Below are 56,185 nucleotides of genomic sequence, written 5' to 3'. Positions count from 1 at the left end.
CCCCATCGGCCCGAAGAACTCCACGCCGACGCTGTCGTAGTCCGCCGCTGCCGCATCGAAGACGTCATATGCTTTGGTCACCGGTTCAGAATGCATAACGAACGCGCGGATACGGCGCTCGCCCGGCGATCAGCTCGGTGAGTGCCGTCACGTAGGAGCAACCCAATCGGCTTCGGCGGCGACGTCGGCAAACGACGGTGGAGTGAACCGTGTCGCCCTGCCGCGTGCACTTCCTCCACGATCGGGCGTACAGGGATGTTCGCTGCCGCCGGAATGCCGTTGACTCGGCCGGGTTCCCGCAGATCAGCGAACCTTGATCGGAAACTCGCGTGACCCCAATCCCCTGCGGCCCGCCCGCCGTGCCGGCCCGCCGGTCGGCCCTCGCCATCGCGGTCGTCCTGTCGGGCGCCCGCTCGGCTGCCGTCTTGGCCGCCCGGTGACCGTCGGTGTGCTGTCGGCCCTGATCGTGGGCCTGGCCGTCCTGACGGCCGCCCTGCTCCTGGTCACCCTCCCAGCCGTCTCGTCCCGCCGCCGGCCCACCCCGCCGTCCACGCCTGCCTTCGCGCCCCGACCCGCGCCCGCGCCGGCGTTCGGGCCCGCTGCCGCGTCCGTGCCCGGGCCCGCATCCGGGCCTGCCGTGGCGGTTGCACCGTCAGCAGGTGACACGCCGACGTCGGTGCCCGCGATCGCGGCGATGCCCCCGCCGGGGCCCGTGCCGGACGGTTGGCGCGGGCTGTGCGCCGAGGCCGGTCCCGTGTGGGATCCCGAACTGTTCGGCGACCGTGAGCCGGGTGCCGGGCCGGTGGGTGGGACCGTGCCGGATCCGGGACCGTTCGGGTCCCGGGGCTGGATCGTGCCGGATCCGGGACCGTTCGGGTCCCGGGGCTGGATCGTGCTGGACCGGGAGTGGGCGGCGCTGGCCTGGGAGCCCTTCGCCGCGGAGGCCGGGGCCGCACCGGCATCGGGCCTCCCTCGACCGTGATCGCGGTGCCGAGCGGGTGGCCGGGCACCGCGCGGCGGACGCGACCTCGGCGGGCCGTGCGGGTGACCGGCGTGTTCTACGGGACGGGTACCGGGATCAGGTCGGCGAGGAGTTCGGGGAGGCCGGGGGAGAGGTAGACGTGGCCCATGCCCTCGACCACGTGCAGGCGGGCGCCGGGGATGGCCTCGGCCAGGGCCTCGGCGTGGTCGAGGGTGAAGATCGGGTCCTGGTCGCCGTGGATGATCACGGTCGGGACGGTGATCGCCGGCAGTGGCGTGCCCACGACCTTCTCATAGTCCATCAGGTGGTGGTGGGCGGCCGCGGACGGATCGGTGGCCCGCGCCCAGCAGTGTTCGAGCATCGCCCGGGTGGCCGGCTCGTCGAAGGGTCGGACGTCGCCGTTCATCACCCGGAAGAGGGCCACGTCCTTCTCCACGCCAGGCGGGTCGCCCGCCGTGTCGTCCAGATGCCGGCGGAAACGGGCGGTCGGCGGGCTGACCAGGCCCGGGGCGAGCGGGGTGGTGGAGAGCAGGGTCAGCGAACGGATCCGGCCGGGAGCGTGCGCGCCCAGCCACTGCGCGATCATGCCGCCCATCGACCCGCCGACCACGTGGGCGGACGGCAGACCGTAGGCGTCGAGGACGGCCAGGGCGTCGGCGGCCAGGTCGGTCAGGTCGTAGGGATCACGCTCGAAGTCCACGACGGTGGAGAGCCCGGTGTCGCGGTGGTCGTACCGGATCACCTGCACGCCGCGGGCGACGAGCCGGTCCACCATCGCGTCCGGCGTGGTGCAGCCCTGCGCGCAGGCGCCCGCTATCAGCAGAACGGCGGGATCGCCGGGATCCCCGGTTCGTTCGGTCCACAACCGCACCGGTCCTGCATCGACGAAGGCCATGAGGCCAGACTGTAGGCGACGGGGCGGTCCGGGTTGAACCGGATTTCCGTGCTCAGCCCGTACCGGAGATGGGTTTGCGGCGGACGGCCGTGGGAGATCGCCGAAGGGTGAACCGGACGGGGGCCGGCGTGGCGAGGCGCATGTCGGTTGTACCCGTCATCGAGAATCCTGATTCTGGGGATGTTGGTCACAGTTTCTTTGTAGGGCCGGATTGGGCAAGGTGGGGCGCATGCATATCTGGCCGGGCAACCCGTACCCGCTGGGAGCCACCTATGACGGTGGGGGCACCAACTTCGCCGTCTTCTCCGAGGCGGCCACCCGTGTCGAACTGTGCCTGTTCGACGACGACGGCAAGGAGACCCGGATCGAGCTGCCGGAACGGGAGGCGCTGGTCTGGCACGGATACCTGCCCCGGGTGGTGCCCGGGCAGCGGTACGGGTATCGGGTGCACGGGCCTTACGAGCCGTCCCAGGGGTTGCGGTGCAATCCCAGCAAACTGCTTCTCGATCCGTACGCCAAAGCCATCGACGGGGACTATCGGTGGGATCAGGCGCTTTTCTCGTACAATTTTGGGGATTTCGGCTCTTTCAACGATTTTGACTCCGCGCCCTTCTCGCCGCGGTCGGTCGTCATCAATCCCTATTTCGACTGGGGCAACGACCGGCCTCTCAAGATCCCCATGTGGGAGACGGTGATCTACGAGGCGCACGTCAAGGGCATGACGATCCGGCACCCGGACATCCCGGCGGACGTACGCGGCACCTACTCGGGACTCGCGCACCCTGTGATGATCAAGTATTTGAAGAACCTCGGCGTCACGGCCGTCGAGCTCATGCCGGTGCACCAGTTCGTCCACGACAGCGGGCTGATCGAGCGCGGGCTGACCAACTACTGGGGTTACAACACCATCGGGTTCTTCGCCCCGCACAACGGCTACTCGTCGTTCGCCGGCGGTGGCGGGCAGGTGCAGGAGTTCAAGGCCATGGTCAAAGCCCTGCACCAGGCCGGCATCGAGGTGATCCTGGACGTCGTCTACAACCACACGGCCGAAGGCAACCATCTGGGCCCCACGCTGTCGTTTCGGGGCATCGACAACCCGGCCTACTACCGGCTCGTCGAACCGGACAAGCAGTACTACTACGACACCACCGGCACCGGGAACAGCCTCAACGTCCGCCACCACGAGTCCCTGCGGCTGATCATGGACTCGCTGCGGTACTGGGTGACCGAGATGCACGTCGACGGCTTCCGGTTCGACCTGGCCGCCGCGCTGGCCCGCGAGTTCCACGAGGTGGACCGGCTCGCCGCGTTCTTCGACCTGGTCAACCAGGATCCGGTGGTGTCCCAGGTCAAGCTCATCGCCGAGCCGTGGGACGTCGGCGACGGCGGCTACCAGGTCGGCGGCTTCCCACCCAACTGGACCGAATGGAACGGCAAGTACCGCGACTCGGTCCGCGACTTCTGGCGCGGCGAGCCGTCCAGCCTCGGCGAGTTCGCCTCCCGGTTCACCGGCAGCTCCGACCTCTACCAGGACGACGGCCGCCGACCCATCGCGTCGATCAACTTCGTCACCGCGCACGACGGGTTCACCCTGCACGACCTGGTGTCGTACAACGAGAAGCACAACGACGCCAACGGCGAGGGCAACCGGGACGGCGAGAGCCACAACCGGTCCTGGAACTGCGGCGTCGAGGGCGAGAGCGACGACGCCGGTGTCATCGTGCTGCGTGAACGGCAGAAACGGAACTTCCTCGCCACCCTGCTGCTCAGCCAGGGCGTGCCGATGATCGCCCACGGCGACGAGCTCGGCCGCACCCAGCGCGGCAACAACAACGTCTACTGCCAGGACAACGAGATCGCCTGGGTCGACTGGGTGGAAGCCCGCAACGAGGACGTGCTCACCGGCTTCGTCCGGCGGCTGCTCAAACTGCGGGCCGACCACCCGATCTTCCGGCGGCGCCGGTTCTTCACCGGCGAACCGGCCGGTGACTCCAAACTGCCGGACATCGCCTGGCTGCGCCGCGACGGCCAGGTGATGACCGAGTCGGACTGGAACACCCGCAGCGGCATGACCATGACCGTCTTCCTCAACGGGCACGGCATCCCGGAACGCGACGCCCTCGGTGAGGAGATCGTGGACGCCTCGTTCCTGTTGCTGTTCAACCCCCTCGACGAGGACGTGGCGTTCACCCTGCCGGACCGCGACTACGGGCGGACGTGGGAGGTCGCCGCGAACACCGCCGACCCGCTGCTGGCCGCCAAACGCAAGACCGCGCGAGCCGGCGGGAAGTTCAGCGTCACCAGGCACAGCCTCGTCGTGCTGCGTTGCCGGTACTGAGGCTCACGCCTCCACGCAGAACTCGTTGCCCTCGGGGTCGGCCATGACGGTCAGCTCGCCCGGCGTCACCACGGTGGCGCCGAGCCCCGTCAGCCGGGCGACCTCGGCCGCCACGTCCCCGCCCGGTGCGCGCAGGTCGAAGTGCAACCGGTTCTTCGCGGTCTTCGGCTCCGGCACCCGCTGGAACCACAACGTGGGGGCGCCCCAGCCGGGCGCCTTCACGAGCGCCTTGCCGCTGGTCGACTCCCCGTCCAGCTCGCCGCCCAGCGCCCCGGCCCAGAACCGGGCCACCACCAGCGCGTCCGCGCAGTCGAAGGTCAAGCTCTTGACGAATACCATGCGATCTTCTCCCGGACTCGTCGCTGCTCCCGGCGCAGCTGCTCGATCTTTGCGTCGATCTCCTGATCGTGCTCACGCAACAGCGCCGTCCGCTGCTCGGCACCCTCGTCACCCGCCTGCAGCAGCTCGGCGAAGCGCCGCAGACGGGAGATCGGCATGCCGGAGTCACGCAGGCAGCGCAGGAGCCCCAGCCGGGACAGGTCGTCGTCGGAGAAGATCCGGCGGCCACTCGAGTTGCGCTGGATGCCGTGCAGCAACCCGATCTTCTCGTAGTAGCGGATGGTGTCGATGCTGACGCCGAGCCGTTCGGCTGTCTCACCCGGTGTGTAAGGCACGCTTGAGGTTAACCGTTTCACCGCTTTGGCAGCTGTCCCCACTGGTGCCGTGACACCGCCGGATGCTACGCAAAGGCATGGAACGCGTAGCGCGGCCCCGGCTGCACTTCACCCCCCGCACCGGCCAGGTCGGCGACCTCTTCGGCGTCCTCCCGGCCGACGGCCGTTACCAACTCTTCTACGAGCACCTCACCGGCGAGGCGCCGGCCTGGGGCTACGCGGTCTCCGACGACCTCATCCTGTGGACCGAGCAGGCGGTGGCCGCCCCGCCCGGCGGCCCCGGAACGGCCCGCTGCGGCGCGGTGGTGCCCGGACCGGACGGGCCGGTCCTCTTCCACACCCGGCCCGGCGGGGCGGTCTCCCGGGCCGTCGCGGCTCCCGGCTTCACCGCCTGGCTCGACGACCCGGCCGGGCCGCTGATAGCCGGGCCACCCTCCGGCGTCACCGAGATGCGTGACCCCTACGTCTGGTGGGCCGGCAGCGGCTGGCGGATGCTGCTCGGCGCCACGATGCGCGGCGGCGTCGCCACCGTCCTGCAATACCACTCCGCCGACCTCCTGCACTGGAGTTACGACGGGGTGATCGTCTCCCGCGAACAGGTCACCATGGGCTGCCCGCGGCTCTTCCCGCTGGACGGGGCCTGGGTGCTGCTCGTCTCCAGCGGCGACGAGGTCGACTACGCGATCGGTGGCTATGACGGCCTCCACTTCACACCACGCGCCTGGGGTGCCTTCGGACGGGGCCGCCTCGGCCCCACGGTCGCCTTCGTCGACTCCGCCGGCCGCCGCTGCGTGCTCGCCCGCCTCGGCGAGGCCGAAGCCAGCCCCGGGTCGGTCTGGGCGGGCTCGCTCAGCCTTCCCTGGGTCCTCTCGGTACGGCAGGACAGGCTGATCGCCACCCCCCACCCCAACCTGGACCCCTACCTGATCAGCGGCGCGGCCGGGCTGACCGCGGCCGGCGGCGAGGTCCGCGATCACGGCGAGCTGATCCTCACCATGCCGGCCGGCGGCGAGACGGTGCTCTTCGCCGACGCCGACATCGTCGAGGTCGCGGTCGAGGGCGTCAGCGGCCTCGGGGTGGCCCGACGCACCGGCCCGACCGCCTCCGGCGTCCGGTTCGCCCGCTTCGGCACCGCGCCGAAGGAGCTTTGACACGCCCCTGAGGCACCGTCACCGCCGAGCGGGTCCGAGTTTGCCGGAACCCGCCGCGGGCAACGTCTGGGGTATGCCTGGACGTGACGAACTACCCGAGACCCTCAAACGCTCCCCGAAGAAGGCGCAGGACACCTTCGTCAAGACCCACGACTCCGCCGTCGACCAGTACGGCGAGGGCGAGCGCGCCCACCGCACCGCCTTCTCCGCGGTCAAACACTCCTTCGAGAAGGTCGGCGACCACTGGGAGCCGAAAGCGAAGAAGGGGCCGAGTGACGCCAAGGCCGCCGGCGGGCGCGACACCGAAGCCCCGACCGCGGGCGGCGTGGACGCCAACGCCAGCAAGGAACATCTGCTGGGGCTGGCCCGCAAACTGGACATCTCCGGCCGCTCCAAGATGACGAAATCGGAGCTGGTCGAAGCGATCCAGAAAGCCAACGCCCGGGAGACGCGGCGCGCGCGTGGATGACCTGATCCGGTTCGTACGGGCGCAGGAGGGCGTCTTCGACCAGGCTCTCGCCGAGCTGAGGGCCGGCCGGAAACGCACCCACTGGATGTGGTTCGTCTTCCCGCAACTGGCCGGCCTGGGCTCCAGCCCGACCGCCCGCACCTACGCCATAACCGACCTGGGCGAAGCTCGTGACTATCTCGTCCACCCCCTGCTGGGACCGCGGCTGCTCCAGTGCGCCGAAGCGATGCTGGAGCACCGCGGCCGCACCGCCGAAGAGATCCTCGGATATCCCGACGACCTGAAACTGCGCTCGTCGATGACACTCTTCGCCCGCGCCGCCGACGACCCGGAGCTCTTCGAACGGGTGCTCGACCGCTACTACGACGGGCCCGATCAGCGTACGTTGGCGCTCCTCGGCGCACAGTAGGGAAAGCCCCACCCCGGAGGGCTTGTTCTCCTCATTACGCGGGCGGCCGGGCGGGACCAGGATCGCGGTATGAAATTGATCCGGTGGTCGATCAGCCAACACCCCTGTCGAAGTCCGAACTCCTGTGCACGGGCCGCCGAGGTGGAGCCGGGTTGGTGCAGTCGAGTTCAGACCTCTGGCTGGACCGGATTCCTATGCATTAACGTCGATTTGACCCGTGTTTCCTGTGCACGACGGTGAGGATCGGCGATGGACGTCCCAGGTGTGGTGACGGAACGCGGAGTGCTGACTGCGCCTTCGGAGGTGTGGCGGTTGGCGATACGCCGGGCCGAGGTGATCGGCCGGCTGGCCGACGGTGATGCCGTCGGGCATGCGGCGGCGGACGCGGCTGCTGGAGAGCTGGGTATTTCCCGTCGGCAGGTGTACGAGCTGCGGTGGCGGGCCGGATCGGGTGTGGTTGCGTACCCCACAACCACAGTAGGCCGGTGGGGCACCGCTCGGCGGTTTCTCCGCCGGGCGGTGCCCGGAGCGCATCAATCAGGGCGCAGAGAGCGAGTGGCCACCGGCCTTGGGCACGCGCGCTTCGCGTCGCTCATACCGCGTGCGTCGGACCGGCTCCACCTCGTCTTGGGAAAGTAGACCTCGTCTTGGGAAAGTAGTGAGACCGAAATCAGAACGCCAATGACCTCAGCGTCGAGTCCAGCGTGGTGAAGACCGGGTCGGACCCGCTGTCCCAGTCCGGGGTCGGGTCGGGCTGGCCCGGTGCGGGCGCCCAGAGCCACCAGATGTTGTGCCACGGGTCGAGCATCCTGGCGAGGGTCGTCTCGCCGTAGAACGGGATCGGTTGGGTAACGGTGGTGGCGCCGCGCGCTGTGCCCAGGTTCAGCACAGTCGCCACGTCGTGGACCCATACTTGAAGCAGGCCGGGTCTTGATGGCCAGCCGTCGAGGCGGTCGACCACCATGAGGTTGACGGTGCCGAGCCGCAGCTCGGCATGGACGAGTTTGCCGTCCGGCATGGGGGTTCTGGCTTCGATGGTCTCGGCGACACCGAAGACCTCGCTGACGAAGGTGATCAGGCTGGCCGCGTCGTCCACGATCACGAACGGGTTGAGCACGGCGCCACCGGCGGGAACCGACTGCGGCGCGAGCAGGACATCATCGATCATGCCCAGAGCCTCACAGCCAATGCGGTCAGTCCTTGACCGCTTGCGAAACGGCGGCCCGGCCCTCGCAGGAATGACCCATTCCTGCGAGCGGTAGCCGAAGCCACCGCGGCCGGCTCCAACACCCCCGTGCAGACGATCGCGGAATCCGACAACCCCGCCGGTGAGCCGGCCGGGGATGACCGTGACCGGTTCCGTCGTCCGATGACGCGGCCCGGTCTCCGGACCTGCCGGCGGCCGGGCCTGCTTCGCGGGTCAGTGCCAGTAGCGTTCCCCGACCTGCCGGGCCAGCAGTACCGGGCTGCCCAGCCGGGTGGCGAGATCCACGGCATCGATGATCCCGGCCTCGACGCCCGGCGCGGCAGTCTCGTTACGGAACCTCTGCTGGGCGGTCTGCGGCACGATCAGCCGCCATGGCTGATTGCTGTCCGGCGGGCAGGCCGCGGGCCATATCCGCATCACCGCACCGCCGGCGGCCACCACGGCACGCTTCTCCAGGATGTACAGCTGTGTGTGACCCATCGGGACGGCGATCTCGTGCTCCGGGGGCACCTCGACACCGGGCATAGTGCAGGTGAAGCCCCAATTCGTGCCGTAGATCAGCGATGTTTCGTCATGACTCACGTCGAACGCGGGAAGGCCCTCCGAGAACGCCCCGTCGTATGCATACGTCGACAGGTACGGAGGGATGAAGGACGCGGCGTCCGGAGACGTCCACGCCGTGCTGTCGGTGATCCGGCCCAGGTCGAACGTCACCGACCCATGATGGCAGCGGTGCGGTGGTGGGCGCTCGCCGGAGTGCCAGGCGGTCCCGGGTGGTCTCCGGCTGGGCGTGGGTGCTGTCCCGAACGTTCGGAGACAGCGCCCACGACCAGCTGAGAAGGTCTGTCACCTGAGTGCGGGCGCACGCCGGCCAGGCTGAACGGCGCCGGCGGACGGTGCCGGGTGGGACCGGCCGGCCGGAGTCAGCTGGAACAGGTGTTGAGCATGGTCTGGAGTGCGGTCTTCTCGGTCGACTGGAGCCGCAGCGACCAGTGGTACTTCACCGCGATCCACATCTTGGCGTAGGTGCAGCGGTACGAGCTGACCGACGGCTGCCACGTCGACGGGTCCTGGTCGCCCTTCGACTGGTTGACGTTGTCGGTGACGGCGATCAACTGCGGGCGGGTGAGGTCGTTGGCGAAGCTCTGCCGCTTGCTGGTGGTCCAGGCGCTGGCGCCGGAACGCCACGCCTCGGCCAGCGGGACCACGTGGTCGATGTCGACGTCGGACGCCGCGGTCCAGGTGGCGCCGTCGTACGGGGAGTACCACGAACCGGACGTCGCGGCGCACGCCGAGCTGGTGACCACGTTGGCGCCGTCCCGCTTCAGCACTGTCTCGCGGGTGTTGCAGGTGCCGGAGATGGTGATCCAGTGCGGGAAGAGTTCGCGGTCGTAGGTGCCCGCGTTCGCCTCGGCGGCCACGGTCAACGCGCTCAGGTAGGTCTGGGCGGTGGCCTTGGACGGGATGCCGGTGGGGGCGGCCTGGGCGGGGGAGGCCAGCAGACCGATGGTGATCAGGCCGGCGGTGAGGCCGGCAGCCAGGGGACGGGGGAAGAGGCGCATGTTACGGCTCCTTTGTGTCGTCCGAATCGGACGATAGAGATCTACGGGAGCCGAGCGTCGCGAGATGATGACGTTCGTGAATTTCTTGTGGCTGAACATAAAAGATCAAAGCCGAGCCGGAAACATTCCGTTCACAGAGATGACCGGCTGATGATCCGGTTCGGGGACCGCCGGGCCACCGGATCAGCCCGGTGGTCGCGCCACGGCCTGGAGCGGCAGTGCGGTCGCGGGGCACGGACGGGGCGGCCCCGGCTGCGGTCGGGCGCGGCGGCGCCCGTACCGGGAATGGGTGAAGCGCCCGCCCGGCAGAGGCGTGACGGGCGCGCGGCGCGGGCCACCCTCCGGAGATCGCCACTTGGGTGATTCGCCAGGCACGTCCTAGGGTGGGGCGGTGAGACCTCTGCTGGCCGTCGACGCCCCGAGCCTGTATTTCCGTGCCTTTCACGGTATTCCGGAGAAGGCGGCGCAGACCGCGGCCGGTGAGCCGGTGAACGCGATTCGCGGCTTCCTCGACATGCTCGCCCAGCTGATCCGCACCCGCCGGCCGGACCGGCTGGTGTGTGCGCTGGACGCGGACTGGCGGCCGGCGTGGCGGGTGGAGCTGGTGCCGTCGTACAAGAAGCACCGGGTCGCCCACGGTGACGTCGAGGAGGTGCCGGCGTCGCTGGAGCGGCAGATCCCCGTGCTGCTGGAGACGCTCGAGGCGATCGGCATCCCGGCGTTCGGGGTGAAGGGCTACGAGGCCGACGACGTGCTGGGCACACTGGCACACAGCCAGCCCGCCCCGGTCGAGGTGGTCTCCGGCGACCGTGACCTGTTCCAGCTGGTCGACGACGCCCGCGGGACCCGGCTGCTGTATTGCGGGCGGGGCGTGGCCAAGCTCGAGGATGCCGACGAGGCCCTGGTCCGGGCGAAATACGGGGTCGAGGCGCGGTGGTACGCGGACTTCGCCGCGATGCGCGGTGACCCCAGCGACGGTCTGCCGGGCGTGGCCGGCGTCGGCGAGAAGACGGCGGCCCGCTTGATCGAGAGGTACGGCGGAGTCGACCAGATCCTGGCCGCCCTCGACGACCCGGGCGCCGGTTTCGCCCCCGGCGTGCGGACGAGACTGCTCGCCTCCCGTGAGTACCTGGGCCGGGCCCTGCCGGTCTGCCGGGTCGCACTCGACGTGCCGCTGCCCGCCTTCGACGCGGCGTTGCCGAAAGCCCCGCGGGACCCGGAGGCGCTGCTGGCGCTGGCCGACCGGTGGAATCTGGCCGGTTCGGCGAGGCGCCTGGTGGACGCGATGGCGGCGGATCGGTAGCCGGACGGTTGCGACCGGGCGGGCCGTCTCAGGTCGGTCCCGGCGGATCCGATACGGCGAGTCGGCAACCCCGCCGCCTCACGATCGGAGTACGCCTTGTCGACGCGAGCCGTACGCGCGTGCTTCGGCGTCTGGATCCTGGCTCTCGCCGGTGTCTATTACGCCTTCCCCGACAGCCACCTCTACACCTGGGCCGCGCTCGGCTACTCCAGTGCCGCGATGGTGCTGCTGGGCGTCTGGTTGCACCGTCCGGCGCGGCGGCTGCCGTGGTATCTGATCAGTGCCGCGCTGGTCTTCTTCAACACCGGCGACAACTGGTACAACCTGCTGCTGGCGCTCGGCCACGAACCCGGCTTCCCGGGGCTCGCGGACGTCTTCTACCTGCTGGTGTACCCGCTGCTCACGGCCGCTTTCCTGATTTTCGTACGGGACCGCAACGGCGGTGACGCCAACCGGGCGGCGCTGCTGGACGCGCTGGTGCCGACGGTCGGCCTGGGCCTGCTGACCTGGGTGTACTGGATCGCCCCGTTCACCCGGGCCGAGGACATGTCGGTGCTGGAGAAGCTGGTCTCGATCGGCTACCCGCTCGGCGACGTGCTGGTGCTGGCGGTGATCCTGCGGATGCTGACCGGTGAGAACCGCCGGCCGGGCGCGGTCGCCACCCTCGGCGTCGCCATGGTCGGCTTGCTGGTGTCCGATGTCTTCTACGGCCAGTCGCAGCTGAACAGCGCGTGGGCGCTGGGCGGCCCGGTCGATCTGGGCTGGATCGTCTTCTACTCGGCGATGGGGTTCGCCGCGCTGTCGCCGTCCATGCGGTCGTTGTCCGAGCGGAGCGAGCGGTTCGCCGCGGGCATGGGCCGGCACCGGCTGTTCTGGCTGAGCGCGGCCGCGCTGATCGCGCCGGCCGTCCTGGCCGTGGAGTACGCGCAGGGCCGGGACGCGGAGATCGCCCGTTCCGGCGTGGTCGACGCGCCGGTGATCGCGGGCGCCGCGGCCGTGATGTTCCTGCTGGTGCTGGGCCGGGTCGGGGACCTGGCGCGGGCCCAGCGGGCGGCGGTCAGCCGGGAGCGGGCGCTGCGGGAGGCGGGGGATCTGCTGAACGCGGCCGCCACCGAGGAGGACGTGGTCGTCGCGATCCGTGAGGCGGTGGCCCGGCTGATGCCCGCCGGCCAGGCCTACCACCTGCAGTTGCCGAAGCCGGCGCCGGGAACGACGACGGTCGCGGTGTACCTGATGGCGGCGGCCGACCTGCCGGAGGGGGTGAGCTCGGGCGGTTTCCCGCACGCGCTGTACGCCACCCAGCAGCTGCCCGGCGAGCGGATCGGGATCATGGCGATCGGGGCCCGGGACATCGACCTGCAGGTGGTGCGGCCGGCGTTCGAGACGCTGGGCGCGCAGATCGCCGTGGTGCTGGAGCGGATCGCGCTGACCGCCGAGGTGAGCCGCCGGGAGAACGAGGCCTGGTTCCGGACGCTGATCCAGAGCGCGTCCGACGTCATCCTGATCCTCGGCGGCGACGGGGTGATCCGCTACGCCACCCCGTCCGCGGCGAACCTGTTCGGCACCGACCCGACCGGTCTCGTGCTGGCCGACCTGATCGCCATCCAGGACGTCCTGGACCGGCTCCGGTCCGCGGGAGGCGACCTGGACGACGTCGAGCTGACCGCGCTGGGTGTCGGCGGCCGTACCGTCGAGCTCGAGTGCGACCTGCGGGACCTGCTGGACGACCCGACCGTGTGTGGAGTCGTGGTGACGCTGCGGGACGTGACCGCGCGCCGCGGCCTGGAGAGCGACCTCACCCACCAGGCGTTCCACGACGCGCTGACCGGGCTGGCCAACCGGGTGCTGTTCAAGGACCGGCTGGAGCAGGCGTTCTGCGTGGCCGAGCGGGACGGCGCCACCCTCGGCGTGCTCCTCGTCGACCTGGACGACTTCAAGGAGGTCAACGACACGCTCGGGCACGCGGTCGGCGACCAGCTGCTGCTCGCCGTGGCGCGGCGGATCTCGTCGATCATCGGGACCGGCAGCACGGCGGCCCGGATGGGTGGCGACGAGTTCGCGATCCTGGTCGAGCAGAGCGACACCGTCGGCGCCGCGGAGAGCGTGGCGGCCCGGCTGGTGGAGGCGCTGGAGGCGCCGATCGAGGTGTTCGACGCCGCCGGCGGCACGCACATGGTCAGCGGCGCCTCCAGCCTGGGCGTGGCCACCAACCGGGACGCCGAGTCGGCCACCGAGCTGCTGCGGCACGCCGACCTGGCGCTCTACCTGGCCAAGGGCAACGGCAAGGGCGGCTGGCAGCGGTATCAGAGCGACCTGCACACCGCGATGGTGGAACGCTTGGAGATGCGTACGGCCCTGCACGAGGCGATCGAGGAGGAGCAGTTCGTGCTCCAGTACCAGCCGATCGTGGAGCTGGGCGACCAGCGGATCACCGGTGTCGAGGCGCTGGTCCGGTGGCAGCATCCCACCCGGGGTCTGCTCAGCCCGTTCTTCTTCGTGGAGGCGGCCGAGGAGAGCGGTGCGATCGTCGGGATCGGCTCGTGGGTGATGCGCGAGGCGCTGCGGCAGTTCGCCCAGTGGCGGGCGGAGAACCCACAGACCACGCTACGGTACGTCAGCGTCAACGTGTCGGCGCGGCAGTTCCGGACCGCGGACTTCGCCGACCAGGTGCGCCGGGCGCTGGCCGACACCGGGGCGCGGCCGGAGTGGCTGCTGCTGGAGATCACCGAGAGTCTGGTGCTCCGGGACGCCGACAAGGTGCTCGCGGACCTCAAGGGGTTGCGCGCCATGGGCGTACGCATCGCGATCGACGACTTCGGTACCGGCTACTCGTCGCTCAGCTACCTTCGGCAGATGCCGGTGGACGTCCTCAAGCTGGACAAATCGTTCATCGACGACATTGTCACGAGCCGGCAGCAGCACGCGCTGGTCGACGCGATCGTCACCCTGTCGCACAACCTCGATCTCGCGGTCGTCGCGGAGGGCATCGAGGAGGCCGCTCAGCGGGCCGCCCTGGACGCCATGGGCTGCCAGTACGGCCAGGGCTACCACTTCGCCAGGCCGCTGTGGCCGGCCGACATCCCGGAACTCGCCACGATGCCGCCGGTGCGCCAGGAGGCAACCGTATGACGGAACCCGACAGATAAGCGTGCGGGTGGTTAGACGGATATCTACTGGCGCGACCCGCCGGGAAGGGGCAGGGTCGGGGGTGTGCTGAACAACCCCGTGTGGGCCGCCCTCACCGGGCCGCAGGCGTGTTTCGCCGAGGCCGCGGGCAACGCCGCCCGATTCCTGCCCGAGATCGCCCCGTTCGCCGCGCTGAGCGACCCAGCCGACCCGGCCGCCTGGCGCGATCTGGCGACGATCACCGACTACGCCCTTCTGACCGGACCGTCGATCACCCCGCGCGCGGGGTGGGAGCAGGACCGGGTGACCCCGGGCGTGCAGATGATCGGCCAGAGCATGTCCGGCGTCGAGGATCCGGAGGCTGTCGTCCTCACCGAGAAGGACGTGCCCGAGATGCTCGACCTGGTCGCTCGCGCCGAGCCCGGCCCGTTCCTCAAACGCACCGTCGACATGGGCCGCTACCTCGGCATCCGTGACTCCGGCGGCCGCCTCATCGCGATGGCGGGCGAGCGGTTCCGGCTGCCGGGATGGACCGAGGTGAGCGCGGTCTGCACGGATCCGGAGTTCCGTGGCAAGGGCCTCGGCGCCCGGCTCACGCTCGCGGTGGCGGCCGGCATCCTGGCCCGCGGCGAGCTGCCGTTCCTGCACGCGGTGCACGACAACGAGAACGCGATCCGCCTCTACGGCCGTCTCGGCTTCACGCACAGCGCCGACGTGGTGTTCGCCTCGTTCAGGTACACCGGACCCAGCTGAGCCCGGCGAAGGCCGGCCGTGGCCGGCCTTCCACCACCGTCCTCCACGAAGACCGGCGCCGTCGCGCTGCCCGTGTGGATCCTCCCGGCCCGGCTTCTCAAGTCGGTCCGTGCGGGACCGATCAACACCGCGTCCAGTAACGGGTGGAGGAGGCGGCGTGATGCGAACTCGGAGCCGACATGTGCCGCCGTCGCGGCACCGGCGCCCGGCCCGTGGCCTGCCCCCGGTCTACGCCGGCCTGGGCCTGCTCTACGCCGTGATCCTGGTGCTGTCCGGTTTCAACCTGGTCGACGACTTCGCGTGGTACGGGCAGGCCGCCCAGGGCGCCCGGTTCGCGTTCGGGGTGTTCGGTGTAGTCGCCGCGGTGCGCGCGGCCCGGATGCCGGCCCTGCCGCCGCGGCTGCGGCAGGCGTGGGGCGCGGTCGCCGCCTGCTTCGCCACGCTGGTGGTCACCGTGCCGCTGCTGGTCCTCTTCGACGAGGGCGTCTCGTCCAGTTGGGACGACGCGACGCACGTGGTGTTCGTGGTGGCGCTGCTCATCGCGTTGCAGCGGTTCCCGCTCGCCCCGACCGGTGGCCGTGAGCGGCTGAAGACCGCGATCGACGCCGCGACCGTGATGGTCGGCGGTTCGGTGGTGTTCTGGTTCACCGCGATCGGCCCGATGGTCGACCGGCGCCACGGGTTCTCCCCGGAGATCCTGGTCAGCGCCGCCGTCTACCCGATCGGCGACCTGCTGTTGCTGTTCAGCGTGGCCCGGGCCCTGCTGCGCGGCGCCGACGAGACCGCGCAGCGACCGTTGCGCCTGCTCACCGCCGGCACGCTGGTGCTGCTGGTCGGCGACGCGACGCACGCCTACCTGAGCGGCCACGACGGCACCGAGATGCCCGCTTCCTGGCAGTTCGTAGCCTGGATCACCGCGGACGCCCTGCTCGCGGCGGCCGCCGTGTCGCAGCGCCGGGCCGGGTTCGCCGCCGCCACCGAGCCGCGCCGCGTCCTCGGCGTGGGCCGCTACCTGCCGTTCTTCGCGGTCGCCGTGGCCCAGCTGCTGATGCTGGCCCAGGCCGGCAACGACCGCGCCTTCTTCCCGTGGGGCGGCCTCGCCCTCGGCGGCGCGGCGCTCAGCGTGCTCGTGCTGTACCGGCAGACGCTGGTCCAGCGGGAGAGCGACGAGCGGGCCCTCACCGACGGTCTCACCGGGCTGGCCAACCGGACCATGTTCCGGCAGACGTCGTACCGGGCCCTGGCCCGTGGGCGGCGGATGAGCATCCTGGTCATCGACATGAACGGGTTCAAGGAGATCAACGACACGCTCGGGCACAAGTCCGGCGACCGGGTGCTGGTCGAATTCGCCGAGGTGCTGCGCCGATGCGTGGCACCGCCGAACCTGCCGGTCCGGCTCGGCGGCGACGAGTTCGCGGTGGTGCTGCCGGACGTCGCCCGCCCCGAGGACGCGTACGAGGTGGCCGGGCGGATCGCCGCCGCCCTCGGCCCGATCGTCGTCGACGGCCGCCTGATCACCCTGGCGGCCAGCATCGGTGTGGCGGTCACCGAGCCCGGCCGGCTCACCCACGACGAGATCGTGCACCGCGCCGACCTGGCGATGTACCGGGCCAAGTCCCTCGGCCCGGACACCCGCTGGGCCATCTGGCAGGAATCGCTCGAACCGGCCACCCCGGCCGCCCCCGTGCCGGTCGCCGCTTGAGAAGGCCGGTCCCCGCCTGAAAGGTCGGCGGGGACCACCTGTCACTCGTTGTGCAGGACCCGGGCGATCGGCAGCCGGGCCGCCGAACGGGCCGGCAGCAGCGCGCCCAGCACCGCGATGAGCACCCCGCTGAGCACCAGAAGGGTGAGCGTCGCCGGATCCCAGACCCGCATCACCGACCCGGGCAGGGTCACCTTGGCCGCCTCCGCGGCCATGGGCACCACCAGCCGGTGAGTGATCATGCCGACGGGGATGCCGACCAGGCCGCCGATCACACCGATCGCCACCATCGAGCTGACCAGCATCGTCATCACCTGCCGCGGGGTCATCCCGATCGACTTGAGCATCCCCAGGTCGCGGCGCTGCTCGCGGACGTTCAGCGCGACCGTGTTGAGCACGCCGACGGCCGCCACCGCGGCCAGCAGCAGCGCCAGCACCGTGGAGAAACCGGTGACGATCACGGTCAGCTCGTCGCCGCCGGTGTTGTTCCAGGGTGCCAGCCCGGGATCGGCCTGCCGCACGGACGCCACGAACCCGGCCGGGTCGACGCCGTCGGTGAGCTCCACCATGTAGTAGTAGTCGGACGGGGCGGCCCCCGGCAGCTCCCGCCACTGCGCGAAGACCCCTCCGCCCGGACCGGGCAGGCCCATCACGGTGGATCCGACGATGGTGACGGTCATCCGTTCGGCGCCGAGCTCGAGGCGCATGGTGTCGCCGACTTCCAGGCCACGCCAGTTCAGCAGCTCAGCGGTCGCCACCACCTCGTCCGGCCCGGCCGTCCAGCGGCCCTCGAGGAGCTGGTCCTCGTACCCGAGCGTGGCCACCTCCTCGCGGGCGAAGCTGACCGGGACCGGTTCGCTGTCGCCGAGCAGCGAGTACTGCCGGGTGACCGCGACCGCCACCGTTTCCGCGCCGGGCAGGCCGCGCAGCAGCGTCTCCACCTCCGCGGGGGTGCGCTCGGTCACCGCGTCGGGCACGGCCGGATCGGGGGAGAGGATGCGGACCCCGACCTGCCCGCCGGTCTCCGCTTCGAGCGCGGCGACCCGCAGGATCGAGTCGGAGAGACCGGTCGCGAACGTCACCGTGACCACGCCGAGCAGCAGCGAAGCCATGGTCAGGGCGGTCCGGGCAGGGCGGGCGAACGGCAGGCCCAGGCCCAGGCTGACCGAGCGCGGCAGACGGGTGCCGCCGAGGGTCCGCTGGACGCGCAGCCCGCGGCCCCGGCGCGGCATGCTGCCGGCGCTGATCGCGGCGGCCGCGGAGAGCCGGTGGGCGCGCCGGGCGGGCAGGAACGCGGCCAGCAACACCACGGCGGGTACGCCGAGCAGCCCGGCCGACCACACCCAGGGCCGCACCCCGGCGTCCTCCCCGAAGCCCATGCCGCGGAACGTGTCCACCAGCAGCGGGTTCGCGCCCACCACGCCGAGCACGGTGCCGAGCATCGCGCCCACCGTCGCCGGCACCGTCACCATGGTCAGATAGACCGCGACCACCTGGCGCGGCGTGAACCCGATCGACTTGAGCACGCCGATGTGCCGGAACCCGGAGACCACCGCCCCACTGACCACGTTGACCACGATGATCACCGCGACCAGCAGGCCCAGTACGCCGAAGGTGCCGAGGAACGGCAGGTAGACCCCGGCGGTCTCGGCCGCCTCCTCCTTGATCACGAGGTAGGGCTGCGTCGCGAGCAGCGCGTCTCCGGGAAGCCCCGCGGTCACCCCGGCCATCCGCTGATCGATCGCCGCCCGGGTCGGCACGTCGCCGTCGAACCGGTACAGCATCTGCAAGCCGGACGGTTCCAGCGCTCGCGCCTGCTCCGGCGTCACCCATCCGTCGGCCGAGCCGCTCACCGTGAACGCCCAGCCGACCACCGTCAGCGTGACGTCGCCCGAGGAGATCGAGGTGGTCTGGCCGAGCGGGCCCAACCCGAAACCGTCCTCGTCGGGCGGATGATTCAGCACGATCTCGCCGGGAGCGGTCGCCCATCGTCCCCGCCACACGTCGAGACGGTCCACCGGGCCGCCCGGATCGGTACGCCCGACCACCGTCAGCGGCCCGGACAGCGGCCCGGCGCCGTCCTTCGCCTCGAAGGTCACCTGCGGGAACGGCCCGGCCGCCGCGGCCACCCCGGCCGGCGCGGTGAGCTGCTCCGCGGTCACCGCGGCCGGGTCGTAGGAGGCGACCGCGTGCGCGCCGCGCTGCTCGGCGAAGGCCCGGTCGAACGGCGCCGACGTGGCGTCCAGCAACGCCAGCGACACCACCACGGTCGCCGTGCAGAGGAGGGCGACCAGCCCGATCACGAACGTCTGCAACCGGCGCCGCCGGACCGCGGCCCTGGCGGCCGCCCAGACGGCGGTCACTTCGGGCTCCCGTGACGCGTACGGCTGAGGCTGATGAGGAACTCCCCGCGGCCGTTCACACCCGGTCCAGTGCGGACTCGCGGGCGATCCGGCCGTCGGCCAGTTCGACCAGCCGGCCGGCGCAGCGGTGCGCGAGCCGTTCGTCGTGGGTGACGATCAGCAGCGTCTGGCCGATCTGGTTCAGGTCGATCAGCAAGTCCATCACCTGCTCGCCGGCCTTGCTGTCCAGGGCGCCGGTGGGCTCGTCGGCGAGCAGCAGCGCCGGCCGGTTCATCAGCGCGCGGGCCACCGCGACCCGCTGCCGCTCGCCGCCGGACAGCGCCGCCGGGTAGACGTCACGCCGGCCGGCGATGCCCAACTCGTCGAACAGTTCCAGAGCCCGGCGCCGGGCGGTGGCCGCCGAGGTGCCGGTCAGCTGGGCGGCCAGGGCCACGTTGTCCAGCGCGGACAGATCGTCGAGCAGGTTGAAGAACTGGAAGATCATGCCGAGGTGGTGCCGGCGGAACAGCGCCAGCCTCGTCTCGTTCATCAGGTCCAGCCGTTCGCCGTGCACGGTCACCTCGCCGGACGAGGGCCGGTCCAGCCCGGCGATCATGTTGAGCAGCGTGGACTTGCCGCAGCCGGAGGGGCCCATCACGGCCACCGCCTCGCCTCGGCGGATCTCCAGCGAGACGCCGTCCAGGGCGGCCGTCTCGCCGTACTCCTTGCGCACCCCATCGAGGCGCACCACCGTCTCTGTCGTCATGCCGCAGACGCTACGGACGGCCGGCACCGGCGTCGTCGGCTCCCGGATGCAACCGTCCGGGGCCCGTCATCCCGGGGATGTAGGAGAGACCGTCCACGGGCTGATGTGCCGGATGCGCGGGCATGCCAGGGTGTTCTCCGTGGAGACGATGGCACTCGTGGTGGCCTGCCTGGTCGCGGCGGCGCTGGGGTTCGCGCTGCGCCGAGCCCGGTTGCGCTACGAACGGGCGCTCGGTGAGCAGGGCTGGCTGCTGGAGCGTGAGCGGGAGGCGGCGGCGCGGGCGGCGGTCGGTGACGAGCGGGCGCGGATCGCGCGGGAGCTGCACGACATCGTCAGCCACAACGTCAGCGTCATGATCGTGCAGGCGGGCGCGGCGCGGGAGGTGCTGGCGAGCATGCCGGAGGAGGCGGCGTCGGCGCTGGCCGCCGTCGAGCGAGCGGGCCGGGACACGATGACCGAGCTGCGTCACCTGCTGGGCCTGCTGGCGCCGGCGGCGGACGGATCCGGCGAGGCCGAGCCGGAGGATCTCGCGCCGCAGCCCAGCCTGGCCCGGCTCAGTCCGCTGGTCGACCGGATAGCGTTCGCCGGCCTGCCGGTCGACGTGCGCGTCGCCGGCGACCCGTGTCCACTGCCGACCGGCGTCGACGTCACCGCGTACCGGATCGTGCAGGAGGCGCTGACCAACGCGCTGAAGCACGGCACCGGCGGAAAGGCCGAGGTGACCATCCGGTACGCGCCGCACGCGCTGCGCGTCGAAGTCCTCACCACCGGCCCGAGCGTGCTGACCGGCGATCCGCCGTCGGTGCGTGGCGGCGACGGCACGGGCCGTGGCCTCGCCGGCCTCCGCGAACGGGTCGCCGTCTACGGCGGTGACCTGGACGCCCGGCGCCGCCTCGGTGGCGGTTACCGGGTCCGTGCCCGACTACCCTTGGACGCGCCGTGACCGTGACCAGCCCGCGTGTGCTCATCGTCGACGATCAGGAGCTGATCCGGACCGGGTTCCGGCTGATCCTCACCGCCCGCGGCATCGAGGTCGCCGGTGAGGCCGGTGACGGGGCAGCCGCCGTCGACGCCGAGCGCCGCCTCGAGCCGGACGTCGTCCTGATGGACATCCGGATGCCCGGGATGGACGGGATCGAGGCGACCCGTCGCATCCTCGCCCGTGGTCCGGGCTGCCGGATCCTCATGCTCACCACGTTCGACCTGGATCGTTACGTCTACGCCGCGCTGGCCGCCGGAGCCAGCGGCTTCCTGCTCAAGGACGTGACCGCCGACCATCTGGCCGCCGCCGTACGCCTGGTCGGCACCGGCGACGCCCTGCTCTCGCCGTCGATCACGCGGCGCCTGGTGGAGCGGTTCGCGGTGGGGGAACGGCCCCCGGTCCTGCACCGTGACCTGGCCAATCTGACCCCTCGTGAACGGGAGGTGCTCACCCTGATGGGCCGTGGGCTCTCCAACACCGAGCTGGCCGAGTCCCTCACCCTCAGCGAGGCGACGGTGAAGACCCATGTCGCGCGCATCTTCGCGAAGCTGGACCTGCGCGACCGTGCCCAGGCGGTCGTCCTGGCGTATGAGACAGGACTCGTCACCCCATCCGGTTGAACGCTCGTTAAGCTGAGTCCATGACCGTGGATCGACTGCTTCCCACCCCTGAAGCGCACGACCTGCTCGACCTGACCACCGAGCTCGCCACCCGTGAGCTGGCCGGCAAGGTCGACGACTTCGAAGCGCGCGGCGAGTTCCCCCGTGACGTGCTGCGCACCCTGGGCCGCTCCGGCCTGCTCGGCCTGCCCTATCCCGAGGCCGACGGCGGGGCCGGCCAGCCGTACGAGGTGTACCTGCAGGTCCTGGAGATCCTGGCCGGTGCCTGGCTGGGGATCGCCGAGGCGGTCAGCGTGCACACCCTGTCCTGCTTCCCGGTGGCCGCCTTCGGCACCCCGGAACAGCGCAAGATGCTGCCGGACATGCTCGGCGGGGAACTGCTCGGGGCGTACGCCCTCTCCGAACCGCAAGGCGGAAGCGACGCCGCGGCGCTGACCACCCGCGCGGTCGCCGACGGCGACGACTACGTCGTGACCGGCACGAAAGCCTGGATCACCCACGGTGGCCGAGCCGACTTCTACAACATCTTCTGCCGCACCGGCGGTCCCGGCCCCCGCGGCATCTCCTGCCTGCTGGCCGACGCCGGCACCCCCGGCCTGCTGCCGCAGGCGCCGGAGCGGCTGATGGGCCTGCGCTCGTCGGCGCCCGCCCAGATCGTGCTGGAAGCCGCCCGCGTCCCGCGCGACCGCCTCGTCGGCGCGGAGAACGAGGGCTTCGCCATCGCCATGAAGGCCCTCGACGCCGGCCGTCTCGGCATCGCCGCCTGCGCGGTCGGCCTCGCCCAGGCCGCCGTCGACTACGCGACCGGGTACGCCCGGGAGCGCGAACAGTTCGGGAAGCCGATCGCGTCGTTCCAGGGTGTCGGCTTCATGCTCGCCGACATGGCCACCCAGATCTCCGCGGCCCGCGCGCTGCTGCTGTCGGCGGCCCGGCTCAAGGACGCCGGCCGCCCGTTCTCGATCGAGGCGGCGAAGGCGAAACTGTTCGCCACCGACACGGCCATGCGGGTCACCACCGACGCCGTCCAGATCCTCGGCGGTTACGGCTACTCCGCCGACCATCCGGTCGAGCGCTGGTTCCGCGAGGCGAAGGTGCTGCAGATCGTCGAGGGCACCAACCAGATCCAGCGGATGGTGATCGCCCGATCGATGACCGGCCGCTGACCGAGGGCACGGCGGCGGCGCCGCGGGCCGATCACACCGTCCAGTAATGTGACGCCGTGGAAGAGATCGACCGGGCGATCGTGTCGGCACTGACCGCGGACGGCAGGTTGTCGTACACCGACCTGGCCGAGCGGGTGGGCCTCAGCGTCTCCGCCGTGCACCAGCGTGTCCGCCGGCTCGAGCAGCGCGGCGTCATCAGCGGGTACACCGCCCGTGTCTCCTACGAGGCCCTCGACCTGCCTCTCACGGCATTCGTCGCGATCCGCCCGTTCGACCCGTCGCAGCCCGACGACGCCCCGGAACGGCTCGCCCATCTGTCCGAGATCGACTCCTGCTATTCGGTCGCCGGCGAGGACTTCTACCTGCTCCTGGTGCGGGTGAAGAGCCCGGCCGACCTGGAGCGGCTGTTGCAGGACATCCGCACGGCGGCGAACGTCACCACCCGCACGACCGTGGTGCTCTCCACCCCCTACGAGAACCGCCCACCCCGCATCGCCGCCCCGGAGAACTGACCCCGGCGGTCGTTTCACCCACTTTCAACCCCTTTCCGGTACGCGGTGGACCGTTCCGCAAACCACCTCGTCCCGCCGGCCCGCGCGATCTGGGCGGGTGGTTCCGCCCGTGCCGCGCCCGCCGGGCTGAGACCCCTTCGGCCGGCCGCCAGAGAGGCCTCGGGACGCTCGAGAACGCGCTGACAGCCAGCCGCAGCAGCTGAGGGGAACAGTCCCGTTCAGAGTGAACGCGCCGGGCGGGCCGGGTGCCCGGGGTGAGCGCGCCGGCCGGCATCAGCCCGGCGGGCGCGTCACGGCCGGGCGTGGGCGGATGCTCGCGGGGCGGCCAGGGCTCGCCGCGTCGCCCGTACGAGAAATGGGAAGGAGAGCGGAAGTGGAACGACCGGATCTCCGGCATGGGGGTTGGGACGCCGTGTTGTTCGATGTCGACGGCACGCTCATCGACGCGGTGGCGAACCAGCGGCGGGTGTGGGAGACCTGGGCGCGGCGCAACGGGACGGACCCGGAGCGGATCTACCGGATCGCGCTGCGGACCAGGCCGTTGGAGACGTTCGCGGCGGTGCTGCCGGAGGCGGATCCGCTGCTGTGCCTCGCCGAGTTCCAGCGGCTCGAGGACGCGGACGCGGAGAGCGGCGATTATCGGGCCTTCGACGGAGCGGCCGAGCTGCTCGGCGCCCTGCCGGACGGGCGCTGGGCGCTCGTGACAAGCAATTACGAGCATCGGGTCCGGGTGCGGTTCCGGCGGACCGGGCTGCCGATGCCCCGGGTCGTGATCGACGCGGAGGGTGCCGAACGCGGGAAGCCGCATCCGACGCCCTACCTGCTCGCGGCGGCACGCCTCGGTGCCGAGCCCGCGGCGTGCCTGGTGATCGAGGACTCCGCGTCCGGGGTCGCGGCGGGGGTAGCCGCCGGCATGACCGTCTGGACCGTCAACGCGGCGGACGCGCCGGACGGCTCGCACCGGCACTTCCCGAGCCTGGCGGCCGCGGCCGCCGTGTTGCTCACTGCCGATAACTCGCCAGGAACGTGCCGAGCCGGCTGATCGCGTCGTCCAGGACGTCGACCGGCGCGAGGAAGACGATCCGCAGATGGTCCGGCGTGTCGATGTTGAAGCCGGTGCCGTGCGAGAGCAGCAGGTGCTGCTCCTCCAGCAGGTCGATGATCATCCGCTCGTCATCGTGGATCTTGTGGACGGCCGGATCCAGGCGGGCGAAGAAGTACAGCGCGCCCTGCGGCTTCACACACTCGACGCCGGGGATCGCGACCAGCCGCTCCCAGGCATGGTTGCGCTGCTCGTAGAGGCGCCCGCCGGGCTGGATCAGCGCGTTGATGCTCTGATAGCCGCCCAGCGCCGTCTGGATCGCGTGCTGTGCCGGGACGTTCGGGCACAACCGCATGTTGGCCAGCAGCTGCAGGCCCTCCACATAGTCGGTGTCGCGCCCGGTGAAGCCGCTGATCGCCAGCCAGCCGGAACGGAAACCGGCCGCCCGGTACGTCTTCGACAAACCGCCCATGCTGATCATCGGCACGTCCGGGGCCAGTGCGGCCGCCGTGTGGTGCAGCGCGCCGTCATAGACGATCCGGTCGTAGATCTCGTCGGTGAACACCAGCAGCTGGTGCCGCCGGGCCAGGTCGAGCATCCCCTCGAGGACCTCACGCGAGTACACCGCGCCGGTCGGATTGTTCGGGTTGATGATCACCAGGGCGCGGGTGTCCGGGGTGATCCGCGACGCCAGATGCTCCAGATCAGGCTGCCAACCCGCGTTCTCGTCGCAGCGGTAGTGCACCGCCCGGCCCCCGCACAGCGACACCGCGCCCGTCCACAGCGGGTAGTCCGGGCTCGGCACCAGCACCTCGTCACCGGTGTCCAGCAGCGCCTGCAACGCCATCACGATCAGCTCGGAGACGCCGTTGCCGAGCATCACGTCCTCCGGCTGAACCGACGTGACGCCCTGAGTCTGGTAATGCTGCGCCACCGCGACCCGGGCCGAGTAGATGCCGCGGGCGTCGCTGTACCCCTGTGCGGCGGCCAGATTGTGCACCATGTCCGCGACGATCGGATCCGGCGTGGCCAGGCCCCACGGCGCCGGATTGCCCAGGTTCAGCTTGAGGATCTGATGCCCGGCGTCCTCCAGCTCCTGGGCGCGGCGCAGCACCGGGCCGCGAATGTCGTACCGAACAGATTTGAGCCGCTGCGCCTGTTTCACGAGGTCACTCTCCCACCCGACGACGGCAGTGTCCGGGAAGCCTAACCACAATCGTCTGGTCTGTAGCGGGCCAATCGCCGCCGGGCGGCCATTTCATCGTCGGTGTTCCATCTTCTCGGTGTGGACCTATACACACGGACCGGTGGTGGACCGGCGGTCGCGACCGCCGTCGACGCGCTCTATCGGTTGATCCTCGGCGACGACCGGCTGTCCGGCTACTTCGCCGCGACGGACCTCCCGCGGCTGAAGGGGCACATGGTCGCGCTGCTCAGCCAGGTGCTCGGCGGCCCGCAGGACTACACGGGCCGCGACCTGCGCGGCGCCCACGTCGGCCTGGGCATCACCCCGGCCGACTACGACCTGGTCGGCGCCTACCTGCTGGGTGTGCTGGCCGGTCTGGGTGTGGACGACGAGGTGCTGGGCGCGGTCCGTGGGGTCCTCGGCTCCGTCGCCGACGACGTCGTGAGCTGAGAACCGCCCCACCCGGACCGCTCCGGACCCGCTGGTTCCGGCTTGCGCGCCCGTGGCCGGGGCCGGATCGCGTGTGCTCAGCCAGCCGTGGTCTCGGGTGTCTCCGGCGCCGGCGCGGTGAGCGCCGTCGTCGTGGGCTGGGCCGGCGCCGTCGTGGTGGGCTGTGGTGGTGTGGGTTGGGCTGGCGCCGTTGTCGTGGGTTGCGGTGGTGTGGGTTGGGCTGGCGCCGTTGTCGTGGGCTGTGGTGGCGTGGGCTGGGCCGGGGCGGGCGCCGTCGGCTGGGGTGACGCGCCGAACAGCCGGTCCAGGTGGGCGTCGAGCACCTTCCGTGCCTGCTCAGGCGTGTACTGTCCGCCCAGCAGGTAGACGCCCAGCCCTTCCATGAGCGCCAGCAGGCCGACCGCCGCGCTCTCCGGGTCGGGCCCCGGCAGCAGGCCGGCGATGAACGCGACCATCTGCTCGGTCTCTCCGCGCAGCGCCTCGGACGCGGGTGGTCGCACCGCCGTGTAGGCCAGGAACGCCAAGGCCACCCGCCCGTCGGCGCGGGTGACCTCGTCCATCGGCAGAAGCGTCCGGATGATCGTGCGAAGCAGGTCGCGTGGCGACGGCTCGGCGCCCAGATGGGTGACCGCGTCGGTGACCCGGATCTGGTTGCGCTCCCGGACGACGTCGAGCGCGAAGGTCATCATCTCGTCCTTGGTGCGGAAGTAGTGCTGCACCATCCCGGCGGACACCCCGGCCTCGGCCGCGACATGGCGCAGGCTGACCGCTTCGAGCCCCTGCTCCGCGGCGACCCGCATGAGCGCGTCAGCGATCTGGGTGCGGCGCTTCTGACGGTCGACCTTCTTGGGCATGGCGTCGATGCTGTCACAGCACGACGGTGACGGTCCCGGCCGCACCGTCCACGGTGAGCACCTGCCCGTCGGCGATCAGCCGGGTGGCGCCGGGAACGCTGATGACGGCGGGCAACCCGTACTCCCGGGCGACGGTGGGCCCGTGCGCCATGATCGCTCCGGTCTCGGTGACCAGCGCGGCGGCCGTGAGGAACAACGGCGTCCACCCCGGGTCGGTGGTGGCGGCCACCAGAATCTCCCCGGGCTCGATCCGGGCGAGCCCGGGGTCATGGACGATCCGGGCGCGGCCGGTCACCCGCCCCGCCGAGGCCCCGATCCCACGGAGCACGTCTGCGGGCGCTGCTGCGCCGTCCGGCCCGGGCGCGGCCGACGCCGCCTCCACATCCGTGCCGTCGGACAGCAGCACCGGTGGGACGTGCCGTCGCCGGCACTCGGCCTCATACCACGCTTTCCGGTCGGCCACGACCGAGCGCAGGTCGGTGATCGGGCGGGCCGCGCCGGCGCCGGACGGCAGCGTGGCGGCCGCTTCCGCGGGGGTCAGGAACATGATGTCGGCAGGGTCGGCGAGTCGGCCCGCCGCGACGAGGGCGGCACCCTCCTCCAGCCGGCGGCGGCGGTCGGCGGCCAGACTGTACAGCCCGGCGAACTTCCCGGACTCGCGCAGACCGGCCAGCCGGCGTGCCCGCCGCAGCAGGAACAGGGCCAGCGATCCGCGGACGGGGCGCCGGCGCCGGGCACGGCCGCCCAGCGCGGCGAGGGCCGTCTCGGCTCGCTCGGCGGCCCGGGCGAAGCGGCGATCGGGCGCCTGATCGAGGTCGTCGAGGCGCAGATAGTTGGCGATCGCGGCGAACACCGGTGCCGGGTCCTCGGACCAGCGCGGGACGCCCAGGTCGGCCTCGGCGGCGGCCCGATGACCGTAGTGGCTCAGGAACGCGCCCATCCCGACCTCGGGGAGCCCGCCGCTCAGATAGATCTCGGCGAGCTTGGCGGGCGGGGTCCCGAGCAGCAGATCACGGTGGTCGCGGGCGGCATCGGCCAGGTGCCACAACGCCAGGTCCATCTCGATGGTGACGTTGTGCGGCAGCCCGCCCAGCACGGTGTGGATCTCATCCTCGGTCGCGACGCCCTTGAGCAGGTGACCGGGCAGCGCCGACGCCAGCATGCCGGCCACGATCGGCCAGGTCAGATCATCGGCGGCTGAGCCGTGGCCCGCCTCTCCGCGACCTCCGCCGGGTGCCTGGCCCGCATCGGCCGCGGCGAGGCGGGCGACGGCCCGGTCCACACGGGCCCGTGCCGCGTCGGGCCGGGCGAGGGCGCCGACGATGCCGGTGAGCGCCCGCAACGCGGTGGACGGGGAACCGGGTGGACGGGTGGGTCCGCCCTCGGCCGGAGCGAACCGGGGATCGGCCAGCACCTGCTCCATGGCGGCCTGGGCGCGTGGGCCGAAATCCACCGCCATGAGCTTGATCAGGCGTTTGCGGGCCGACGGGTGGCGGGCGAGGCCGGTGAGGTCGCCGTAGAGCCGGCCGCCGATGTCCACGATCTCCGCGCGGACGCCGAGGGAGGCGAGCATCGCCGCGATCATGTCCTTGAGCGTCGCCATCCCCATCGGGGTGACCGGGCGCAGCATGCCCTGCACATGGCCGAACTCCACGTAGACCCGTGGCTCGTCGCTCTCGGGCGGCGCGGGGAAGAGCGTGATGATCGGCCGCGACTGGAGCACCCACAGCTCGCCGGCGCGATCGACCGCCCACTCGATGTCCTGTGGGGACCCGCGGTGCCGTTGCAGCCGCTCGCCGAGCGCCCACAACTCGGGCATCGCCTCGCCGTCGGCCAGGACCTCGCGCCGCACCGGGCCGCTGCCGTCGACGACCGCCGTGCCTGAACCGGTGGCGGACTCCACCATCATCTCGGTGCGGCGGCCGGTGAGTGGGTTCGCCGTGAACAGGACGCCGGCGGTCGCCGCTCCGACCATCCGTTGCACCACCACGGCCATGCGCACGGCTTCGTGGCTGATCGCCCGGGCCTCGCGATACGCCTTGGCCCGTGCACCGTGCAGCGACTCCCAGCACGTGGCGATCGCGGCGAGCACCGCCTCGGGACCGGTGACGCCGAGGACGGTGTCGTGCTGGCCTGCGAAGCTCGCGTCCGCCAGATCCTCCGCGGTCGCGCTGGACCGGACCGCCACCGGGCCCGCGCCGAGCGCCTCGTAGGCGGCGCGCATCTCGGCCTCGGGTATGACACCGGCGGCATGGGCCTCGGTGGTGACGCAGAAGCCGTCGGGCACCCGCTCGCCGAGCCGGATCAGCTCGCCGAGCCCGGCCGCCTTGCCGCCGACAAGGGCGGTGTCGGCGGCTGACACCTGGGAGAGCGAAACGACGAGCATGACGGGCCTCCATGGCAGTGCGACTGCATTGCAAAGGAGCCTACTCCCTTTCGCGATACACTCGCAACGCAAACGGATGGCAGTATGGCGACATGGATCACGGCGATGTCGACGGCGCGGTCGCGGAGATGACGCGGGTTCTACGGCCGGCGCAGGATCGGGACCGGGCGGTGCGGGCCGGGCCGCTGGAGTGGACCTGCCGGGAGACGGCGGCGCACGTGGCGCACGACCTGACGGCTTACGCGGGCCAGATCGCCGGCCGTGAGCCGAGCGCCTACCTGCCGTTCGATCTGGTCGTCCGGCCGGAGGCCACGGCCCGCGAGGTCCTGGACGTGGTGGTCGCCTGTGGCGCCCTGCTGAGCGCTGCCCTCCGTGTCGCGGGCCCGGAGACGCGTGGCTGGCATTGGGGCCCGACAGACACGACCGGGTTCGCCGCACTCGGTGTCGACGAGACCTTGGTGCACACCTGGGACATCGTTCAGGGGCTGGGTCTCGACTGGGCGCCGCCGCCGCGGATGTGCGCCCGGGTCCTCGCGCGTCTCTTCCCGGGCGCTCCCTCCGGCGATCCGGTTCAGGTCCTGCTCCGGTGCACGGGCCGTGCCGCTCTCCCGGACCGCCCACGCCGGCCACCCTCCTGGAAGCTGCGGGCCGCTCTGGGGTGAGCCGGATCAGCCGCCCGGCGTGCCGTGGCCGCCGATCCGGTTTCGGGCCGGGCTCAGTGTGGCCGGTCGAATTCTCCGCGGGCCACACCTGCGACGAAAGCGGCGAACGGCTCGTGGCCGAAGCTCAGCACGGCGCCGTCCGGATTCTTGGAATCGCGTACGAGGATCCGATCGGGCCGCGGCGCGACCTCGACGCACGCCCCGCTGCTGCTGTGCGAGCTCTTGCGCCAGCGCGGCGCCCCGGAGAGACCGTCCATGGACTGTTCACCCACCTAACGTGACCGGTGTGGGCCCCTTTACCCACGCCAAGTGCAGCTTATAGCTGTTTTAGGCGCATTTTCCGGCTGTGCATGCACTTTGCACCTGGTCTAAGGTGAGGTCGTGGCGTCCAGAGGGGAGGAGCCATGGGTGGTCCGACGCCCGGCCCGGCGATCGCCCGGGCTCTGCTGTCGAAGGATCTGCGCATGCTGCGCGACTACCGCCCCGCAGCCGACGTCGCCCGCGCCATGCACTGGTCACTGTCCAAGCTGAACCGGATCGAGAACGGCAAGGTCACCGTCGGTCCGGTCGAGGTGGAGGCGCTGGCCCGGCATTACGGTGTGGACGATCCAGAGGAGCTGCGCCGCCTGGTGCGGTTGTCGGTCAACTCCCGCCAGCGGATGTGGTGGCGCGACGAGCACTTCGCCGAGGATTTCACGAATTTCATCGCGTTCGAGCACGACGCCTCCCATCTGTACGGCTACCAGGCCACCTTCATCCCGCCGCTGTTGCAGACCCCGGAGTACGCGCTGGCCGTCACCGCCTCGGTGCTGCGCCGCCCGACCCGCGACCGACAGGTCCGCAACATCGTCGACGTCCGCCTCAAACGGCAGGAGTCGCTGCGCGAGCGGCTCGACGGCGACTTCCCGCCGACCCTGAGCCAGGTGATCGACGAGGCTGTGCTGCTGCGCCCGGTCGGCGGTGGCGAGGTGATGGCCGCCCAGCTCGACCATCTGGCGGAGATGGCGTCCCGGCCGTCCATCCGGATCGTGGTCCTGCCGTTGCGGCTCGGCGTCCATCCGGGGCTGGGCGGCACGTTCGAGCTGCTCACCTTCACCGAGGACGACGACCTGGACGTGGTCTTCATCGAGACCCCGGCCAGCGACTTCCTGCTCACCGACAAGGAGGACACCGCCACCTTCCGCGACATCATCACCGAGCTGCTGGACACCGACGCGTCCGGCGACAGCCTGCACCGGGCGCTCACCGCGGCCAAGGCGGCGCTGCGCTCCTGACTCCGCCCTGCCCGTTACGACGGAATGGTCGTTTCAGAGTCCGGCTCGCCGGGCAATGGGTGGGGGAGCGAGCGATCAAGGAGGCTGACGATGAGCATCGCCGACAAGGCCAAGAACAAGGCCGAGGAGATGGCCGGCAAAGCCAAGCAGGGCATCGGCGAGGCGACCGACAACGAGCGCCTCTACGCCGAGGGCCAGGCCCAGGAGACGGAGGCGCACGCCAAGCAGGCGGGCGAGCACGTCAAGGACGCCGGGCGCGACGTCCGCGACGCCCTCAGCTGACCTTCACCGGATGAGGACGGGAGGCGCCCCGCGGGGCGCCTCCCGTCCTCATGCCTGCTGCTGCTTGCGCCACCAGTCCTGACCGGTCTGGGGGAGGGTGTCGATCGGGTCGTAGTACGCGTACAGCTTGGTGAGGGCTTCGCTGTCGTCGGCCTCGATCGAGGTGCGGTAGTTCTTCGTCCAGTAGGAGATGCCGTGCTCCCGGTCGTAGTCGGCGACCATGTGCACCCAGCGCTTGCCCACGAACGGGACGTCGCAGACGATGCGGGGTGTCGCGTACCCGGGCAGATATCCCATCAGGTCGTGTTGCAGCTGCTGGGCGTGCCACACCGGCACCCGCCAGTGCTCCGCGTTGGGGATCATGTCGCACATGTAGAAGTAGTAGGGCAGGATGCCGGCCTCGCCTTGCAGGGCGAAGCAGAGGTCGAGCAGGTCGGCCACGGTGGCGTTGACACCCCGCATCAGCACGCCCTGGTTGCGCACGTCACGGACACCGACTTCGAGCAGGGTACGCACCGCGCGCGCGACCAGCGGGGTCAGCGAGTTCACATGGTTGACGTGGGTGTGCACGGCCAGGTTGACGCCGCGCCGCTGGGCGGTGACCGCGACCCGGTGCATGCCTTCGACGACGTCGTCCTGCAGCCAGTGCTGTGGCAGTCCCATGAGCGCCTTGGTGGCGAGCCGGATGTCGCGCACGGTGGGCACCGACAGCAACCCCATGAGGTACGCCTCGAGCTGTTTCCACGGCACGTTGGCCACGTCGCCGCCGGACACGACGACGTCGCGGACTCCGGGGTGCGCCTTGAGGTAGTCGAGGTGCAGCGCGTAACGGTCCACCGGCTTGAGTGACAGTTTCAGCTTGTCGACGGTGGGTGTGCTGTTGCCGACCAGGTCCATCCGGGTGCAGTGCCCGCAGTACTGCGGGCAGGTGGACAGCAGTTCGGCCAGCACCTTGGTCGGGTAGCGGTGGGTGAGCCCTTCGGCGACCCACATGTCGTGCTCGTGCAGCGAGTCGCGGGCGGCGTGCGGGTGTGACGGCCAGTCGAGGTGCCGGTCGGTGGCGACGGGCATCATGTACCGCCGGACCGGGTCGGCGTAGAGCGACGCGGTGCCGGGCGCCCGGTCCGGGACCATGGTGTTGAGCATCTGCGGCGGCAGCAGCATCGACATGGTCGCGAGGCGCTGCTGGTCGGCCTCCAGATCCGCGTAGAACGTCTCGTCGACGAGGTCGCCGAGCACGCCCCGCAGTTGCTTGATGTTCTTGACGCAGTTGACCCGCTGCCACTGGGCGGACTGCCACTGGGCGGCCGTCACGTCACGCCAGCCGGGGAACCGTGTCCAGTCCGGCTCGACCAGTTCACGCCGTCGGTACTCGTACGGCTGTCCCGCCGAGATCTCTGCCATCGGATCCCTCCCGATACTTGGACTGCCGATCAACGTACTGGAGAATCTCCGGTCTAGAAAGCGGGTACGCGAAGGATTTACGGTATAGCCCGCACTATGACAGTGTTTTTAACGTGAGAGAGGCGTGGGAGCAATGAGCATCGGGTTGCGCCGGGTGATCGAGCCCGCGGGTGTGCTGCCGCAGGCCGCGTGGCGGCTGGACGCGGATCCGGAGATCGCCCCCGACGAGGTGCGCATCCGGGTGCAGCGGCTCAACCTGGACGCCGCCAGTTACCGGCAGCTCGCCGAGAAACACGCGGGCGACGGCGACGCGATCCGCGCCGAGGTGCTGGAGATCGTCGAGACCCGGGGCAAGATGCACAACCCGGTGACCGGCTCGGGCGGCATGCTGATCGGCGTGGTCGACGAGGTCGGCCCGGAGTCGCCGCTGGCCGTCAAGCCGGGCGACCGGGTGGCCACGCTGGTGTCGCTCACCCTGACCCCGCTGCGCATCACCGACGGCCTCAAGAGCTGGGACGGGTTGAGTGAGCAGGTGCCGGCCGAGGGGACGGCCATCCTGTTCGGCCGTTCCGTGGCCGGCGTGCTGCCCGATGACCTGGCGCCCGAGCTGGCCCTCGCCGTCTACGACGTGTGCGGCGCCCCGGCGCTGACGGACCGGGTGATCCGGGAGCGGAAGGCGGCCACCGTGGCGGTGCTCGGCGGCGCCGGCAAGAGCGGGTCACTCACTCTTGCGGTGGCGCGGCGCGCGGGCGCCCGTACCAAGGCCGTGGTTCGCGACGAAGCGGAGCGGGACGCGCTGCACGCGGCCGGACTGGCCGACGAGATCGCGATCGCCGACGCCCGGGACCCGGTGGCGGTGAGCGAGGCGGTCGGGGAACCGGTGGACGTGACCGTGGTCTGTGTGGACGTGCCCGGCTGCGAGCACGGCGCGATCCTGGCCACCGCGCCGGGCGGGACCGTGATCTTCTTCTCCATGGCGACCAGCTTCCCGGCCGCCGCGCTGGGCGCCGAGGGCCTCGCCGCGGACGTGACGATGCTGGTGGGCAACGGTTACGTGCCCGGGCACGCGGACTTCGCGGTGGACCTGCTGCGGCGGGTTCCCGCGGTGCGTGCTCTCTTCGAGGCCCGGATCGCGGCAGACTGACCGGCATGATTGACACGCCCTCGGTTCGCTACCTGAACGGCCGCTTCTACTCGGCCGCGGAACCCCGCGCCACCGCCATGGTCACCCACGGCGGCACGATCGCCTGGCTGGGCGACTCGGCCGGTGCGCCGGCCGCCGACGTCACCGTCGACCTGGACGGAGCGCTGGTCACCCCGGCGTTCGTGGACGCCCATCTGCACGCCACCGACACCGGCCTGGCCTTCGACGGCCTGGACCTGTCGGCGGTGCGTTCGCCGGGCGAGCTGCTGGACAAGGTGGCGGCGTTCGCGGCGACCCGCCCGCCCGGCGCCGTGGTGCACGGCCACGGCTGGGACGAGTCGACCTGGTCCGACCAGACGCCGCCGACCGCGGAGCAGCTGGAACGCGCCGGCGGCGGCCGCAAGGTGTATCTGTCGCAGGCGTCGGTGCACTCGGCGCTCGTGTCGTCGTCGCTGCTGCCGGCCGCGGCCGGGGTGCCCGGCCACCACGAGTCCGGCTGGGTGCGGGAGGCCGCGCACCACGCGGTGCGGGCCGTGGCGCTCGGCGCGCTGACGCCGCCGCAGCGGACCGCGGCGCAGCGGACCGCACTGTCCCGGGCCGCGTCGATGGGCATCGCGGCGGTGCACGAGTGCGGCGGCCCCGGCACCTCCAGCGAGGCGGACTTCGCGTCGGTGCTCGCCCTGTCCGGGCAGGGACTGCCGCAGGTGTTCGGCTACTGGGGCGAGCTGGGCGGCGCGGAGAAGGCGCGGGAGCTGGGCGCGCACGGTGCGGCCGGAGACCTGTACGCGGACGGCGCCCTCGGTTCCCGTACGGCATCGGTGCGCTCGCCCTACCACGACGGCGACCACGGCTGCGGTGAGGCGTTCCTGACCGCCGAGCAGGCCGCCGACCATCTGCTGGACTGTGTCCGGATCGGTTTCCAGGGCGGTTTCCACGCGATCGGCGACGCCGCCATCGAGACCGTCCTGGAGGGTTTCGCGATCGCCGCGAAGAGCGTCGGCGTCGACCGGCTCCGCGAGGGCCATCACCGGGTGGAGCACGTCGAGCTGATCGACAAGGCGATGATCGCCCGGATGGTGGAGTTCGGCGTGATCGCGTCGGTCCAGCCGGTCTTCGACGCCCTGTGGGGCGGCCCTGACCGGATGTACGCGCAGCGTCTCGGCGCCGACCGGGCCCTGGCCAGCAATCCGATCGGTGCGATGCACGCGACCGGGGTGGCGCTGGCGTTCGGTTCGGACTCGCCGGTGACGGCGCTCGACCCGTGGGCCATGGTGCTGGCGGCCGCGGCCCCGCGGAATCCGCGGTTCCGGATGACGGTGCGGTCGGCGTTCGCGGCGAGCACCGCGGGCGGCTGGCGGGCCGCCGGAGTGGCGAACGCGGGCACGCTCAAGCCGGGCGCGTCGGCGACCTTCGCGGCCTGGGACACCCCGGCCGGGCTGGCCGACGGCCTTCCGGCGCTGCTGCCGGACGCCGACGGCGGCGAACCGGCCAGGCCGGTGTGCGTGCGCACGGTGCTGCACGGCGACACGATTTTCGAGAGGTAACGGGAGGCGTTTTCGGTGGCCGGGAAGCTGGATCTGGATGCGGCCGTGGTCGCGCGGGCGAGAGCGCTCGCGGCACGGGCGGGGCAGCCGGTGGTCGACCTGGCGCGGTCGCACACGACCGTGTCGGTGGAGCGTGCGGTGCTGCGGCTGGCCGGGGTGACCGGCGCCGACCCGGACGGCATCCCGTGGGTGAACCGGCTGGTCGACGCGGTGCGCGCGGACGTCGGGCTCGGTCACGGGGTGGCTGTTCCGGTGTTCCACGCGATGGAGACGACCGGTGTGGAGGACGTGACGGTCCTGGCGCAGAAGGCCGCGGCGGGTTCGGTGCGGTTCACCCTGCCGGCCTCTCCCGGCCGGGCCCGGCAGCGGGCCCGGCGTGCCACCGCGGCCGGCCTCAAGCGGATCGATCGCCGCCGGGCCGAGCGGGACCGCCTGATCAAGCGGTTCGGGGACCCGAAGCAGCGCCCGTGGATCTACCTGATCGTGGCGACCGGCGACATCTACGAGGACATCCCGCAGGCCCAGGCGGCCGCGCGGGCCGGCGCGGACGTGATCGCGGTGATCCGGTCCACCGGCCAGTCGTTGCTGGACTACGTGCCGGAGGGCGCCACCCGGGAGGGGTTCGCCGGCACCTACGCCACGCAGGAGAACTTCCGGCTGATGCGGGCCGCCCTGGACGAGACGTCGAAGGAGGTCGGCCGGTACGTCCGGCTGACCAACTACGCCTCCGGCCTGTGCATGCCGGAGATCGCCACGCTGGCCGGGCTGGAGCGGCTGGACATGATGCTCAACGACTCGATGTACGGCATCCTGTTCCGCGACATCAACCCGATCCGCACCTTCGTCGACCAGCGGTTCTCCCGGCAGATCCACGCCCGTGCCGGGATCATCATCAACACCGGCGAGGACAACTACCTGACCACGGCCGACGCGGTCGACGCCGCGCACACGGTGACGGTGTCGCAGTTGATGAACGAGTACTTCGCGCACGAGGCCGGGCTGGAGGACTGGCAGCTCGGCCTGGGGCACGCTTTCGAGATAAATCCGGACCTGCCGGACTCGTTCCGGCTGGAGCTGGCACACGCCCTGCTGGCCCGCGAGCTGTTCCCCGACGCGCCGCTCAAGTGGATGCCGCCGACCAAGCACATGACCGGTGACGTCTTCCGCGGCAACCTGCTGGACGGCTTCTTCAACCTGGCCGGGGCGCTGACCGGGCAGGGCATCCTGCTGGTCGGCATGATGACCGAGGCCGTCGTCACCCCGTGGCTGTCCGACCGGGACATCGCCTTGCAGAACGTCCGCTACGTGCTCAACGGCGCCGGCAACCTGCACGAGGACTTCACTCCCGGACCGTTCATCCGGGGCCGCGCCAACCAGGTCCTCAGCGAGGCCGTCGACCTGCTGGAGAAGATCGTCGACGACGGCATGCTCAACGCCATCGCCGACGGCACCTTCGGGATCATGAAACGCCCCGCGGACCGCGGCAAGGGCCTGGACGGCGTCGAGAAGCAGGACGAGGACTACTACAACCCGGTCGGGGAGGACCTGTGATCATCCGGCCCTACGGGGACACCACCGGCGACGGCATGGTGCAGCTCTCCTTCACCCTGCCGATCCCGCACGACAAGCGGGCCGAGGGCGCCGCCCTCCAGCTGGCCGGGAAGATGGGCATGGACCCGGCCATGCTCGTGCACGCCAAGCCGATGGGTGACGGCTACACCTTCTTCGTCGTGTACGGCAAGGTGAACCACCTCGTCGACACCGACAAGGTCCAGGTGGTCGAGCGTGACTTCCCGCTGCTGAGCGCCAAGGAGGTCAACGCGGCGATCAAACGGCGGTTGCGGCGGCGGCTCAACGTGGTCGGCGCCTGCATCGGCACCGACGCCCACACCGTCGGCATCGACGCCATCCTCAACCTCAAGGGCATCGCCGGGGAGAAGGGCCTGGAGTACTACTCGGAGCTGTCGGTCACCAACATGGGCGCCCAGGTGTCGGTGCCGGACCTGGTGGAGACCGCCCGGGAGAAGAAGGCCGACGCCGTGCTCGTCTCCCAGGTCGTCACCCAGCGCGACGCGCACCTGCGGAACACCCGGGCCATGACGGCCGCCTTCCGGGAGGCGCTGCCCGCCGGGAAACGGCCGCTGCTCATCGTCGGCGGGCCCCGCTTCGACGAGCTGATGGCCGCGGAACTCGGCGTCGACCGGATCTTCAGTCGCGGCACCACGCCCCGTGAGGTCGCCTCCTACCTCGTCCACGCCCTCGCCGGGAGCTCGAAATGATCACCGTGACGCACCGCCGCTACGTGCCCTACTCGCACGCCCACTACGCCGGAGACCTGGTCGACGGCGCCTACTCGCTCGGCCTGTTCGGCGACGTGGCCACCGAGATCTGCATCCGGCTCGACGGTGACGAGGGACTGTTCGCCTCCTACGACGACGTGCAGTTCAAGGCCCCGGTGCGGGCCGGCGACATGCTGGAGATCACCGGGACCGTGGTGCGGACGGGCACCCGCTCCCGGAAGATCGACTTCGAGGTGCGGGTGGTGTGCCGCGGCACCGGGGGCTCCGCCGCCGCGGTGCTCGACGAGCCGATCGTCGCCACCACGGCGACCGGCACCGTCGTCGTGCCGCCCAAGTGACGACCGCGGTCTGCGTGGACGTCGGGTCCACGTACACCAAAGCCGCCAAGATCGACCTCGACGGCGCGCGACTGATCCGCCGTGCCGAGGTGCCCACCACCGCCGCGACCGACGTCCTGGAGGGGCTGGACGCCGCCGTCGCCGCGGTGGGCGGCGGCGACGAGCTACGGGTGTGCTCCTCCGCCGGGGGCGGGCTGCGGCTCGCCGTGATCGGCTACGAGGCGCTGGTCACCGCCGAGGCCGGGCACCGGGTCGGCCTGTCCGCCGGCGCCCAGGTGGTGCACGTGGCGCCCGGCCCGATGACCGGGCCCGACCTGACCCGGCTGCGGGCGGCCCGGCCCGACGTGCTGCTGCTGGTCGGCGGCACCGACGGCGGCGACGGCGAGGTGCTGCTGCACAACGCCCGCCGCCTCGCGGCGGCCCGGACCCGGCTCCCGGTGGTTCTGGCCGGCAACGCGGCGGTACGCGAGGACGCGTACGCCCTCCTGACCGGCCGGGGAGTGCCGGTGACCCCGGCCGCCAACGTGCTGCCCCGTATCGGCGTGCTGGACCCGCTGCCGGCCCGCGCCGCGATCCGGGACGTCTTCCTGCGCCACGTGATCGGTGGCAAACGTCTCTCCCGGGGCCGCCGCTTCGCCTCGCTGGTCCGGGCCGCCACCCCGGACGCGGTGCTCGCCGGCGTCGAGGCGCTGGCCGACCGGACCGGTTTCGGCATCCTGGTCGTCGACGTGGGCGGCGCCACCACCGACGTGTACTCGGCGCTTGTCCCGGACCCGGAGAGCGAGACCGGGCCGCGCCGTGACGTGGCCGGCACCCTGTGGCGGGCCCGCACCGTCGAGGGCGACCTCGGGGTGGCGGCCGGCGCGGACGGCACCCGGGCGGCGGCGGTGGCCGAGAAGCTGCCGGCGCCGCACGGCGACCGGGATCTGGCGGCGACGGCCGCGGTGATCGCCCTGCGCCGGCACGCGCGCGGCCGATCCGGGCTGTGTGACGTACGTCTCCTCGTGGGCTCCGGTGGTGTCCTGCGCCACGGCGGGGGCGACCGGGTCCTCGGTGCCGTCCTGGCCGACGTGGCCGGAGGCTGGGCGCCCCCGGAGCGGGCCCGTACCGTGATCGACGAGCAATATGTGTTGGCCGCCGCCGGACTGCTGTCGGAGGATCATCCCGCGGTCGCCGGCGAACTCCTGCGTAACTCGATCCGGTACGAGATGTGACACGCCGGTGAACACGACACGCCGGAACGCGGAGACGCCGGTTGACAGAACCGCGGGGGTGCGACGTACCGTCTTCTGGTCCTGTTCCACGGCGAGCGGTCGTGATCCGCTCCGCTTCCTCCACCCACTGGCCGCAGTCCTCGCAGGGGTCGCGCGTACAGCCAGGTCCAGGGGGCGGGGGCGCGCGGGGCGGTGCGGACCGGGCCGCGTACCGGTGGCACATCCGGGGATCGGTTCATGGCCAGTAGACAACGGCACGACGCGGGCAGCCGGCTCGCGGCGGGTCGGTCCGAAGGTCACGGCGGGATTCCGCGGGTTCCACCGGCCGGGGAGAGGACGGGAGCACCCGAGGGGCGTGGTCGAACCGTGACCGCGCCCCTCCGTCGTCGCAGGTCGCGGGCGGGTAGCCTGCCACGCGTGGAAATGACTCTCCCCCCACCGGCGCTCGCCGGCGAAGGCACCGGCGTCCGGGTGCCGGGACGCGCCCCGCGCCTGCCGGTGGCCGTGGCCCTCGCGGTCGCCGCCGGGGCGTCCCTGCTGCTGGCGCTGCCGCCGTTCGACCTGTGGTGGCTGTCCCCGGTCGGCGTGGCGCTGCTGGCCGTGGCCGTGCACCGGCGCCGCCTGCGGGCCGGTTTCGGTCTGGGCGTCCTCGCCGGGGTGGTGCTGTTCTTCCCCCTGCTGGAGTGGACCAGGATCGCCGCCGGCTGGCTGCCCTGGACCCTGCTGGCCGGTCTCCAGGCGCTGTACATCGGCTTCGCCGGGCTGGCCGGTTCCTGGCTGTCGCCGCTCGTGGACCGCTGGCGGGCACTGTGGCCGCTGCTGGCCGGCCTGATCTGGACCACCTGCGAGTTCCTGCGCGACCGCACCCCGTTCGGCGGCTTCCCGTGGGGGCGGCTCGCGTTCAGCCAGGGCGACGCGCCGACGCTGCGGCTGGCGGCGTACGGCGGCGCCCCGCTGGTCACCTTCGCCGTGGCGGCCGCCGGGGGTGCTCTCGCGGCGCTGGCGTGGCGCCGGTGGAGCCCGCGCACCCTGCTGCCGGCCGCCGGTTTCGCCGTCGTGGCGGGGCTCCTGCTGACCGCTCCGGCCGCCCTGCCGCTGACCATGCCGGGCGGCGCCACCGCCACGGTCGCCATCGTGCAGGGCAACGTGCCCCGGCTCGGTCTCGACTTCAACGCCCAGCGGCGGGCGGTGCTCGACAACCACGTCAACGCCACCCGTGCGCTGGCCGCCGAGGTCGCGGCCGGCCGGCAGAAGCAGCCCGGCCTCGTGGTGTGGCCGGAGAACTCCAGCGACATCGACCCGCTCCAGAACGCCGATGCGGCCGCCCTCATCCAGTCCGCCGCCGACGCCGTCCAGGCGCCCATCCTGGTCGGCACGCTGCAGCGCACCGACGTGCCCGGCGACATCTACAACGTGGGCATCCTGTGGCGGCCTGGCAGCGGCCCGGACCTGGCCCAGCAGTACGAGAAGCGGCACCCCGTCCCGTTCGCCGAGTACATGCCGTTGCGCTCGGTCGCCCGGCTGGTCAGCGACAAGGCGGACCTGGTCCGCAACATGCTCGCCGGCGACGAGCCCGGCGTCGTCGACACCGGCGCGGCGGTCCTCGGCGACGTCATCTGCTTCGAGGTCGCCTACGACGGGATCGTCCGCGACGTGGTGACCGGTGGCGCCCAGATCCTCACGGTGCAGACCAACAACGCCACCTTCAACGAGGCGGAGGCCCTCCAGCAGCTGGCCATGGTCCGGCTGCGCGCCGTCGAGCACGGCCGCGAGGCCCTCATGGTGTCCACTGTCGGTGTGTCCGGATTCGTTGACGCCGAGGGCGGTGTGCACGATTCGACCGGTTTCAACACCGCGGCGGTGGTGGTGCGTGGCATGAATCTGGACGGACCGCGTACGCTGGCGACTCGTTCGGGCGCTCGGCCGGAGACGGTGATCGTCTTCGGTACGATCGCCGCCCTCGTCGCTGTGCTGCCGTTGCGCCGCCGACGGGGCACCATCGACAGCGACGGCGGGACAGTTTCGGAGGAACGGTGAGCGAGGCGGAAGGTTACCCGGGAGTGGGACGGGTCCTCGTGATCATCCCCACCTACAACGAGGCGGACAACGTCCGGGGGATCACCGATCGGGTCCGTGCCGCGGTCCCGGCCGTCGACATCCTGGTCGCCGACGACAACTCGCCGGACGGGACCGGCGCGATCGCCGACGAGCTGGCGGAGGCCGACGATCACATCTTCGTCCTGCACCGGGCCGGCAAGGAAGGCCTCGGCGCGGCCTACAAGGCCGGCTTCCAGTGGGCGAAGGACAAGGGGTACGACGCCGTCGTCGAGCTCGACGCGGACGGCTCGCACGCCCCTGAGGAACTGACCAGCCTCCTCGACGCGCTCCGGGACCACGACGCGGTCCTCGGCACCCGCTACATTCCGGGCGGAAGCGTGCACAACTGGCCGATGCGGCGCCTGCTGCTCTCCCGGGGCGGCAACATCTACATCCGGATGGCTCTGGGCATGCCGTTCAAGGACGCGACCGGTGGCTACCGGGCGTACCGTCTCTCGGTCCTCGACAAGATCGAGGTGGGCACCATCGCCTCCACCGGGTACTCGTTCCAGGTGGAGATGGCGTGGCGGGCGTACCGGCAGGGCTTCCGCATGATCGAGGTGCCGATCACGTTCACCGAGCGCGAACACGGCGTCAGCAAGATGAGCGGCAACATCTTCAAGGAACAGCTGCTGAGGGTCACCATCTGGGGCGTTCAGGCCCGCAAGCAGGACCTGCTCAACCTGCTCAACCGCAAACCACGGCAAGGCAGCACCTGGCCGTGAGGTGTCATGCTGGACGGGGCCGGTCGTAGGACGAGGCCCGGGACACCTCTCGGTGAGTGGAGTACGACATGCGGCGTAGCAGGCTGGCCTATCTACCGTTCGCGTTCCCGCTGCTGGCGCTGGCGGAGATCGTGGTCTTCCTCGCGGTGGCGGACGCCATCGGCGCGGGCCTGGCAGTGTTGCTGCTCGCCGTGTCCAGCGTCGCCGGCATCGCGCTGCTGCGGCGTGAGGGCATCCGCGGCTTCCGTGCCTTCCAGGAGGCGGTCCGGGCGGGCCGCCCACCCGGCGACGAGGTCAGCAACTCGCTGATCGGGCTCTTCGGGGCGCTGCTGCTGGCCCTGCCCGGCTTCGTCACCGGCGTCGCCGGCGTCGTCCTGCTGCTGCCACCCGGCCGGTTCCTGGCCCGCCGGGCCGTGGAGCGGTTCGCTCAGCGCAACCTCGGCGGCGCCGCCACCGGTGACCTGTTCGGCCCACGCCGGGTCCGGGTGCATCAGAGCGACCCGGTCACCGTGGTGGTCGTCGACGAGGAGCAGCCGCGCCCGCCGGCCGGCGCCATCGAGGGCGAGATCGTTCGCTGATCCGGGGCTCACTTCGTAGACTGGGTGACCATGTTCGACGAGGTGTTCCCCATCCTGAGCACGCCGGACCTGCCTCGTGCGCTCCGTTTCTACCGTGACCTGCTCGGCGGCGAGGTGACCTACCGGTTCCCGGCCGAGGGCGACCCGGGTTACGTCGGCATTCAGCTGGGCCGTTCCCACCTCGGCATCGGGCAGCAGGACGAGCCGGGCGCCCTCACCAACGACCGCGTCACCCTGTGGGTCTACGCCGACGACTGCGACGCCGCCGTGGAGCTGCTTCGCGCCGGTGGCGTCACGGTGCTCCAGGAGCCGGCCGGCCAACCGTGGGGCGAGCGCATGTGCACCGTCGCCGACCCGGACGGCAACCGGGTCGTCATCGCCTCCCGCGGCATGTGAAGAGGGGCCGCCCCGTAACGGGACGGCCCCTCTTCACAGCTGCTCACCTCAGCGACCGCGGCGGGTGCGAACCTCCTGCAGCCGCTCGTTGAGGATGTCCTCCAGCTCGGCGATCGAACGCCGCTCGAGCAGCATGTCCCAGTGGGTGCGCGGCGGTTTCGCCTTCTTCTGTTCCGGCTCGTTGCCGTCGACCAGGCGGGCGACGCTGCCGTCGAACTTGCACTCCCAGGTGATCGGCACCTCGGCATCGACGGCGAACGGCACCTCGAACTGGTGACCCTTGACGCACATGTACTCGCGGGACTGCCGGGGCGCCAGCTCGGTGTTACGGTCGGACTCGTAGCTGACTGCGCCAAGACGGCTGCCGCGCAGCATGCGTTCGCCCATGATCGGCTTTCCCCTCGCTCGTGGAGCTCTCGTTGGTGTAACGAAAGGAGCGGCCGCCGGATTCCTCCGCCGGAATTCCGGCTCCGCCAAAGTCCCTATCGGCCGCCTGTATCGGCGGTGTTAACGCTATGAGCGTAACCGGCCGTTCACCCTACCCGGCAATCCGAACCGGCGGCCGATTAGACCTTGGTCCACCTTAGGGCGGTTTGCGGCTTCTGCGGGTGGTGCGATGTCGGTCACTAGGCCAGATTCACTCGTCATTCTCGGAGCCGCCGGTCCTCCGTCGGCGCGCCAACGGTAGTGATCGGCTCCCGTTCCGCCACTTACAGCCCGCCGAGACGTGAGAATTTTCACCAGCTCACCGCCGTGGCCGGGAAACGGACGGAACGCCCACGAACTCGCGAAAAGAACGACGGCGAGGTGCGCGGTCAACTGTTGCCGGAAGCGGTGGGCTGAGCCGGAGCGGGCGGCACCGGACGGGCCGCACCCAGAGCGGCCAGCGCGGACGCCAGGTCGCTCACCTGCGACGTCAGCTGGGCCACCCGTTCCTGGGCGGCGTCGGCGTCGGCCCGGGCGGACGCGAGGCGGCGTTCCAGATCGGCACGTTCCCGCGCGGCGCGCTCGGCGGCACGTTCGAGATCGTCATGGGTACGCCGGAGCCCGTCCCGCTCGGCGCCGACCGCCGCCAGCTCGTCGCGCCGGGCAGCCGCGTCGGCACGGGCCTGGCGGGCGTCCGAGGCGGCCTCGTCCCGCTCACGTTCGGCGGTCGCCGTCTCCTGCCGGGCCCGGTCCGCCTCGGTCCTGAGACGGTCCACGTCGGACCTGAACCGGTCCGTCTCCGACCGCAGACCGGCGATCTCCGTCTCGGCCCTGCCGCGGTACTCCTTGGCGTCTTGAAGAGCGGCCCTCAGGTCCCGTTCCGCGGTGTCACGCTCCGCGCGTACCCCCTGGAGGTCCTGGTTTGTTCTTGCCAGCTCCTCGGTCGCGGCGTCCCGCTCGGCCTCGGCCCGCTCACGCAGCGCGACCGCCGCGGTAGCGGCCCGGACCGCCTCGTCACGTGCCGCGACCGCCTCCCGCTCCCGCTTTCCCGCTTCCTCGGCCGCGCGCTGGGCCTCACCGGCCTGCCGGCGCGCCTCGTCCCGCTCGGCGGTGGCGGCCGCCGCGATCTGCTGTGCCGCGATCGCCGCGTCAGCCGCCTGCTCGGCGTCGCGGCGGGCGTCGTCGCGTTCCGCGTGCGCCGCCGCCACCTGACCGGACGTCTCCGCTCGCACCTCGGCGAGCTGCCGCTCCACCCCGGCCGGGGACATCTCCGAGTGCAACGCCTCGGTCAGCGTGCCGACCAGCTGGTCGAGCCGGTCCACCGCCTCCCAGGTGCGCGCCACCTGGCCGGCGAGCCCGGGCGACGAGCGGTGCCGCATCCGCACGTTCCGCGAGGCACGCTGGCATTCGCCGTCGTTGTCGCGGCAGTACCGGAACGGGCGCCCGGCGGAGGCGCGCTGCGGGACGGGGCGCCCGCAGTGGGCGCAGGGACGGGTCTCGGCTTCGGAATCCTGCACAGTCATAGCGTTCCCACCCTATGCGTGGTGACCATGGCACCCCGGCAACCACACCGGCACGGTCAGAAGGCGATCGGGACCCGGTCCACCCAGCAGGAGCGGACCGTGGGACGGAGCAACTCCGCGGCCTCGCGGGCGTCGGCCTCGGAGAGGAACACGCCCACGGTGACCCGGGGGTGGCCGTCCCGGTTCTCCCGGGCGCCCAGCACCCAGGCCCAGCCGCGGCGGTCACGGCGTGACGTCTGGTCGGGGAGCCCCTCGAGCACGGCGGCGGCGACCTCGGCGGGGGAGGAGAAGTCCAGGTCGTTGTGGCTTCCGGCGAAGGGCCCGGTGGGCCACATCGGGTCGTACGGGGAGGGCGCGTTGTAGAAGCCGGCCCGCATGCGCGACAGCACCCCCTCCCGCCAGCCGAAACCGTGGCAGACGACGAAGTCGCGGGCCGGGCCGGACTCCAGGAACAGCACGTGCAGGTCGCGGTCCATGGGGCCGGTCAGCGTCGCGGCGATCTCGGCGGTCTCCTCCGCGGTGGCGCACCGCACCACCAGACCCGGGTAGACCCGCTGGATGCGCAGCACGTCGACCGGGCGGAACTGCAGTTGGATCGCCGTCTCGTACGCCGCGCCGTTCTGGTCGTGGAACGAGGAGAACATCAGCGGGCTGTGCGTGACGCCGTAGCCGTGGAAGCGGAACAGCCGGTCGCTGCGGAACAGCTCCGCGCCGGGCGCGGGATCGGACAGCCACACGTCGGAGATCATGTGCGTGACGATCTCCCGGGGTGACCGGCCGGTCAAGTCCGGATAGGTTGCTCACGTGGATCGCACCGCGCTGGTCACCGGCGCCTCGTCAGGTATCGGGAAGGCGACCGCGGCGGCGCTCGCCGCCCGTGGCTACCGCGTGCTGGGCACCAGCCGTGACCCGTCCTCGCTGAGTGCGGAGCAGCGGGCGCCAGGCGTGGAGTACGTGGCTCTGGACCTCACCGACGACGCCTCGATCGAGGGCCTCGCGGAGACGCTCGCCGGTGTCGACGTGCTGGTCAACAACGCGGGCGAGAGCCAGTCGGGGCCGATCGAGGAGCTGCCGGGCGACGCGCTGCGGCGGATCTTCCAGGTGAACGTGCTCGGGCCGGTCCGCCTCACCCAGCTGGCCCTGCCCGGGATGCGGCGGCGCGGTTTCGGGCGGGTGGTGATGGTCGGGTCGATGCTGGCGTCGTTCCCGCTGGCCTACCGCTCGTCGTACGTCGCCACGAAAGCCGCGATCAAGGGGTTCAGCAACGGGGCGCGGCAGGAGCTGACGCCGTTCGGGGTGTGGCTCACCACGGTGGAGCCGGGGTCGATCGCGACCGGGATCAGCGAGCGGCGTACCAGGTACGTGGGCGAGGACTCGCCGTACCGGGCCGACTTCGAGCGGATGCTGACCGCGCTGAACCGTAACGAGCGCGCCGGGATCAGTGCCGAACAGGTCGCCGCCACGATCGTCACGGCGATCGAGGCGGAGCGGCCGAAGGCACGGTACGCGGTGGGCAGCAACGCCCCGGCCGTCTTCGCGCTGCGCCGGCTGCTGCCCGCCGGCGTCGTTGAGAAGATCGTCCACCGGCGGCACGACCTGCGCCGTTAGGCACGGGGTGGCCGAGGTCAGCTTTTGAGCGCTCGTGCCCGGCGCAGGTCACGCAGGGTTCTGATGGCGCTGGTCACCCCGAGCGCCCAGAGGATCAGCAGCGGCTGGAAGAAGAGGCGGGTGAACCGCTCGGCGTCGGTGTCCAGCCCGAAGCCGTCCTTGTGCTCGAGCCACTGGGCGACGTTCCCCGGGAAGATCACGATGAAGAACAGGGCCACGACGGCGCCGAGGACGCCGCGGGCCGGCTGCTTCCACACGGTCAGCAGGGCCAGGCCCAGGGTGATCTCGACGACGCCGGAGGCGATGACGACGAGATCCGCGTCGATCGGGAACCAGCCCGGCACCTGAGCCTGGAACTCCTGGCGGGAGACGGTCAGGTGGCTGATGCCGGCGAAGGTGAGTATCGCGCCGAGGAGCGCCTGACCGGCGTTTTTCAGGATCGACATGACGGGGTTCCCATCGCTGCTCGCAAAATGATGGCGAGATCATAACTGACGAGATCATCAGTTACGAGACCGCTTAAGCTTACGGGCATGAGCGGTGGCCGGCTCGAACGGCGAAAGGCACAGACCCGCGCGGCCCTGATCTCCGCCGCGCGCACCCTGCTGACCAGCCGGGACCCGGCCGGGGTGAGCATCCAGGAGATCACCGAGGCGGCCGATGTCGGATTCGGCAGCTTCTACAACCATTTCCCGTCCAAACAGGAGCTGTTCGATCTGGCGGTCGCGGAGGCCGTCGAGGAACACCGGACCCTGCTGGCCTCGGCCACGCGGCGGCTCTCCGACCCGGCCGAGGTGCTCGCCGTCTCGGTGCGGATCACCGGCCGGTTCCCGCGGACCCGTCCCGAGTTGGCCCGGATCATCGACCGGGTCGGCGCCGGCTACCCCGCCACGCCGACCGTCGACGACCTGCGGCACGCCCGCGACGTGGGCCGGCTCTGCTTCGACGATCCCGAGGTGGCGCACGCCTGCGTCGGCGGCTCCGTGCTCGGGGTCCTGCACCTGGGACTGACCGCCGGTGACCCGTCCACGATCGACCGGGCCGCCGACCGGCTCGCGGTCAGTCTGCTGCGCATGTTCGGGCTGGTCGAGGGCGACGCCCGCCGGGTCGTCGCCCGTCCGCTGCCGGCCGTCGCCGATGGGCCGGGTGCTGATGGGCTCGGCGCTGATGCATGACGTGACCGCGGCCTGGGTCCGGATCGAGCGGTGGCTGGGCCGGCACGCCCCCGCCGGCCTGGAGGTGCTGGCCCCGCCGGCCGGCCGGGACGAGATCGCGCCCGGCACAATGACCCGTCGGGAGATCAACAGCGGGCGGGGGACGGGTTGATGCGGTGGGGCGCGGTCGCGTTCGTTCTCACGCTTGTTGCGGGGTGCTCGGCGCCGCCTGCGCCCGCGCCGGTCTCCGGGCCCGGGCCGGTCTCCGGGCCCGGGCCGGTCTCCGGGCCCGCGCCGGTCTCCGGGCCCGGGCCGGTCTCCGGGCCCTCGCCGGTCTCCGCGCCCTCGCCCTCGCCTTCGACGGCGACGGCGACGGTGCCGTGGGTGGGGACCTGGGGGACCGCTGTCCAGCGCGGCGGGCGGACTTTTCAGGATCAGACGGTACGGCAGATCGTGCACACCAGCATCGGTGGCGACAGTGCCCGGGTCCGGTTCTCCAACGAGTTCGGCAGTGGACCGCTGGTCATCGGCTCGGCGTATCTCGCGGGCCGGCCGCTCACCTTCGACGGCGCCACCTCGGTGACCGTCCCGGCCGGGCGGACGGCGGTCAGCGACGAGGCCGCGATCGCGGTGCCGGCCGACGGGGACGTGACCGTCAGCGTGTACCTGCCGCAGCCCGCGGGCGGGACGGTGCACGGGATCGCGGTGCGGCACACGTACGTCGCTCCCGGTGACCAGGCTGCCGCCGCCACGCTGACCGGGGCGAAGACCGAGAGCAGCTGGTACTTCCTGTCCGGGCTCGACGTCCGCAATGCCGGGGCGGCCGGCGCGGTGGTCGCGTTCGGGGCCTCCATCACCGACGGGTACGGGTCCCGGTTCAACGGCGACCAGCGCTGGCCCGACCTGCTCGCCGACCGGCTGCGGGCAGCCGGGCACACCGTCGGCGTCCTCAACGCCGGGATCAGCGGCAACCGGCTCACCGCCGGCGAACACGGGGAGAGCGCCCGCGACCGGTACGAACGGGACGTGCTCAGCCGGTCCGGGGCCCGCTGGGTGATCATCTCGGACGACGCCCTCAACGACCTGGGCGCCGCCGACCCACCGTCGGCAGCCGAGCTGATCGAGGCGCTCGGCGAACTCGTCGACCGGGCCCACCGGGCGGGGCTGCGGGTGATCTGCTCGACGCTCACGCCGTACCGGGGGGCCGGCTACTGGACCGCCCGCGGAGAGACGGCCCGGGGCGAGATCAACGACTTCCTGCGCGGCGCCGGCAGCGGCTGCGACGCGGTCCTCGACGCGGACAGGGCCACCCGCGATCCGTCGGCGCCCACCCGCTTCCGGCCCGATTACGACTCCGGCGACCATCTGCACCCCGGCGCCGCCGGGCTCCGGGCCATCGCCGACGCCGTGCCGTTGGAGATCTTCGCCCGCTGACCGCTGATGTGTGGAGTTCGGGCGCGAAGCGCACCCGAACTCCACACACTGGGAGCTGTGGCGGTAGCCACGATCGCAGCGAGTGCCGACCTGGCCGGGGAGGCCGCCTCAGGTGGTGGCGATGGCGTCCAGCAGGCGCAACCGGGCCGCTCGGCGGGCCGGCCAGAGGGCGGCGACCAGCCCGATCAACGCGGCGACGACGAGGAACAGGATCAGGCGGCCGGTGGGTACCGACAGAACGTCGATCCCCTGCCCCGCGAGGGCGTGGGTGAGGCTGACGCCGAAGATCAGGCCCAGCGCCAACCCGAGCAGCGCCCCGTACACCGAGGTGATGACCGCCTCCAGGAGGACCATTCGGCGGATCTGCCGGCGCGCTGTGCCGATGGCCCGCAGCAGCCCGATCTCCCGGGTACGTTCGATCACCGCCAGGGTGAGGGTGTTCGTGATGCCGAGCGCCGCGATGAGAACGGAGAGCGCGAGCAGCGCGTCGATCAGCAGGAGCAACTGGTCGACCTGGCCACGCAGTTCGGCCTTGAACTCGCCCTGGTCCTTCAGCGTCACCACCGGGTAGGCGGCCGTGACCTGACCGAGGGCGGCCCGGACGTCCGCGGTGTTCGCGTCCTCGGCGACGTCGACGTAGACGTACTGGTCGAGTGCCGTGCCGCCGGCCGCCTCGTAGGCCCGCATGTCCACCACGTCGGAGCCGACGATCTGATTCGCCCGGTAGATCCCGCCGATGCGCGGGGTCAGCCGCGTGCCGTTGGGCAGCAGCACGGCGACCTCCTCACCGAGGGACCACCCGTGGGCGTCGGCCGTCCGCTCGTCGACCAGCATGCCGCCGCCGGACAGGCCCGCGGTGGAGCCGGCGAGGTAGTCCAGGTCGACCACACGGTCCAGCATGTCCGCGTCGACCGCGGTCAGGTAGGCGCCCTCGCCGGCGATCATGGCGCTGCCGAAGCGGTGCTGCATCACGGCGGCCACTCCCGGGACGGCGGAGACGCGTTTCGCCACCTCGGGGGTGAAGGGCTGCCCGACGGTCGTGGAGATCACGAATTCGGCGCGCAGCCCCTGGTCGATGAGTGCGTCGACGGAGGCCTTGGTGGAGGAGCCCATGATGCTGAACCCGGTGACCAGTGCCAGGCCCACCATCAGCGCGGAAGCCGTGGCGGCCGTACGGCGTGGGTTGCGCGCGGCGTTGTCCCGCGCCAACCGCCCGAAACGGCCCCACACCAGCGGCAGCACGGCGCCGGCCGTGCGCAGGAACGGCCGCGCCAGCACCGGGCTCAGCGCGACGGCTCCGAGCACCAGGCCGGCGGCTCCCGCGCTCGTCCACGCGGCGGCGGTGTCACCGTCCTGGGTGAGCCGTCCGGCGATCAGGCTTCCGGCGCCGCCGGCGGCGAGCACCAGCCCGATGACGGTCCGTCGGCGCAACGACCGCTCGGACGTGCCGAAGTCGTCCTGCATGGCGGCCACCGGGGGCACCTTCGCCGCCCGGCGTGCCGGCAGATAGGCGGCCACCAGGGTGACGACGACACCGACGGCGTACGACCAGAGGACCGTGTCCGCGGCGAACACCAGCCCGCCGTCGAGGGTCAGCCCGAACGTGGCGAACAGGCCGCGAAGCCCGGCCGCGATGCCGAGGCCGGCGGCCAGTCCCACGGTCGAACCGAGGACGCCGAGCACGAGCGCCTCACCCAGCACGGACCGGGTGATCTGGCCACGGTTGGCACCCAGGGCACGCAGCAGCGCCAACTCGCGGGTGCGCTGGGCGACGAGCATGGCGAACGTGTTGAGGATGATGAAGGTCCCGACGAACAGCGCCACACCGGCGAAGACGAGCAGGAAGACGTTGAGGAAGCGCAACGACTCCGACATCGCGACTGCCAGGTCGTGTGCCTGCTCCTGCTGGGTCTTCACGTCGTACTGCGAGCCGAGGGCCGCGGAGATCCGGCGCTTGAGCTCGTCGTTGCCGACGCCGTCGGCCGCGCTGACGGCGGCGTCGGTGAATCGCCCGGGTTGCCCGATCAGCTGCTGTGCGGTGGCGGTGTCGAAGGCGGTGAGCGAGGCGCCGGCGAGACCGCCGTCCTCGCCGAACTTGAAGATCCCGACCAGTTGAGCGGTGATCCGGGGGCCGGGGGTCAGCACTTGCACCGTGTCCCCGACGCGGTGACCGGTCTTCTCCACCGTGCCGGTGTCCAGGGCGACCTCGCCGGCGCGCTGCGGGCCCCGGCCCTCGGTCAGCACGGCGGCCGTGACCGATCGGTCGTCGGTCCAGTTCATTCCGACGCCCGGCGCGCCGCCGGTGCTGACCACCTTCCCGTCCTTGTCGAGGACGTACACACCCTCGGTCTGCACGTCGCCGACGACCGCGTCGACGCCGTCGACCGCCGCGATCCGCTCGACGTCGGACGCCGGCATCGTCGACGGGGCGGCCGACCCGCCCGTGCCGGTGAGCCCGATGTCGAAGGCGGCCTTCGGCTGGACCGTGACGTCCGCGGCGGTGGTCTGGAACAGATCGGTGAACGTCCGCGACAACGTGTCCGTGAAGATCATCGTGCCGGAGACGAAGGCCACGCCCAGCACGATCGCGAGCCCGGACAACGCCAGGCGCAGTTTGTGGGCCTGCAGGCTGCGTAAGGTGGCTCGCCACATGTCAGACCGCCGAACCCGTCGTGTCGAGCGACTCGTCGAACGCCTTCATCCGTTCCAGCACCCGGGCCGCTGTCGGCTCGCTCATCTCCTGCACGATGTGGCCGTCGGCGAGGAACAGGACGCGGTCGGCGTACGCGGCCGCGGAGGCGTCGTGCGTCACCATGACGACCGTCTGCCCCAGTTCGTCGACCGAGCGGCGCAGCAGGGCCAGCACGTCCGCGCCGCTCTTGCTGTCCAGGTTGCCGGTGGGTTCGTCGGCGAAGACGATCGCCGGCCGGGTGACCAGGGCCCGGGCGCAGGCGACGCGCTGCTGCTGTCCGCCGGACAACTGCGCCGGCCGGTGGTCCAGCCGGGCGCGCAGGCCGACCGTGTCCACGATGGTGTCGAGCCACGCCTGGTCCGGTTTGCGGCCCGCGATGTCCAGCGGAAGCGTGATGTTCTCCAGCGCCGTCATCGTCGGCAGCAGGTTGTACGCCTGGAAGATGAACCCGACGAGGTCCCGCCGTAACGCGGTCAGGCGTTTGTCGTCCAGTGTGGTGAGTTCCGTGTCGCCGATCCAGGCCTGCCCGTCGCTGAGCGCGTCGAGTCCGGCCATGCAGTGCATCAGGGTCGATTTGCCGGATCCCGACGGTCCCATGATGGCGGTGAACCGGTGCTCGGGAAAGTCGACGTCGACACCGTCGAGTGCCACCACCCGGACGTCGCCCTCGCCGTAGACCTTGGTGAGCCGGCGGCCCCTCGCCGCCGAGGCGGGTGCTGCCGGTTGAGTGGTTGTCATATACCAGTTCCTCCCCGTGTGCTCGACCACGGCAGGGGAACGTCTCGGCCGACTGCGGCATCGGGCTCCGATCCCGCATCGCCGTGTGATCCCGTTCAGACTTTTCCGGTCACCGCTGTTTGACCAGAGCCGTAGGTCCTGCGCGGTCGGTGCCGGCCCCGGCCCGGTCCGCGCGACGGCGTACGGCGAGGCCGGGACTTTCGGCCTTTCCGCCGCCCGGCGGCGGTTCCTACCGTGTGCGGTGAGAGCGTGTGACATCCGCGCCGGTCGACGGCCGCGGGCCGGCACGGCGTGAAGAACCGGGGTTGCGCCATGACGATCATCAGTACGCCGGGCCTGCACGGCGGGCCGCCGGCGACCGGGTTGCGGCGGCCCGTGCTGCCGGCCGCCGCGGTGGCCGCTCTCGGCGCGGGGATCGCCCTCACCGCGCTGCTGGGACCACTGGTCTCGGACCTGATGCGGTACCGCACCTCACCGACGACGCTCAACCAACTGCTGGGCAGTGACGCCGCCGGGCTGTTCGTGATCGCCCCGCTCGCGGTGGTCGCCGCGGTGCTCGTGTTCCGGCGGCCGGTGGCCGGCCTGCTGCTGGCGAGCGGGATCGGCGCGTTCGCGGTCTACACCTATCTGCAGGTGATCGTCGGCCAGGAGTATCTGCGGCTGCCGGGCAATGTGGAACGTTTCTTCCCGCTGCTGCTGGCCGTGTTCGTGCTGGCCGAGGCGACGTTCGTCCTGGCGTGGCGTGCGGTGCCCACCGACCTGCCGCCGGTGTCGCGCCGGCTCGAACTCGCCGCCGGTGGCGCCCTGCTCGCGGTGGTGGTCTTCCTGGTGTTCGGCCAGCATCTGCGGCCGATGCTCCTCGCCTGGTCCGATCCGGCGTCGCTGACCGAGTACGCGTCCAGCCCGACACCGTTCTGGCTGGTCAAGCTCATGGATCTGGGCATCGTGGTCCCGATCGCGGCCATCACCGGGATCGGCCTGCTGCGCCGGGCCGCGTGGGCACGCCGGGTGGCGTACCCGCTGCTGACCGCGTACGCCCTGCTCGGCGTGTCCGTGACCGCGATGGGCGTGGTGATGAGCCTGCACGCCGACCCCGACGCCGCACCGGGGCTCACCGTGGGCTTCCTCGTCTTCACCGCGATCTTCGCCGGGCTGGCGGCGGCGCTGTACCGGCCGCTGCTCCGCCGGCCCACCGCGGACCCGGGTGAACGACATGCCTCCGGCTGAGCCTGCCGTTCCGGAGCGGCCGAGTCCTCAGCGGTGTGGACCGGGCGGACCTCAGCCGGCCGGGAGGGGCGCCGGGCGTACGCTGCCGGTGTCCGCCGCCCGGGTGGCGGCGGGGGTGCCGGGCAGCGACAGCAGGAAGGTGGCCCCGCGCGGCTCGTTGGGCCGGTAGGAGACGGAGCCGCCGGACGCCGCGGCAAGGCGGGCCACCAGGTAGAGGCCGAGGCCGGTGCCGGGTTTGGTGGTGGCGACGCCGGTCTCGGCGCGGGTGAAACGCTCGAACAGGTGCGGTACGAACGCCGCCGGCACACCCTCGCCCTGATCACTGACCTTGATGAGGACCCGGTCCCGGTCCGGGGTGATGGTGATGTTGACCGGCGGGGCGCCGTACTTGACCGCGTTGGCCAGCAGGTTGCCGAGCAGCAGTTGCAGGTGCACGGGGTCGGCGAACGCGGTGACCTGGTCGGGGGCGGTCACCGTGATGTTCCGGCGGGGGTCCGGGCCCTGCGCGGTGACGGCCTCCCGGGCGGCGTGCGCCACGTCGAGCCGCACCGGGCGGGCGCTGAGCGCGCCGGCGTCCAGCTGGGCGAGGGTGAGGATCTCGCCGACCAGCTGCTCGGCACGGTGCCCGGCGGTGGTCATCCGGGTCAGATAGTGCCGCCGGGAGTCGTCCGGCATGTCGGTCCAGTCCTCGAGCAGCATCTCGCCGGCCGACACGATGGTGGCCAGCGGCTGGCGTACGTCATGGGTGAGCATGGCGATGAAGTCGGCCATCTGCTCGTTGGCGTGTTCCAGCCGCTCGGCGTGGCGGGCCAGTTCGGCGGCGTCGCGGCGGCGGGCCTGTTCCAGGGAGTGCCGTTCGGTCATGTCGATCACCTGGGTGGCGATGTACTGCGGGAGGTCGTCCTCGTCGCGCAGCAGGCTCGCGGTGAGCGCCACCTCCACGGTGCGGCCGTCGGCGTGCAGATAGCGCTTGTCGAAGTCGAATCCGTCGATCCGGCCGGTACGGCAGTCGCGGAGACGGCGCTGCGAGGCGGGGACGTCGTCGGGATGGGTGATGTCGGTGATGTGCCGGCCGATCAGCTCGGCGGCGCTGCGGCCCAGCATGTGGCAGAGGGTCGGGTTGACCCTGGTGAACCGGCCGTCCAGATCGGCCAGGGCCATGCCGATGCGCGAGTTGTCGAACACCTTCCGCAGCCGCTGTTCGCTGGAGAGCAGTTCGCGGCGGTTGCGGCGGGCCCGGCCGATGGCGGCGACCACCAGCAGGCCGACCACGGCGGCGGTGAGCAGGGCGGCCCGGCCCGCGGCGCGGCTGCCGGCCGTGTTGCCGAACAGCACCTCTTCCGGCACCGCGGCGGACAGGCGCCACGGGGTGCCCGAGATGGGGTGGGAGGTGTAGTGCCACCATTCGCCGCCCTCCCGGTAACGGCCCGTGCCGGACGCGGCGAGTGCCGCGTTGAGGTGGGGTTCCTCGTCCTTGAACAGGTTGACCTCGGGCGGGTGCCGATGGTTGGCGGCGACGATGGCGCCGGTCTCGTCGTACAGATGGGTCTTGACCCGGTCGAGGGTGATGGCGGTGCCGAGATAGGACGTGAACGGGCTGTCGGTGACGTCCACCGCCCCGGAGAACACCCGCAGCCCGGACGGGCTCTCGAACGGCACGGCGAAGGCGACGACCGGGATGCCGCGGGCCGCCGACGACACGACGGGGGAGACCGCTGGGCGGTTCTCCAGGACGGCGGTCCGTAGATGGGGGTAACGCTCGTGGATGGCCGTGCCGACGACCGCCGCGTTGTGCGGGATGATCCGGAGAACCCGGCCTCGCGCGTCGAGCAGCACCGCAGCCGGGTAACCGAAGCCACCGACCGAGCGGGTGAAGTCCTCGTCGGTGACCACGTCACCGGTGAGGAAGGCGCTGGCCTGGGCGCGTTCCCGGTCGATCAGGTCGCCGACCATGGTGGTGACGAAACCGGCGGCCAGGCTGACACGGTCGCGGTAGCGGTCGACCACGCCGTCCCGGGTGCCGCGTTCCACCCACATCAGGACACCGGTGCCGAGGCAGGTCAGGACGAACCACACCGCGAGCGGCGCGGCCAGGAGACGCCAGCCCGTCCGCATGTTTCGTACTATTTCATGGTTGGTGCGCGGGCAGGTTAGGACCGTCAAAGGCAGGGTGCCGCCGGCTGCCGGTCCGCACGAGCCGGCCGCCCAGGATCGCCGGCGCGCCGCCGATGCCGCCGAGCCCGGACCAGGCGCCACGGCCAGGCTCAGCGCGTAGCCGTTGACGGTCCACGGCATCGGCGGCGTCCGCGCCGAGTTCCCGCCCGATCTCCGGCAGGGCGGCGGTGGCGTCGATGAGGGCGAGGCTCGAGCCGAGCACGGTGGCCGGCAGGACCCGGCGGCCGGCCGCTGTGGCGTACCTCGGCGCCGGCCGATCCGTGCGCCCACCCTCGGGACTCCGGCAACCGGGTGGCACCGGTGCGGGTACTCGGTGGGCACCCGCCGCCCTGGAATCTCTTTCACATGCCCGGCCGACAACGTGCCGGACAACAGG

55 protein-coding genes and 1 pseudogene (1 of these 56 cut by a window edge) are annotated in these 56,185 nt (G+C 71.6%); 34 read left to right on the top strand and 22 right to left on the bottom strand.

Annotated features, from left to right (window positions below; all coding sequences use genetic code 11):
* Positions 1–81, bottom strand: partial view of a methyltransferase domain-containing protein gene (locus AB0I88_RS26195; RefSeq protein ID WP_361029773.1) — the 5' end (the start) only. Its footprint begins 705 nt before the window's first position; the window shows 81 of its 786 coding nt (coding positions 1–81); it begins with the start codon at positions 79–81; its stop codon lies beyond the left edge, outside the window.
* 355 nt (positions 82–436) lie between these two features.
* On the opposite strand from AB0I88_RS26195, the gene AB0I88_RS26190 reads away from it, so the two are divergent.
* Positions 437–982: a hypothetical protein gene (locus AB0I88_RS26190; RefSeq protein WP_361029771.1), complete on the top strand. Its 546-nt coding sequence runs from the start codon at positions 437–439 to the stop codon at positions 980–982.
* Positions 983–1,058: 76 nt separating this feature from the next.
* Here the strand turns inward: AB0I88_RS26190 and AB0I88_RS26185 are convergent, their stop codons facing one another.
* Entirely contained in the window at positions 1,059–1,877 is an 819-nt protein-coding gene (locus tag AB0I88_RS26185; RefSeq protein WP_361029768.1) for an alpha/beta hydrolase, read from the bottom strand.
* Positions 1,878–2,106: 229 nt separating this feature from the next.
* On the opposite strand from AB0I88_RS26185, the gene glgX reads away from it, so the two are divergent.
* Positions 2,107–4,215: a glycogen debranching protein GlgX gene (gene glgX / locus AB0I88_RS26180; protein ID WP_361029765.1), complete on the top strand. Its 2,109-nt coding sequence runs from the start codon at positions 2,107–2,109 to the stop codon at positions 4,213–4,215.
* Between the two features lie 3 nt (positions 4,216–4,218).
* Here the strand turns inward: glgX and AB0I88_RS26175 are convergent, their stop codons facing one another.
* Both AB0I88_RS26175 and AB0I88_RS26170 read right to left on the bottom strand, forming a co-directional pair.
* The gene (locus AB0I88_RS26175; RefSeq protein ID WP_361029762.1) at positions 4,219–4,554 is read right to left on the bottom strand and encodes a VOC family protein; all 336 of its coding nucleotides are present in this window, start codon (positions 4,552–4,554) and stop codon (positions 4,219–4,221) included.
* Positions 4,533–4,889, bottom strand: coding sequence for a MerR family transcriptional regulator (locus AB0I88_RS26170; RefSeq protein ID WP_361029759.1), 357 nt, complete (start codon positions 4,887–4,889; stop codon positions 4,533–4,535). Before AB0I88_RS26170 ends, AB0I88_RS26175 begins: the two co-directional genes overlap by 22 nt.
* A gap of 77 nt (positions 4,890–4,966) precedes the next feature.
* Between AB0I88_RS26170 and AB0I88_RS26165 the strand changes: the two genes are divergently transcribed.
* From AB0I88_RS26165 to AB0I88_RS26150, 4 genes and pseudogenes are all read left to right on the top strand, one after another.
* Positions 4,967–6,040 (top strand): glycoside hydrolase family 32 protein, encoded by a 1,074-nt coding sequence (locus AB0I88_RS26165; protein WP_361029756.1) that lies wholly within the window; start codon positions 4,967–4,969, stop codon positions 6,038–6,040.
* Positions 6,041–6,113: 73 nt separating this feature from the next.
* Complete coding sequence (locus AB0I88_RS26160; protein WP_361029753.1) at positions 6,114–6,509, top strand: ChaB family protein; 396 nt, start codon at positions 6,114–6,116, stop codon at positions 6,507–6,509.
* Positions 6,502–6,918, top strand: coding sequence for a DUF1810 domain-containing protein (locus AB0I88_RS26155; protein WP_361029750.1), 417 nt, complete (start codon positions 6,502–6,504; stop codon positions 6,916–6,918). The genes AB0I88_RS26160 and AB0I88_RS26155 overlap by 8 nt, the downstream gene beginning before the upstream one ends.
* 249 nt (positions 6,919–7,167) lie before the next feature.
* Positions 7,168–7,377 (top strand): annotated as a pseudogene (locus tag AB0I88_RS26150) (transposase); the annotation flags it as partial.
* A 211-nt stretch (positions 7,378–7,588) separates the two neighbouring features.
* On the opposite strand, the gene AB0I88_RS26145 reads toward AB0I88_RS26150, so the two are convergent.
* The 3 genes from AB0I88_RS26145 to AB0I88_RS26135 form a co-directional block, all read right to left on the bottom strand.
* Positions 7,589–8,086, bottom strand: a complete 498-nt coding sequence (locus tag AB0I88_RS26145; protein WP_361029747.1) for a glyoxalase — start codon at positions 8,084–8,086, stop codon at positions 7,589–7,591.
* A 252-nt stretch (positions 8,087–8,338) separates the two neighbouring features.
* A complete protein-coding gene (locus AB0I88_RS26140; protein ID WP_361029744.1) occupies positions 8,339–8,839 on the bottom strand; it encodes a hypothetical protein in 501 nt (166 codons plus the stop codon).
* A 209-nt stretch (positions 8,840–9,048) separates the two neighbouring features.
* On the bottom strand, positions 9,049–9,687 hold the full coding sequence (locus AB0I88_RS26135; RefSeq protein WP_361029741.1) for an HNH endonuclease family protein: 639 nt from the start codon (positions 9,685–9,687) through the stop codon (positions 9,049–9,051).
* Between the two features lie 391 nt (positions 9,688–10,078).
* Between AB0I88_RS26135 and AB0I88_RS26130 the strand changes: the two genes are divergently transcribed.
* The 4 genes from AB0I88_RS26130 to AB0I88_RS26115 all read left to right on the top strand — a co-directional run bounded on the left by AB0I88_RS26130 (position 10,079) and on the right by AB0I88_RS26115 (position 16,571).
* Positions 10,079–10,990 carry a 5'-3' exonuclease gene (locus AB0I88_RS26130; protein WP_361029739.1) on the top strand — a complete coding sequence of 304 codons (912 nt, stop codon included), beginning with the start codon at positions 10,079–10,081 and terminating at the stop codon, positions 10,988–10,990.
* 96 nt (positions 10,991–11,086) lie between these two features.
* Positions 11,087–14,119, top strand: coding sequence for an EAL domain-containing protein (locus AB0I88_RS26125; RefSeq protein ID WP_361029736.1), 3,033 nt, complete (start codon positions 11,087–11,089; stop codon positions 14,117–14,119).
* 81 nt (positions 14,120–14,200) lie between these two features.
* The gene (locus tag AB0I88_RS26120; RefSeq protein WP_361029733.1) at positions 14,201–14,869 is read left to right on the top strand and encodes a GNAT family N-acetyltransferase; all 669 of its coding nucleotides are present in this window, start codon (positions 14,201–14,203) and stop codon (positions 14,867–14,869) included.
* Between the two features lie 160 nt (positions 14,870–15,029).
* Positions 15,030–16,571, top strand: a complete 1,542-nt coding sequence (locus AB0I88_RS26115) for a GGDEF domain-containing protein (RefSeq protein ID WP_361029731.1) — start codon at positions 15,030–15,032, stop codon at positions 16,569–16,571.
* A gap of 41 nt (positions 16,572–16,612) precedes the next feature.
* Here the strand turns inward: AB0I88_RS26115 and AB0I88_RS26110 are convergent, their stop codons facing one another.
* Positions 16,613–18,934, bottom strand: coding sequence for an ABC transporter permease (locus tag AB0I88_RS26110; protein WP_361029728.1), 2,322 nt, complete (start codon positions 18,932–18,934; stop codon positions 16,613–16,615).
* A gap of 55 nt (positions 18,935–18,989) precedes the next feature.
* Entirely contained in the window at positions 18,990–19,679 is a 690-nt protein-coding gene (locus AB0I88_RS26105; protein WP_361029725.1) for an ABC transporter ATP-binding protein, read from the bottom strand.
* 148 nt (positions 19,680–19,827) lie between these two features.
* On the opposite strand from AB0I88_RS26105, the gene AB0I88_RS26100 reads away from it, so the two are divergent.
* The 5 genes from AB0I88_RS26100 (at position 19,828) to AB0I88_RS26080 (ending at position 23,998) form a co-directional block, all read left to right on the top strand.
* On the top strand, positions 19,828–20,622 hold the full coding sequence (locus AB0I88_RS26100) for a histidine kinase (protein ID WP_361029812.1): 795 nt from the start codon (positions 19,828–19,830) through the stop codon (positions 20,620–20,622).
* A gap of 2 nt (positions 20,623–20,624) precedes the next feature.
* Entirely contained in the window at positions 20,625–21,281 is a 657-nt protein-coding gene (locus AB0I88_RS26095) for a response regulator transcription factor (RefSeq protein WP_361029809.1), read from the top strand.
* 20 nt (positions 21,282–21,301) lie between these two features.
* Positions 21,302–22,444 carry an acyl-CoA dehydrogenase family protein gene (locus tag AB0I88_RS26090; protein WP_361029722.1) on the top strand — a complete coding sequence of 381 codons (1,143 nt, stop codon included), beginning with the start codon at positions 21,302–21,304 and terminating at the stop codon, positions 22,442–22,444.
* A 56-nt stretch (positions 22,445–22,500) separates the two neighbouring features.
* A complete protein-coding gene (locus AB0I88_RS26085) occupies positions 22,501–22,956 on the top strand; it encodes an Lrp/AsnC family transcriptional regulator (RefSeq protein ID WP_361029719.1) in 456 nt (151 codons plus the stop codon).
* A 373-nt stretch (positions 22,957–23,329) separates the two neighbouring features.
* Positions 23,330–23,998 (top strand): HAD-IA family hydrolase, encoded by a 669-nt coding sequence (locus AB0I88_RS26080; protein WP_361029716.1) that lies wholly within the window; start codon positions 23,330–23,332, stop codon positions 23,996–23,998.
* Here AB0I88_RS26080 and AB0I88_RS26075 read toward each other — a convergent pair.
* Positions 23,958–25,163 (bottom strand): pyridoxal phosphate-dependent aminotransferase, encoded by a 1,206-nt coding sequence (locus AB0I88_RS26075; protein ID WP_361029713.1) that lies wholly within the window; start codon positions 25,161–25,163, stop codon positions 23,958–23,960. The genes AB0I88_RS26080 and AB0I88_RS26075 overlap by 41 nt on opposite strands.
* Before the next feature lie 120 nt (positions 25,164–25,283).
* Between AB0I88_RS26075 and AB0I88_RS26070 the strand changes: the two genes are divergently transcribed.
* Entirely contained in the window at positions 25,284–25,634 is a 351-nt protein-coding gene (locus tag AB0I88_RS26070) for a group 1 truncated hemoglobin (RefSeq protein ID WP_361029710.1), read from the top strand.
* A gap of 77 nt (positions 25,635–25,711) precedes the next feature.
* On the opposite strand, the gene AB0I88_RS26065 is transcribed toward AB0I88_RS26070, so the two are convergent.
* Both AB0I88_RS26065 and AB0I88_RS26060 read right to left on the bottom strand, forming a co-directional pair.
* Positions 25,712–26,488: a TetR family transcriptional regulator C-terminal domain-containing protein gene (locus AB0I88_RS26065; protein ID WP_361029707.1), complete on the bottom strand. Its 777-nt coding sequence runs from the start codon at positions 26,486–26,488 to the stop codon at positions 25,712–25,714.
* A gap of 13 nt (positions 26,489–26,501) precedes the next feature.
* Positions 26,502–28,874, bottom strand: coding sequence for a PEP/pyruvate-binding domain-containing protein (locus tag AB0I88_RS26060; protein ID WP_361029704.1), 2,373 nt, complete (start codon positions 28,872–28,874; stop codon positions 26,502–26,504).
* 92 nt (positions 28,875–28,966) lie between these two features.
* Between AB0I88_RS26060 and AB0I88_RS26055 the strand changes: the two genes are divergently transcribed.
* On the top strand, positions 28,967–29,536 hold the full coding sequence (locus AB0I88_RS26055; RefSeq protein ID WP_361029701.1) for a maleylpyruvate isomerase N-terminal domain-containing protein: 570 nt from the start codon (positions 28,967–28,969) through the stop codon (positions 29,534–29,536).
* Between the two features lie 53 nt (positions 29,537–29,589).
* Here AB0I88_RS26055 and AB0I88_RS26050 read toward each other — a convergent pair whose 3' ends face one another.
* Complete coding sequence (locus tag AB0I88_RS26050) at positions 29,590–29,793, bottom strand: DUF397 domain-containing protein (protein WP_361029698.1); 204 nt, start codon at positions 29,791–29,793, stop codon at positions 29,590–29,592.
* 147 nt (positions 29,794–29,940) lie between these two features.
* Here AB0I88_RS26050 and AB0I88_RS26045 point away from each other — a divergent pair, with 147 nt between their 5' ends.
* Complete coding sequence (locus tag AB0I88_RS26045) at positions 29,941–30,810, top strand: helix-turn-helix transcriptional regulator (protein ID WP_361029695.1); 870 nt, start codon at positions 29,941–29,943, stop codon at positions 30,808–30,810.
* Positions 30,811–30,900: 90 nt separating this feature from the next.
* Positions 30,901–31,092: a CsbD family protein gene (locus AB0I88_RS26040; RefSeq protein WP_361029692.1), complete on the top strand. Its 192-nt coding sequence runs from the start codon at positions 30,901–30,903 to the stop codon at positions 31,090–31,092.
* Positions 31,093–31,140: 48 nt separating this feature from the next.
* Here the strand turns inward: AB0I88_RS26040 and AB0I88_RS26035 are convergent, their stop codons facing one another.
* Positions 31,141–32,496 (bottom strand): lysine 2,3-aminomutase, encoded by a 1,356-nt coding sequence (locus tag AB0I88_RS26035; protein ID WP_361029689.1) that lies wholly within the window; start codon positions 32,494–32,496, stop codon positions 31,141–31,143.
* Between the two features lie 133 nt (positions 32,497–32,629).
* Here AB0I88_RS26035 and AB0I88_RS26030 point away from each other — a divergent pair, with 133 nt between their 5' ends.
* From AB0I88_RS26030 to AB0I88_RS25985, 10 genes are all read left to right on the top strand, one after another.
* Positions 32,630–33,640 (top strand): L-erythro-3,5-diaminohexanoate dehydrogenase, encoded by a 1,011-nt coding sequence (locus tag AB0I88_RS26030; protein ID WP_361029686.1) that lies wholly within the window; start codon positions 32,630–32,632, stop codon positions 33,638–33,640.
* Positions 33,641–33,645: 5 nt separating this feature from the next.
* Positions 33,646–35,184 carry an amidohydrolase family protein gene (locus AB0I88_RS26025; RefSeq protein ID WP_361029683.1) on the top strand — a complete coding sequence of 513 codons (1,539 nt, stop codon included), beginning with the start codon at positions 33,646–33,648 and terminating at the stop codon, positions 35,182–35,184.
* A 15-nt stretch (positions 35,185–35,199) separates the two neighbouring features.
* A complete protein-coding gene (locus AB0I88_RS26020; RefSeq protein WP_361029680.1) occupies positions 35,200–36,735 on the top strand; it encodes a lysine 5,6-aminomutase subunit alpha in 1,536 nt (511 codons plus the stop codon).
* A complete protein-coding gene (locus tag AB0I88_RS26015; RefSeq protein WP_361029677.1) occupies positions 36,732–37,463 on the top strand; it encodes an OAM dimerization domain-containing protein in 732 nt (243 codons plus the stop codon). The genes AB0I88_RS26020 and AB0I88_RS26015 overlap by 4 nt, the downstream gene beginning before the upstream one ends.
* Positions 37,460–37,822, top strand: coding sequence for a hotdog domain-containing protein (locus AB0I88_RS26010; protein ID WP_361029674.1), 363 nt, complete (start codon positions 37,460–37,462; stop codon positions 37,820–37,822). Before AB0I88_RS26015 ends, AB0I88_RS26010 begins: the two co-directional genes overlap by 4 nt.
* A complete protein-coding gene (locus AB0I88_RS26005) occupies positions 37,819–39,036 on the top strand; it encodes a glutamate mutase L (RefSeq protein ID WP_361029671.1) in 1,218 nt (405 codons plus the stop codon). Before AB0I88_RS26010 ends, AB0I88_RS26005 begins: the two co-directional genes overlap by 4 nt.
* 423 nt (positions 39,037–39,459) lie before the next feature.
* Positions 39,460–41,073: an apolipoprotein N-acyltransferase gene (lnt, locus tag AB0I88_RS26000; protein ID WP_361029806.1), complete on the top strand. Its 1,614-nt coding sequence runs from the start codon at positions 39,460–39,462 to the stop codon at positions 41,071–41,073.
* On the top strand, positions 41,070–41,858 hold the full coding sequence (locus AB0I88_RS25995; RefSeq protein WP_361029669.1) for a polyprenol monophosphomannose synthase: 789 nt from the start codon (positions 41,070–41,072) through the stop codon (positions 41,856–41,858). The genes lnt and AB0I88_RS25995 overlap by 4 nt, the downstream gene beginning before the upstream one ends.
* A 68-nt stretch (positions 41,859–41,926) precedes the next feature.
* Entirely contained in the window at positions 41,927–42,436 is a 510-nt protein-coding gene (locus AB0I88_RS25990) for an FxsA family protein (RefSeq protein ID WP_361029666.1), read from the top strand.
* 30 nt (positions 42,437–42,466) lie between these two features.
* Entirely contained in the window at positions 42,467–42,832 is a 366-nt protein-coding gene (locus AB0I88_RS25985; protein WP_361029663.1) for a VOC family protein, read from the top strand.
* A gap of 48 nt (positions 42,833–42,880) precedes the next feature.
* On the opposite strand, the gene AB0I88_RS25980 is transcribed toward AB0I88_RS25985, so the two are convergent.
* From AB0I88_RS25980 to AB0I88_RS25970, 3 genes are all read right to left on the bottom strand, one after another.
* Positions 42,881–43,219, bottom strand: coding sequence for an RNA polymerase-binding protein RbpA (locus AB0I88_RS25980; protein ID WP_361029660.1), 339 nt, complete (start codon positions 43,217–43,219; stop codon positions 42,881–42,883).
* A gap of 428 nt (positions 43,220–43,647) precedes the next feature.
* The gene (locus tag AB0I88_RS25975) at positions 43,648–44,781 is read right to left on the bottom strand and encodes a serine/threonine protein kinase (protein ID WP_361029657.1); all 1,134 of its coding nucleotides are present in this window, start codon (positions 44,779–44,781) and stop codon (positions 43,648–43,650) included.
* Between the two features lie 56 nt (positions 44,782–44,837).
* Positions 44,838–45,530: a hypothetical protein gene (locus AB0I88_RS25970; protein WP_361029654.1), complete on the bottom strand. Its 693-nt coding sequence runs from the start codon at positions 45,528–45,530 to the stop codon at positions 44,838–44,840.
* Positions 45,531–45,585: 55 nt separating this feature from the next.
* Between AB0I88_RS25970 and AB0I88_RS25965 the strand changes: the two genes are divergently transcribed.
* The gene (locus AB0I88_RS25965; protein WP_361029651.1) at positions 45,586–46,389 is read left to right on the top strand and encodes an SDR family oxidoreductase; all 804 of its coding nucleotides are present in this window, start codon (positions 45,586–45,588) and stop codon (positions 46,387–46,389) included.
* A 17-nt stretch (positions 46,390–46,406) separates the two neighbouring features.
* Here the strand turns inward: AB0I88_RS25965 and AB0I88_RS25960 are convergent, their stop codons facing one another.
* Positions 46,407–46,835, bottom strand: a complete 429-nt coding sequence (locus AB0I88_RS25960) for a MauE/DoxX family redox-associated membrane protein (protein ID WP_361029648.1) — start codon at positions 46,833–46,835, stop codon at positions 46,407–46,409.
* Positions 46,836–46,922: 87 nt separating this feature from the next.
* Between AB0I88_RS25960 and AB0I88_RS25955 the strand changes: the two genes are divergently transcribed.
* The 3 genes from AB0I88_RS25955 (at position 46,923) to AB0I88_RS25945 (ending at position 48,977) form a co-directional block, all read left to right on the top strand.
* Positions 46,923–47,564 (top strand): TetR/AcrR family transcriptional regulator, encoded by a 642-nt coding sequence (locus AB0I88_RS25955; RefSeq protein ID WP_361029646.1) that lies wholly within the window; start codon positions 46,923–46,925, stop codon positions 47,562–47,564.
* The gene (locus tag AB0I88_RS25950; protein ID WP_361029643.1) at positions 47,557–47,715 is read left to right on the top strand and encodes a hypothetical protein; all 159 of its coding nucleotides are present in this window, start codon (positions 47,557–47,559) and stop codon (positions 47,713–47,715) included. Before AB0I88_RS25955 ends, AB0I88_RS25950 begins: the two co-directional genes overlap by 8 nt.
* A 212-nt stretch (positions 47,716–47,927) precedes the next feature.
* Positions 47,928–48,977 (top strand): GDSL-type esterase/lipase family protein, encoded by a 1,050-nt coding sequence (locus AB0I88_RS25945; RefSeq protein WP_361029640.1) that lies wholly within the window; start codon positions 47,928–47,930, stop codon positions 48,975–48,977.
* 108 nt (positions 48,978–49,085) lie between these two features.
* Here the strand turns inward: AB0I88_RS25945 and AB0I88_RS25940 are convergent, their stop codons facing one another.
* Positions 49,086–51,629 carry an FtsX-like permease family protein gene (locus AB0I88_RS25940; RefSeq protein WP_361029637.1) on the bottom strand — a complete coding sequence of 848 codons (2,544 nt, stop codon included), beginning with the start codon at positions 51,627–51,629 and terminating at the stop codon, positions 49,086–49,088.
* 1 nt (position 51,630) lies between these two features.
* Complete coding sequence (locus AB0I88_RS25935) at positions 51,631–52,407, bottom strand: ABC transporter ATP-binding protein (RefSeq protein WP_361029634.1); 777 nt, start codon at positions 52,405–52,407, stop codon at positions 51,631–51,633.
* Between the two features lie 312 nt (positions 52,408–52,719).
* On the opposite strand from AB0I88_RS25935, the gene AB0I88_RS25930 reads away from it, so the two are divergent.
* A complete protein-coding gene (locus AB0I88_RS25930; protein WP_361029631.1) occupies positions 52,720–53,634 on the top strand; it encodes a hypothetical protein in 915 nt (304 codons plus the stop codon).
* Between the two features lie 51 nt (positions 53,635–53,685).
* Here AB0I88_RS25930 and AB0I88_RS25925 read toward each other — a convergent pair whose 3' ends face one another.
* Both AB0I88_RS25925 and AB0I88_RS25920 read right to left on the bottom strand, forming a co-directional pair.
* Complete coding sequence (locus tag AB0I88_RS25925) at positions 53,686–55,749, bottom strand: PAS domain S-box protein (protein ID WP_361029628.1); 2,064 nt, start codon at positions 55,747–55,749, stop codon at positions 53,686–53,688.
* Positions 55,750–55,762: 13 nt separating this feature from the next.
* Positions 55,763–56,011: a hypothetical protein gene (locus AB0I88_RS25920; protein ID WP_361029625.1), complete on the bottom strand. Its 249-nt coding sequence runs from the start codon at positions 56,009–56,011 to the stop codon at positions 55,763–55,765.
* Positions 56,012–56,185: the final 174 nt, after the last annotated feature.

Source organism: Actinoplanes sp. NPDC049802 (assembly GCF_040656595.1).
GTDB lineage: Bacteria > Actinomycetota > Actinomycetes > Mycobacteriales > Micromonosporaceae > Actinoplanes.
The sequence above is the reverse complement of the archived record's forward strand: the minus strand, read 5'-3'. Positions and strand labels throughout refer to the sequence as shown.

Excerpts from the sequence above, each read along its gene's own strand:
- AB0I88_RS26185 (WP_361029768.1), bottom strand. The coding sequence starts at position 1,877 with ATGGCCTTCGTCGATGCAGGACCGGTGCGGTTGTGGACCGAACGAACC.
- glgX (WP_361029765.1), top strand. The coding sequence starts at position 2,107 with ATGCATATCTGGCCGGGCAACCCGTACCCGCTGGGAGCCACCTATGAC.
- AB0I88_RS26175 (WP_361029762.1), bottom strand. The coding sequence starts at position 4,554 with ATGGTATTCGTCAAGAGCTTGACCTTCGACTGCGCGGACGCGCTGGTG.
- AB0I88_RS26165 (WP_361029756.1), top strand. The coding sequence starts at position 4,967 with ATGGAACGCGTAGCGCGGCCCCGGCTGCACTTCACCCCCCGCACCGGC.
- AB0I88_RS26160 (WP_361029753.1), top strand. The coding sequence starts at position 6,114 with ATGCCTGGACGTGACGAACTACCCGAGACCCTCAAACGCTCCCCGAAG.
- AB0I88_RS26145 (WP_361029747.1), bottom strand. The coding sequence starts at position 8,086 with ATGATCGATGATGTCCTGCTCGCGCCGCAGTCGGTTCCCGCCGGTGGC.
- AB0I88_RS26135 (WP_361029741.1), bottom strand. The coding sequence starts at position 9,687 with ATGCGCCTCTTCCCCCGTCCCCTGGCTGCCGGCCTCACCGCCGGCCTG.
- AB0I88_RS26115 (WP_361029731.1), top strand. The coding sequence starts at position 15,030 with ATGCGAACTCGGAGCCGACATGTGCCGCCGTCGCGGCACCGGCGCCCG.
- AB0I88_RS26105 (WP_361029725.1), bottom strand. The coding sequence starts at position 19,679 with ATGACGACAGAGACGGTGGTGCGCCTCGATGGGGTGCGCAAGGAGTAC.
- AB0I88_RS26100 (WP_361029812.1), top strand. The coding sequence starts at position 19,828 with ATGGCACTCGTGGTGGCCTGCCTGGTCGCGGCGGCGCTGGGGTTCGCG.
- AB0I88_RS26090 (WP_361029722.1), top strand. The coding sequence starts at position 21,302 with ATGACCGTGGATCGACTGCTTCCCACCCCTGAAGCGCACGACCTGCTC.
- AB0I88_RS26065 (WP_361029707.1), bottom strand. The coding sequence starts at position 26,488 with ATGCCCAAGAAGGTCGACCGTCAGAAGCGCCGCACCCAGATCGCTGAC.
- AB0I88_RS26060 (WP_361029704.1), bottom strand. The coding sequence starts at position 28,874 with ATGCTCGTCGTTTCGCTCTCCCAGGTGTCAGCCGCCGACACCGCCCTT.
- AB0I88_RS26055 (WP_361029701.1), top strand. The coding sequence starts at position 28,967 with ATGGATCACGGCGATGTCGACGGCGCGGTCGCGGAGATGACGCGGGTT.
- AB0I88_RS26050 (WP_361029698.1), bottom strand. The coding sequence starts at position 29,793 with ATGGACGGTCTCTCCGGGGCGCCGCGCTGGCGCAAGAGCTCGCACAGC.
- AB0I88_RS26045 (WP_361029695.1), top strand. The coding sequence starts at position 29,941 with ATGGGTGGTCCGACGCCCGGCCCGGCGATCGCCCGGGCTCTGCTGTCG.
- AB0I88_RS26040 (WP_361029692.1), top strand. The coding sequence starts at position 30,901 with ATGAGCATCGCCGACAAGGCCAAGAACAAGGCCGAGGAGATGGCCGGC.
- AB0I88_RS26035 (WP_361029689.1), bottom strand. The coding sequence starts at position 32,496 with ATGGCAGAGATCTCGGCGGGACAGCCGTACGAGTACCGACGGCGTGAA.
- AB0I88_RS26030 (WP_361029686.1), top strand. The coding sequence starts at position 32,630 with ATGAGCATCGGGTTGCGCCGGGTGATCGAGCCCGCGGGTGTGCTGCCG.
- AB0I88_RS26025 (WP_361029683.1), top strand. The coding sequence starts at position 33,646 with ATGATTGACACGCCCTCGGTTCGCTACCTGAACGGCCGCTTCTACTCG.
- AB0I88_RS26010 (WP_361029674.1), top strand. The coding sequence starts at position 37,460 with ATGATCACCGTGACGCACCGCCGCTACGTGCCCTACTCGCACGCCCAC.
- lnt (WP_361029806.1), top strand. The coding sequence starts at position 39,460 with ATGACTCTCCCCCCACCGGCGCTCGCCGGCGAAGGCACCGGCGTCCGG.
- AB0I88_RS25990 (WP_361029666.1), top strand. The coding sequence starts at position 41,927 with ATGCGGCGTAGCAGGCTGGCCTATCTACCGTTCGCGTTCCCGCTGCTG.
- AB0I88_RS25985 (WP_361029663.1), top strand. The coding sequence starts at position 42,467 with ATGTTCGACGAGGTGTTCCCCATCCTGAGCACGCCGGACCTGCCTCGT.
- AB0I88_RS25980 (WP_361029660.1), bottom strand. The coding sequence starts at position 43,219 with ATGGGCGAACGCATGCTGCGCGGCAGCCGTCTTGGCGCAGTCAGCTAC.
- AB0I88_RS25975 (WP_361029657.1), bottom strand. The coding sequence starts at position 44,781 with ATGACTGTGCAGGATTCCGAAGCCGAGACCCGTCCCTGCGCCCACTGC.
- AB0I88_RS25970 (WP_361029654.1), bottom strand. The coding sequence starts at position 45,530 with ATGATCTCCGACGTGTGGCTGTCCGATCCCGCGCCCGGCGCGGAGCTG.
- AB0I88_RS25960 (WP_361029648.1), bottom strand. The coding sequence starts at position 46,835 with ATGTCGATCCTGAAAAACGCCGGTCAGGCGCTCCTCGGCGCGATACTC.
- AB0I88_RS25955 (WP_361029646.1), top strand. The coding sequence starts at position 46,923 with ATGAGCGGTGGCCGGCTCGAACGGCGAAAGGCACAGACCCGCGCGGCC.
- AB0I88_RS25950 (WP_361029643.1), top strand. The coding sequence starts at position 47,557 with ATGCATGACGTGACCGCGGCCTGGGTCCGGATCGAGCGGTGGCTGGGC.
- AB0I88_RS25940 (WP_361029637.1), bottom strand. The coding sequence starts at position 51,629 with ATGTGGCGAGCCACCTTACGCAGCCTGCAGGCCCACAAACTGCGCCTG.
- AB0I88_RS25935 (WP_361029634.1), bottom strand. The coding sequence starts at position 52,407 with ATGACAACCACTCAACCGGCAGCACCCGCCTCGGCGGCGAGGGGCCGC.
- AB0I88_RS25930 (WP_361029631.1), top strand. The coding sequence starts at position 52,720 with ATGACGATCATCAGTACGCCGGGCCTGCACGGCGGGCCGCCGGCGACC.
- AB0I88_RS25925 (WP_361029628.1), bottom strand. The coding sequence starts at position 55,749 with ATGCGGACGGGCTGGCGTCTCCTGGCCGCGCCGCTCGCGGTGTGGTTC.